The 57,671-nt window shown below is 51.2% G+C and carries 50 protein-coding genes (2 of these 50 only partly in view); 40 read left to right on the forward strand and 10 right to left on the reverse strand.

Annotated features, from left to right (window positions below; translation table 11 throughout):
* The 36 genes from RBB82_RS02435 to lhgO form a co-directional block, all read left to right on the forward strand.
* Nucleotides 1-114 carry the end of a UpxY family transcription antiterminator gene (locus RBB82_RS02435; protein ID WP_433973531.1) on the forward strand. Its footprint begins 531 nt before the window's first position, so 114 of the gene's 645 nt are visible here — the last part of the coding sequence; its start codon lies off the left edge, out of view; the stop codon is at nucleotides 112-114.
* Between the two features lie 81 nt (nucleotides 115-195).
* Complete coding sequence (locus tag RBB82_RS02440; protein ID WP_433973532.1) at nucleotides 196-858, forward strand: polysaccharide biosynthesis/export family protein; 663 nt, start codon at nucleotides 196-198, stop codon at nucleotides 856-858.
* Nucleotides 859-866: 8 nt separating this feature from the next.
* Nucleotides 867-2,225 carry a hypothetical protein gene (locus tag RBB82_RS02445; RefSeq protein ID WP_433973533.1) on the forward strand — a complete coding sequence of 453 codons (1,359 nt, stop codon included), beginning with the start codon at nucleotides 867-869 and terminating at the stop codon, nucleotides 2,223-2,225.
* Nucleotides 2,226-2,227: 2 nt separating this feature from the next.
* Complete coding sequence (locus RBB82_RS02450; RefSeq protein WP_433973534.1) at nucleotides 2,228-3,805, forward strand: GumC family protein; 1,578 nt, start codon at nucleotides 2,228-2,230, stop codon at nucleotides 3,803-3,805.
* Nucleotides 3,806-3,818: 13 nt separating this feature from the next.
* The gene (locus RBB82_RS02455) at nucleotides 3,819-4,799 is read left to right on the forward strand and encodes an ExeA family protein (protein ID WP_433973535.1); all 981 of its coding nucleotides are present in this window, start codon (nucleotides 3,819-3,821) and stop codon (nucleotides 4,797-4,799) included.
* On the forward strand, nucleotides 4,796-5,800 hold the full coding sequence (locus RBB82_RS02460; RefSeq protein ID WP_433973536.1) for a CpsD/CapB family tyrosine-protein kinase: 1,005 nt from the start codon (nucleotides 4,796-4,798) through the stop codon (nucleotides 5,798-5,800). The genes RBB82_RS02455 and RBB82_RS02460 overlap by 4 nt, the downstream gene beginning before the upstream one ends.
* A gap of 109 nt (nucleotides 5,801-5,909) precedes the next feature.
* Nucleotides 5,910-7,064, forward strand: a complete 1,155-nt coding sequence (locus RBB82_RS02465; protein WP_433973537.1) for a sugar transferase — start codon at nucleotides 5,910-5,912, stop codon at nucleotides 7,062-7,064.
* Between the two features lie 396 nt (nucleotides 7,065-7,460).
* Nucleotides 7,461-8,459 carry a Gfo/Idh/MocA family protein gene (locus tag RBB82_RS02470; RefSeq protein WP_433973538.1) on the forward strand — a complete coding sequence of 333 codons (999 nt, stop codon included), beginning with the start codon at nucleotides 7,461-7,463 and terminating at the stop codon, nucleotides 8,457-8,459.
* Complete coding sequence (locus RBB82_RS02475) at nucleotides 8,456-8,971, forward strand: acyltransferase (RefSeq protein ID WP_433973539.1); 516 nt, start codon at nucleotides 8,456-8,458, stop codon at nucleotides 8,969-8,971. The genes RBB82_RS02470 and RBB82_RS02475 overlap by 4 nt, the downstream gene beginning before the upstream one ends.
* A complete protein-coding gene (locus RBB82_RS02480; protein ID WP_433973540.1) occupies nucleotides 8,949-10,208 on the forward strand; it encodes a DegT/DnrJ/EryC1/StrS family aminotransferase in 1,260 nt (419 codons plus the stop codon). The genes RBB82_RS02475 and RBB82_RS02480 overlap by 23 nt, the downstream gene beginning before the upstream one ends.
* 82 nt (nucleotides 10,209-10,290) lie before the next feature.
* Complete coding sequence (locus RBB82_RS02485) at nucleotides 10,291-11,517, forward strand: glycosyltransferase family 4 protein (protein WP_433973541.1); 1,227 nt, start codon at nucleotides 10,291-10,293, stop codon at nucleotides 11,515-11,517.
* A 38-nt stretch (nucleotides 11,518-11,555) separates the two neighbouring features.
* Complete coding sequence (locus RBB82_RS02490) at nucleotides 11,556-13,616, forward strand: hypothetical protein (protein WP_433973542.1); 2,061 nt, start codon at nucleotides 11,556-11,558, stop codon at nucleotides 13,614-13,616.
* Nucleotides 13,617-13,728: 112 nt separating this feature from the next.
* Nucleotides 13,729-14,604, forward strand: coding sequence for a glycosyltransferase (locus RBB82_RS02495; protein WP_433973543.1), 876 nt, complete (start codon nucleotides 13,729-13,731; stop codon nucleotides 14,602-14,604).
* 107 nt (nucleotides 14,605-14,711) lie between these two features.
* Complete coding sequence (locus RBB82_RS02500; protein ID WP_433973544.1) at nucleotides 14,712-15,446, forward strand: class I SAM-dependent methyltransferase; 735 nt, start codon at nucleotides 14,712-14,714, stop codon at nucleotides 15,444-15,446.
* 43 nt (nucleotides 15,447-15,489) lie between these two features.
* On the forward strand, nucleotides 15,490-17,298 hold the full coding sequence (locus RBB82_RS02505) for an HAD-IIIC family phosphatase (RefSeq protein WP_433973545.1): 1,809 nt from the start codon (nucleotides 15,490-15,492) through the stop codon (nucleotides 17,296-17,298).
* Nucleotides 17,299-17,301: 3 nt separating this feature from the next.
* Nucleotides 17,302-18,078: a polysaccharide deacetylase family protein gene (locus RBB82_RS02510; protein WP_433973546.1), complete on the forward strand. Its 777-nt coding sequence runs from the start codon at nucleotides 17,302-17,304 to the stop codon at nucleotides 18,076-18,078.
* Between the two features lie 138 nt (nucleotides 18,079-18,216).
* Nucleotides 18,217-19,194, forward strand: coding sequence for a glycosyltransferase family 2 protein (locus RBB82_RS02515; RefSeq protein WP_433973547.1), 978 nt, complete (start codon nucleotides 18,217-18,219; stop codon nucleotides 19,192-19,194).
* A gap of 392 nt (nucleotides 19,195-19,586) precedes the next feature.
* On the forward strand, nucleotides 19,587-21,113 hold the full coding sequence (locus RBB82_RS02520) for a hypothetical protein (protein ID WP_433973548.1): 1,527 nt from the start codon (nucleotides 19,587-19,589) through the stop codon (nucleotides 21,111-21,113).
* Nucleotides 21,114-21,433: 320 nt separating this feature from the next.
* Nucleotides 21,434-22,828, forward strand: a complete 1,395-nt coding sequence (locus RBB82_RS02525; protein ID WP_433973549.1) for a hypothetical protein — start codon at nucleotides 21,434-21,436, stop codon at nucleotides 22,826-22,828.
* Between the two features lie 375 nt (nucleotides 22,829-23,203).
* The gene (locus tag RBB82_RS02530; protein ID WP_433973550.1) at nucleotides 23,204-23,980 is read left to right on the forward strand and encodes a class I SAM-dependent methyltransferase; all 777 of its coding nucleotides are present in this window, start codon (nucleotides 23,204-23,206) and stop codon (nucleotides 23,978-23,980) included.
* A gap of 96 nt (nucleotides 23,981-24,076) precedes the next feature.
* Complete coding sequence (locus RBB82_RS02535) at nucleotides 24,077-25,573, forward strand: oligosaccharide flippase family protein (protein WP_433973551.1); 1,497 nt, start codon at nucleotides 24,077-24,079, stop codon at nucleotides 25,571-25,573.
* Nucleotides 25,574-25,638: 65 nt separating this feature from the next.
* On the forward strand, nucleotides 25,639-26,373 hold the full coding sequence (locus RBB82_RS02540) for an acyltransferase (protein WP_433973552.1): 735 nt from the start codon (nucleotides 25,639-25,641) through the stop codon (nucleotides 26,371-26,373).
* Between the two features lie 75 nt (nucleotides 26,374-26,448).
* Complete coding sequence (locus RBB82_RS02545) at nucleotides 26,449-27,267, forward strand: serine aminopeptidase domain-containing protein (protein ID WP_433973553.1); 819 nt, start codon at nucleotides 26,449-26,451, stop codon at nucleotides 27,265-27,267.
* Entirely contained in the window at nucleotides 27,242-28,210 is a 969-nt protein-coding gene (locus tag RBB82_RS02550; protein ID WP_433973554.1) for an alpha/beta hydrolase, read from the forward strand. Before RBB82_RS02545 ends, RBB82_RS02550 begins: the two co-directional genes overlap by 26 nt.
* Nucleotides 28,211-28,243: 33 nt before the next feature.
* Nucleotides 28,244-28,489 carry an acyl carrier protein gene (locus RBB82_RS02555; RefSeq protein ID WP_433973555.1) on the forward strand — a complete coding sequence of 82 codons (246 nt, stop codon included), beginning with the start codon at nucleotides 28,244-28,246 and terminating at the stop codon, nucleotides 28,487-28,489.
* 750 nt (nucleotides 28,490-29,239) lie between these two features.
* Complete coding sequence (locus RBB82_RS02560; RefSeq protein WP_433973556.1) at nucleotides 29,240-29,839, forward strand: iron-containing redox enzyme family protein; 600 nt, start codon at nucleotides 29,240-29,242, stop codon at nucleotides 29,837-29,839.
* A 364-nt stretch (nucleotides 29,840-30,203) separates the two neighbouring features.
* The gene (locus RBB82_RS02565; RefSeq protein ID WP_433973557.1) at nucleotides 30,204-31,433 is read left to right on the forward strand and encodes a long-chain fatty acid--CoA ligase; all 1,230 of its coding nucleotides are present in this window, start codon (nucleotides 30,204-30,206) and stop codon (nucleotides 31,431-31,433) included.
* Nucleotides 31,426-32,160, forward strand: a complete 735-nt coding sequence (locus tag RBB82_RS02570; RefSeq protein ID WP_433973558.1) for an SDR family NAD(P)-dependent oxidoreductase — start codon at nucleotides 31,426-31,428, stop codon at nucleotides 32,158-32,160. The genes RBB82_RS02565 and RBB82_RS02570 overlap by 8 nt, the downstream gene beginning before the upstream one ends.
* On the forward strand, nucleotides 32,157-33,965 hold the full coding sequence (locus RBB82_RS02575; RefSeq protein WP_433973559.1) for a long-chain-acyl-CoA synthetase: 1,809 nt from the start codon (nucleotides 32,157-32,159) through the stop codon (nucleotides 33,963-33,965). The genes RBB82_RS02570 and RBB82_RS02575 overlap by 4 nt, the downstream gene beginning before the upstream one ends.
* A gap of 169 nt (nucleotides 33,966-34,134) precedes the next feature.
* Nucleotides 34,135-35,502, forward strand: a complete 1,368-nt coding sequence (locus RBB82_RS02580) for a pyridoxal phosphate-dependent decarboxylase family protein (RefSeq protein ID WP_433973561.1) — start codon at nucleotides 34,135-34,137, stop codon at nucleotides 35,500-35,502.
* Between the two features lie 2 nt (nucleotides 35,503-35,504).
* Nucleotides 35,505-36,782, forward strand: a complete 1,278-nt coding sequence (locus tag RBB82_RS02585; protein ID WP_433973562.1) for an O-acetylhomoserine aminocarboxypropyltransferase/cysteine synthase family protein — start codon at nucleotides 35,505-35,507, stop codon at nucleotides 36,780-36,782.
* Between the two features lie 45 nt (nucleotides 36,783-36,827).
* Nucleotides 36,828-37,955 (forward strand): homoserine O-succinyltransferase MetA, encoded by a 1,128-nt coding sequence (gene metA / locus RBB82_RS02590; protein ID WP_433973563.1) that lies wholly within the window; start codon nucleotides 36,828-36,830, stop codon nucleotides 37,953-37,955.
* Nucleotides 37,956-38,051: 96 nt separating this feature from the next.
* The gene (rfbC, locus tag RBB82_RS02595) at nucleotides 38,052-38,654 is read left to right on the forward strand and encodes a dTDP-4-dehydrorhamnose 3,5-epimerase (protein ID WP_433973564.1); all 603 of its coding nucleotides are present in this window, start codon (nucleotides 38,052-38,054) and stop codon (nucleotides 38,652-38,654) included.
* Nucleotides 38,654-39,661, forward strand: a complete 1,008-nt coding sequence (locus tag RBB82_RS02600) for an NAD-dependent epimerase/dehydratase family protein (RefSeq protein ID WP_433973565.1) — start codon at nucleotides 38,654-38,656, stop codon at nucleotides 39,659-39,661. The genes rfbC and RBB82_RS02600 overlap by 1 nt, the downstream gene beginning before the upstream one ends.
* Nucleotides 39,658-40,518, forward strand: coding sequence for a dTDP-4-dehydrorhamnose reductase (gene rfbD / locus RBB82_RS02605; protein WP_433973566.1), 861 nt, complete (start codon nucleotides 39,658-39,660; stop codon nucleotides 40,516-40,518). Before RBB82_RS02600 ends, rfbD begins: the two co-directional genes overlap by 4 nt.
* 45 nt (nucleotides 40,519-40,563) lie before the next feature.
* Nucleotides 40,564-41,826 (forward strand): L-2-hydroxyglutarate oxidase, encoded by a 1,263-nt coding sequence (gene lhgO, locus RBB82_RS02610; protein ID WP_433973567.1) that lies wholly within the window; start codon nucleotides 40,564-40,566, stop codon nucleotides 41,824-41,826.
* 131 nt (nucleotides 41,827-41,957) lie between these two features.
* Here the strand turns inward: lhgO and RBB82_RS02615 are convergent, their stop codons facing one another.
* Both RBB82_RS02615 and RBB82_RS02620 read right to left on the reverse strand, forming a co-directional pair.
* Nucleotides 41,958-42,221: a hypothetical protein gene (locus RBB82_RS02615; protein WP_433973568.1), complete on the reverse strand. Its 264-nt coding sequence runs from the start codon at nucleotides 42,219-42,221 to the stop codon at nucleotides 41,958-41,960.
* A 198-nt stretch (nucleotides 42,222-42,419) separates the two neighbouring features.
* Nucleotides 42,420-44,795, reverse strand: coding sequence for a transglycosylase SLT domain-containing protein (locus RBB82_RS02620; RefSeq protein WP_433973569.1), 2,376 nt, complete (start codon nucleotides 44,793-44,795; stop codon nucleotides 42,420-42,422).
* Nucleotides 44,796-45,109: 314 nt separating this feature from the next.
* Between RBB82_RS02620 and RBB82_RS02625 the strand changes: the two genes are divergently transcribed.
* From RBB82_RS02625 to RBB82_RS02635, 3 genes are all read left to right on the forward strand, one after another.
* Nucleotides 45,110-45,745, forward strand: a complete 636-nt coding sequence (locus tag RBB82_RS02625) for a PEP-CTERM sorting domain-containing protein (protein WP_433973570.1) — start codon at nucleotides 45,110-45,112, stop codon at nucleotides 45,743-45,745.
* Between the two features lie 228 nt (nucleotides 45,746-45,973).
* Complete coding sequence (locus RBB82_RS02630; RefSeq protein WP_158943962.1) at nucleotides 45,974-46,600, forward strand: RNA polymerase sigma factor; 627 nt, start codon at nucleotides 45,974-45,976, stop codon at nucleotides 46,598-46,600.
* A complete protein-coding gene (locus RBB82_RS02635) occupies nucleotides 46,597-46,833 on the forward strand; it encodes an anti-sigma factor family protein (protein WP_433973571.1) in 237 nt (78 codons plus the stop codon). Before RBB82_RS02630 ends, RBB82_RS02635 begins: the two co-directional genes overlap by 4 nt.
* 240 nt (nucleotides 46,834-47,073) lie before the next feature.
* On the opposite strand, the gene RBB82_RS02640 is transcribed toward RBB82_RS02635, so the two are convergent.
* From RBB82_RS02640 to RBB82_RS02650, 3 genes are all read right to left on the reverse strand, one after another.
* Nucleotides 47,074-47,451, reverse strand: coding sequence for a DUF779 domain-containing protein (locus RBB82_RS02640; RefSeq protein ID WP_433973572.1), 378 nt, complete (start codon nucleotides 47,449-47,451; stop codon nucleotides 47,074-47,076).
* A 106-nt stretch (nucleotides 47,452-47,557) separates the two neighbouring features.
* The gene (gene adh / locus RBB82_RS02645; RefSeq protein ID WP_433973573.1) at nucleotides 47,558-49,087 is read right to left on the reverse strand and encodes an aldehyde dehydrogenase; all 1,530 of its coding nucleotides are present in this window, start codon (nucleotides 49,085-49,087) and stop codon (nucleotides 47,558-47,560) included.
* A gap of 76 nt (nucleotides 49,088-49,163) precedes the next feature.
* Nucleotides 49,164-49,832: an NUDIX domain-containing protein gene (locus RBB82_RS02650; protein ID WP_433973574.1), complete on the reverse strand. Its 669-nt coding sequence runs from the start codon at nucleotides 49,830-49,832 to the stop codon at nucleotides 49,164-49,166.
* A 30-nt stretch (nucleotides 49,833-49,862) separates the two neighbouring features.
* Here RBB82_RS02650 and RBB82_RS02655 point away from each other — a divergent pair, with 30 nt between their 5' ends.
* Nucleotides 49,863-50,618 carry a DeoR/GlpR family DNA-binding transcription regulator gene (locus RBB82_RS02655; RefSeq protein WP_433973575.1) on the forward strand — a complete coding sequence of 252 codons (756 nt, stop codon included), beginning with the start codon at nucleotides 49,863-49,865 and terminating at the stop codon, nucleotides 50,616-50,618.
* Nucleotides 50,619-51,008: 390 nt separating this feature from the next.
* Here the strand turns inward: RBB82_RS02655 and zwf are convergent, their stop codons facing one another.
* The 5 genes from zwf to xseA all read right to left on the reverse strand — a co-directional run.
* Entirely contained in the window at nucleotides 51,009-52,415 is a 1,407-nt protein-coding gene (zwf, locus tag RBB82_RS02660) for a glucose-6-phosphate dehydrogenase (protein WP_433973576.1), read from the reverse strand.
* A 24-nt stretch (nucleotides 52,416-52,439) separates the two neighbouring features.
* The gene (gene gnd, locus RBB82_RS02665; protein ID WP_433973577.1) at nucleotides 52,440-53,462 is read right to left on the reverse strand and encodes a phosphogluconate dehydrogenase (NAD(+)-dependent, decarboxylating); all 1,023 of its coding nucleotides are present in this window, start codon (nucleotides 53,460-53,462) and stop codon (nucleotides 52,440-52,442) included.
* Nucleotides 53,463-53,544: 82 nt separating this feature from the next.
* Nucleotides 53,545-55,179: a glucose-6-phosphate isomerase gene (gene pgi, locus RBB82_RS02670; RefSeq protein WP_433973578.1), complete on the reverse strand. Its 1,635-nt coding sequence runs from the start codon at nucleotides 55,177-55,179 to the stop codon at nucleotides 53,545-53,547.
* A 324-nt stretch (nucleotides 55,180-55,503) separates the two neighbouring features.
* Nucleotides 55,504-56,850 carry a phosphoglucosamine mutase gene (gene glmM / locus RBB82_RS02675; RefSeq protein ID WP_433973579.1) on the reverse strand — a complete coding sequence of 449 codons (1,347 nt, stop codon included), beginning with the start codon at nucleotides 56,848-56,850 and terminating at the stop codon, nucleotides 55,504-55,506.
* Nucleotides 56,847-57,671, reverse strand: the 3' portion of a protein-coding gene (gene xseA / locus RBB82_RS02680; RefSeq protein WP_433973580.1) for an exodeoxyribonuclease VII large subunit. 807 nt of this gene lie beyond the right edge of the window; the window shows 825 of its 1,632 coding nt (coding positions 808-1,632); the start codon falls outside the window, past its right edge — the gene reads right to left on this strand; its stop codon occupies nucleotides 56,847-56,849. The genes glmM and xseA overlap by 4 nt, the downstream gene beginning before the upstream one ends.

Here is a 57,671-nt window from a genome sequence, read left to right on the forward strand (position 1 = left end):
CAAGCCTTCGCAGACTTGCTCTCAGGTAAGCAGCTTTTGGAAGCCGGAAGATTTGGCGAAACCCTACCACATGCTGGCAGGCAAATAGACACCATTCAACATCAGCTGAGTTAGCTTAGACCCTCAACCGTAAACTCAAATGCTAGTGCTAGTTAAAACAAAACAGAAACATAAGTGAATTCACTAGGAGTCGCTTTGAAAAGTTGGGTCGACGATCTAACGAGATTGGGACTCCCCTTATTTTTCCTCTCCGGTACTCTGTCGGGCCAAGCACTACTCCCTCCCGGTCAGACAAAGCAGGGGATTCCGGCGACAGCCTTAGCATCGTCTCAAGCGCAGTCTTCCGCGCAACCTGCCAAGACATTGGATGACAGTAGCTTTGTTATCGGTGATGATGACGGCCTGGCTATTAGCGTCTGGAAAGAAACCGACCTCTCTCGAACGCTTCAAGTCCGATCGGATGGAAAGATTTCACTGCCGCTCATTGGAGAGGTTCAAGCGACCGGACGAACACCCTTGCAGCTCGAACAGGATATTTCGGCCAAGCTTCAAAGCTACATTGCCAAACCGGAAGTCACGGTAATGGTGACGCAGATTAATAGCAAGAAATTCAACATCCTGGGTCAAGTAGCGAGGCCTGGATCATACTCATTGTTGGTTGCGCCAACCGTCATGGATGCAATCGCAGCTGCCGGCGGGCTGCGAGATTTTGCAAAGCAAAAAAATATCTACATTCTTCGCCAGAGAGCAGGCGGCGCCGAGTTTCGCATTACCTTCAATTACAAAGACTTTATTAAAGGCAAGGACTTAAATCAGAACATCAAGCTTGAACCGCACGATACAGTCGTCGTGCCTTGAGAGCCCTTATGCTCCTATATGTATGTCTAGGCCTTGCGCTATTTGTAGCCTCACCGGCCTTTGCCCAGCTCGAATCAACCCCGTTCGAGTTGCCCACAAAACCACTTGATGAGGCTCCGATGCTGACGCCACCGCCGGTGAGCAATAAAGCATATCCGACCGTGGTCGGGTCCCAGCTACGTTCAAACTACGTAGCCGCAGGATTAGTCTTCAATACCGCCTACAATGACAACGTACTTTCAGGGGGAAGTACAACTCCTACGGGCGATGTTATTTATTCTCTTCTGCCGACGATCACATTCGACCAAACCACGACCAGACAACATTTCGGGTTGCTACTTAGTCCAGGTTTTACGATTTATCAACATACCAGTTCACTCAACGCCGCGGACTTAAATTTGTCTGTGAATTACCAATACCGCCTCGCGCAACACACGACCATCAGCTTTAATGACTCATTTCAAAAAAGCTCGAACGTGTTCAATCAGTCTTATCCCTTTTCCGGAGCTACGATCTCCGGATCGTCGCAGTCGTTGCCACCAGGAGTTATTGCTCCTTATGCGAACCAACTCAGTAATACAGCGGACGGCGGCATAACTTATCAGTTTGGCTACAACAATATGGTTGGGGCGAGCGGAGTAATTACCGAGAGCAACTATCCGAATCCAACTCAGGCCGCTGGCCTCTACAATTCGAACTCGGGCGGGGGCTCGGTTTTTTACAATCAGCGCTTGTCCGCTACACAGTACATTGGTGCGACATACCAGTATCTGAGAAGTCAGGGCAATCCAGTAGATTCGCAGGCTAGTCCCGCAAGCGAACAGGCTGAAGTCCAGACACATACCCTTTTACCTTTCTACACCATCTATCTAAATCCAACGTTTTCCCTATCTTTTTCTGGCGGACCGCAATACTACGGCGCTACTCAATCTCCTTCCCCGTCTGTGCATGCTTGGTTCCCTGCTGCAATGGCTAGCATAGGATGGCAGACAAACCACACCAATCTCGTCGCCAGCTATTCACGAACCGTTACGGCGGCCGTAGGACTGCCTGGCGCATTCAATTCAAATAATGCAAATGCATCCTTGCGCTGGCAGGCAACACGTACGTGGAACTTCGGCGGCACTGCAAGCTACTCGAGCAACAAAAACGTTACGCCCCTCTTTCCTGCATCGAATCCAGGAGGTCACTCCGTTTCTGGGTCTGTCACGGCGCAATGTTCACTGAGCGAACACCTAAAGGCGGAGATTGGATACACCCGCCTCCATCAGAGTTACGGCGGTATAAGCGCAATATCTACCGTTCCTAATACCAATCGTGAGTTCATCTCCATCTCTTATCAGTTCACACGACCAGTAGGAAGATAACCATGACAGAAATATCTGACGAACAGAGCTCAGAAGGCATAGATATCAAGCGGTATTTGCAGATAGTGCGCCGCCGTCATATGCACTTCTTGATCCCGCTATTTCTTGGATGGCTAATAGTACTGGGATCCACGTGGGTTTTGCCAGTGCGCTATAAGTCAAGCACGCTGATCCTAGTCGAACAGCCGACAATGCCAAAAAACTATGTCGAGCCAAATGTCAGCGACGACCTGCAAACACGCCTACAAAGCATCACGCAACAGATTCTTAGCCGTACGCGCCTACTTTTGATTATTGACAAATTGCATCTTTATGCCGAAAACCGTCGCCTGCTCACGCCTGATCAAAAAGTCGAGCGCATGCGCAAAGACATCGACATTGTCCTTGTACGCGACTCTCACGGCGAGCAGATCACTGCATTCAAAATTAACTATTCCGCGCGCAATCCCAACATTGCTCAACAAGTGACGGGTGAGCTTAGTAATCTGTTTATCAGTGAAAATCTAAAAGTCCGCCAGCAACAATCCGAAGATACGACTAAGTTCATTGGTAGCCAGCTCGAGACTGCACGGGCGAGTCTAGCAGAGCAAGAGGCTAAGGTCCGAGAGTTCAAAGGACAACATGAGGGTGAACTACCTTCTCAAGAAGCTAGCAACCTCCAAATCCTGAGCGGACTACAAGCGCAGCTACAGAACGAAGAGGACACTCTCAACACCGCGAAACAACAGCGAATCTATCTTCAGACGCTGACCGATCAATATCGCTCTCTCCATGCAACGTCCCGGACTCCTGATGGTGCTCCGACGAGCTTGTCGCAAATAGACCAAGAGCTAGACAGATTGCGGTCAAAGCTGGCTGAACTTAGCTCTCGATACACCGATCGCTATCCAGAGGTCGAGAGCCTTAAGGATGAAATAGCGAAGACTGAGAAGAGGAGAGATGCTCTCAAGGCAAAGGGAAGCGATACGGCGCAGTATGACCCCGCAGATTCTCCGCAAAACGCCACGCAACTACAACTGAAAGGGCAGCTGCAAGCTAATCAAGCAGAAATCGTGAATCGCGAGAAAGCAATTGTGGAGCTCAAAGGGAGGGTCAACGGCTATCAAGATCGACTCAACACGGCCCCTGTGCGCGAGCAACAGTTGGCGGATCTCACCCGCGGATATGATCAATCCAAGGCGAATTACGACCAACTGTTGAAGAAACAAAACGATTCAGAGATGGCGACAAGTATGGAGCATATGCAGCAAGGCGAACGCTTCAGCGTTTTGGATCCGCCTGATTTGCCGCTAAAACCAGACTTTCCCAATCGTCTTAAATTTTGTGGTATTGGTTTGGGGTTTGGCTTAGTCTTGGGCCTCTCTGTAGTTGGCGTATTGGAGTTCTTGGATGATCGCTTGCATAGCGAAAAGGAGATAAAAACTCTTCTTCCCATGGGAATAATCTCCGAGATACCAGATGTAGTGAGTCCATCGGATGAGCAAAACAATACAAAAAAGATGGTTTTGGGATGGGCGATGGCGGGGCTGGTTTTAGCCACCATCTTGGCGGGCTCTGCCTTCAGCTACTTACACGATTAGGTCAAATTCCCAAATGTATAAAGCTTATTTCCATCTCACACGTAACCCGTTTGACCTCACGCCTGATCCTACTTGTTTTGTGCCCACCAAACGGCATAATGAGGCACTCGCTGCGCTCTATTATGGAATTCGCCGTCACAAGGGGTTTGTCGTATTGACAGGGGAAGTCGGCACTGGGAAAACTTTGCTGCTTCGTTGTTTGCTTCGGCTATTAAAGGAGAGCAAAGACGTCGCTTACGCATATCTATTTAACGGACGACTTTCTCCTACTGAATTTCTGCAGTACATTCTGTCCGATTTCGGACTGGACACAGCAGGAAAAAATAAGAGCGATCTACTCTTCGACCTGGGTAAGTTTTTAGTTTCGCGTGGTTCAAGGAAGATGACTACCGTGCTCATCGTAGATGAAGCTCATCACCTGTCCGCAGACATACTCGAGGAAGTGCGTCTCTTGTCAAACCTCGAAACGGAGGACGACAAATTGCTGCAAATCGTATTAGTCGGACAGCCCGAACTTGATGAAAAATTAGATTCCGTCGCACTTCGTCAGCTAAAGCAGAGAATCGCTGTTCGCACTCATCTTGGTTCGCTGGACGCCGAGGAGGCAAAACGTTATATTCAGCAACGGTTACAGATTGCTGGGGTCGACTCAAACCCGAACCCGTTATTTTCTGATCAAACAATCGCGGCAGTTTTCCGCTATTCTCGCGGTCTACCTCGCTTGATAAACACCATTTGCGACAACGCTTTGATCACCGCATATGCAAGACAGTTATCAAGCATTACCCCAGATGTAATCGGAGATGTAGCCAAAGAATTCCGGCTTGATGTAGTCCCTTCTCTCAAGCCTGAGAAGAAGGTTAGCCACGAGGACGCAGACATTCGTCAAGCCATAAGCCTGCTCACAGATCTATTTGCATCTCAGGGAAGACAACCTTTGACGAACGATTCGGATTTGGGCACACCTGTGTCTATTGAAGCGAGCAAACCATGAGCCATATATTTGATGCGTTAGAAAGATCGGAAGCAGAGCGCTCCGGGAGTGCTCTGTCAGGGCTTACCGAAGCGACTGAACTATTGCAGCGTGCCGAAAAACTAGCTGCGTTGAAATGGGAAAACTCTGTTCTGCCTGGGCCTCCAAATGTCGTAAGGGATAAAACTCTCTATACGGCACTTCCTCAGCCAGCGCCTACACAAGTTGCGGCGACACACCCGGCCCCTGTAGTAACGAGGCTCGCGTCAACCGGTGAAGGATTAGATCCATTTCTTCAGTTCACGCCTCTTCGTGTATCACTTTCTCCTCAAAGTAGACTAGTATCTCTGACGGACAGTGGAAGTCCGGCGGCAGAAGCATTTCGACTTTTAGGAGTTCGGCTAAGACATCTTAGACGAGACAGGCCACTGAAGAAGGTGCTAATCACAAGCACAATTCCTCAGGAGGGCAAAAGTATGGTTGCCGGTAACCTGGCCTGCACTCTTGCTTTGCGAGCACAGCAGAGAATCTTGCTGCTTGAAGGAGACCTGCGTCGGCCATCTTTATCGCAGCGATTTGGGATTGGAAGAAATCCTGGCATTTGCGAATATTTGCAAGGCGAGCGGGACCTGGCAGCTAGTATTTACCATCTTGATAATCCGAATCTCTGGATCTTGCCGGCAGGGAACGCCCCTAGTAATGCTTTGGAACTACTTCAATCAGGAAGATTATCTGCGCTGATGGATCAATTAAGCGTGTGGTTTGACTGGATAATCATCGATTCTCCTCCTGTGCTTCCTCTAGCTGACACTAGTGTTTGGATGAGATTGTCCGATGGAATTCTTCTCGTTACGCGCCAAGGAACAACAGAGAAGCGGAAATTACAAAGAGGACTGGAAGCGTTAGAGCCCAAGAAGTTGATCGGTGCGTTGGTGAATGGCTCCCAGAATGCATCTGACAGCGACTACTACTACAGCTCCGCAACCATTACACAAAGCGACAACACTTCTGCGCATTGGTAGCCATCTTTCTACTCAATAGCTAACCGAAAGAATCACCGTGTTCAGCACTTCATGAGAACTCTGCTGAATAACTATAAGAAATGCGGTAACTGCATCGGAGGAGTTTGTTATGTCTTTGTTACGCATGGATAAGATTTCAAAATCCGTCGACCCTTTACTCGAGTGGCCCTCCACCGAAGTACGTGAGGTCTTAAGTGAAGAGACTTTTAAGCGGATGATCGCGGTCGAGCGGAAACGAACAGAACGTTCCAAGGAGCCTTTCCTACTCATGTTGGTAGAAGCTGGTAGCCATCAGAGTTCAGAAAAAACTTGTAAGGTTCTCGAGAATATCTTGTCTGTTCTGTTGTCCTCTATTCGAGAAACCGATGTAATCGGCTGGTATAAAGATAGAATTACCGGTGGCGTCATGTTCACAGGGCTTACCGGCAACGATAAAAACTCCATCCTTAGCGTAATTCTTAGCAAGGTGAGTGCCACACTAAGAGCCGGCTTGACTTCAGACCACCTTAGCGAAGTCAGCATCTCCTTCCACTTTTTCCCTGATAACTGGGATCATGACAAGTCGGGACGTCCCAGCAATCCATCTTTGTATCCAGATCTGTCAAATCCAGACAGGGCCACACATTCTCTCCTCTACGTTAAACAAAGCATGGACATCATTGGTAGTGCTTTGATGCTTGCGCTCTGCAGTCCGCTGCTCCTGGTTGTTGCATTGGCGATTAAGGCTTCTTCAAAGGGCCCAATTCTTTTTAGACAACAGCGAGTCGGGCAGTATGGCCAATGCTTCACATTTCTAAAATTCCGATCGATGCATATAGATAATGACAATAGCGTTCATAAAGACTATGTCACCAAGTTGATTTCAGGTTGCGCAGAACATAAACCCTTAAATGGGAATGGGAAAGGTGTATACAAACTCACGAATGACAAGCGAGTCACGAAGGTAGGGAAATTTCTACGCCGAACTAGTCTGGATGAGCTTCCCCAGTTGGTGAATGTTCTGAAGGGGGATATGTCCTTAGTAGGCCCTCGTCCAGCTATTCCGTATGAGTTCGCAGCGTATCAGACCTGGCATCGCCGTCGGGTGCTTGAAGTCAAACCTGGAATTACTGGCTTATGGCAGGTTAGCGGCCGAAGCAGCGTCAAGTTCGACGAAATGGTCCGATTGGATCTTCGATATGCCACGTCATGGTCTCCGTGGCTTGATTTCAAGATCCTTATGCGAACCCCCCGTGCTGTGATAGGTGGCGCAGGCGCGTGCTAAATCCCGTGGCTCGCTTGGCTCTTGAAATAGTTGTTGCAGAAACGAACCAAAGACAGCGACACGTTCGATCAGACAGATGTGTAATTTGCTTGTTCGTATATGCAAGGCCCTGCAATCCAACATGCCTTGGAAAAGTCTTGAGTGCCAACGGCCCTAATATTTCCCAACGAATCAGTGAATAACATCTTTGCGTGACTAGTTTCAATTATGGCCATCAGCGTGCTCGTTGGTACGTCAGCAGGCATAGAAGATCTGCCCGATTGAGATCCTACGCAACAAACGGGGACTGTGATTCACAGGGCGAAGCTTTGTTCAATTTCAACCCGTGTAGCTTCGGTATCTTGCCACTGGGACTCATCTTATCGTCATCTGCCGCTTGGGAGAGCGTCTAAAATCATGAACTTTGGTGTCATTGGCTATGGCTACTGGGGGCCCAATATTGTCAGGAATCTGACAAGCCTAGAAGGCTCTGAGGTGCTCGCGATTGCGGAAATGAGCCCAAACGCGAGGAAGCGCGCCCAGAAAGCTTATCCGGGGATTGATGTAACCCCTGACACGCTGCACGTAATTTCGTCGCCCAAGATTGATGCTATCGCCATCGTCACTCCCGTGTGGACACACTATGAATTAGCAAAAGCGGCATTAGAGAACGGCAAGCACGTATTCGTTGAAAAGCCCTTCACAAGTAACGCCACACAAGCGGAAGAACTGATCAACCTTGCACAGAAGAAGAACCTCAAGATCATGGTGGATCATACTTTTCTGTTCACCGGTGCAGTAAGGAAAATCGGCCAGCTTCTCGATGAAGGGACCCTAGGAAAGCTTTACTATTACGACGCGACGAGAGTAAATCTTGGACTATTCCAGCATGACATCAATGTGCTTTGGGATCTCGCACCTCATGATCTTTCCATCATGGACTACCTTATCAAGACAAGCCCGGAGGCAATCGTCGCAACGGGCCAGAAACACCTAAACGGATTCGAAGATGTCGCGTATATGACGCTATATTTTCCTGAGAAAGTAATAGCTCACATTAATGTCAATTGGCTCTCGCCGGTGAAAGTTAGAACTACTCTGATCGGCGGAGAGAAACGAATGCTGGTATGGAACGACCTTGAAGCTGACGAAAAAATAAAGGTATACGACAGAGGAGTAGATATCACTAGCCGCGAAGGTGTTTATGACCTTCTCGTGAATTATCGTTCCGGTGATATGTGGGCTCCGCAACTCGAGCAGGTCGAAGCTCTACGTCAGGAACTTTCTTATTTTGTCGACTGCATATCGAGCGGTCAGAATCCATCTAACGATGGGTGTGCGGGTCTTCGGGTGGTCAAGATGCTGGAGGCGGCCAGTGAATCACTCAACAAAAGAGGAGCTCTGGTCTACCTATGAGCACCTATAACTGCATCTCGGAAGACGTCAAGCTCGGAACCGATGTAAGCCTGTCTAAATTTATCAATCTGTATGGGTGCGAGATCGGAGATGGCACGAAGATCGGAGCCTTCGTGGAAATTCAGAAGAATGCTCGCGTCGGTAGTCGTTGCAAGATATCTAGCCACACGTTCATCTGTGAAGGTGTGGTCATCGAAGACAATGTCTTCATCGGTCATGGTGTGATCTTCACGAATGACACCTACCCTCGCGCAGTCGCTTTAAGCGGAACTCTTCAAACAGAAGCCGATTGGAAAGTTGAACGCACCGTAATCATGAGGGGTGCATCCATCGGTTCTGGCGTTACGATTCTTTCCAACACGAGCATCGGAGAAAACGCAATAGTGGGCGCCGGTAGTGTCGTTACTAAGGATGTCCCACCCAACGCAATCGTGGCTGGCAATCCGGCCAAAATTCTTCGTTACATCGAACAGAAGGCAGAAGGTCAAAATGTCCATTCATTACAACACTGACACCAGCATTCCCTTTCTCGATCTTGTCACTCCTCACGCGGAGCTAGAACAGGAACTCACCGATGTATTTCTGCGCGCTTTGCGCTCCGCTGCGTTCATAGGTGGCCCCATGGTTGAGAATTTTGAGACAGCGTTTGCCTGTTTCTGTGAAACCACTTATTCAATCGCAGCTAGCAATGGTACTGAAGCTTTACGCTTCGCCATTATGACTTGTGGAGTGCAGCCAGGTGATGTTGTTCTCACTGTACCCCATACATTCATTGCCACCGCTGAAGCTATATCACAAGCTGGGGCTTTGCCCGAGTTTATAGACGTTGACGAATCCACGTACAACATGTCAGTAGAAATGCTGCAGCAGTATCTGGAGGAGCGGTGCACCAGGAGCCGATCAGGAAAACTTCTAAGTCTTCGGAGTGGTCGCCCAGTAACGGCGATAGTGCCCGTGCATCTCTACGGGCAGATGGCGGACATGGATTCAATCCTGGAGCTCGCAACAAAATACGGTTTAACCGTCATTGAGGATGCATGCCAAGCGCACGGTGCGGAATATTTCTCGAAGAATCACAATCGATGGATGAAAGCTGGTTCGATGGGTAGAGCCGCAGCATTCAGTTTCTATCCAGGCAAGAATCTCGGAGCGTGTGGTGAAGCTGGCGCAGTGACCACAAATGATATCGGCGTCGCCGAGAAAATTAGGATGCTGCGCGACCACGGTCAAGCTAAGAAGTACTATCACGAGATCGAGGGATGCAATGGCCGCATAGACGCCATCCAGGCTGGACTTCTACACGCAAAGTTGAACCATTTAGCAAGATGGAATGCGGACCGACAAGATCGCGCAATGGAATACAATCGTTTGCTTGCTAACAATTGTGCAATAATCCTTCCCCATGAGCCTTCATGGTCCCGTGCTGTTTATCACCTCTATGTCATTCGTACGAAAGATCGTGATGGCATGATGGAACATCTGAAAAATTCAGGTATTGGTACAGGAATTCACTATCCAGTCCCCCTGCACATGCAGAAAGCCTACGCATCACTGAACTATTACACAGATGATTTTCCGGTGGCAAAAAGTCTCGCTAGCGAAATTGTTTCGCTGCCGATGTTTCCACAGCTGACGGTTGACCAACAAGCAAGAGTCGTCAAAGAAATCTACAACTTCACCTCCAAGGCTCAACCAGAGCGACCAGAATACGAGGATAACCTTGTAAGAGCAGTCGGAAGGGTTGCTTAAGAGTTGCTTCCTTTCCAATTTCCCTGAGACGAACCACCTTGGCATTAACTCGCTCGGGCAGAGATAAGAAATGGACTAGAGTGTGAAGAAAAGCCTCGACATCGCAGTATGTATCGTCGTTGAGAACCTGCCCGTCCCTCTCGACAGACGCGTCTGGAAGGAAGCATGTGCCTTGCGCGACGCCGGGTATATTGTCTCCGTTATTTGTCCAAAAGGAAAAGGCTTTACGGCAGGACACGAGAAGATTGAAGGAATAGAAATCTATCGTCATTACACATGGGAAGCTTCGGGCGCCCTAGGGTATTTCTTGGAGTACGGTGCCGCTCTGATTGCTGAGCTGTACTTAACCTTGAAAGTTTTCACACGCACCAAATTTCGTGTCTTACAAGCCTGTAACCCTCCTGACACTATCTTTCTCATAGCATTAATGCTGAAACCTCTAGGCGTCCGATTTATTTTTGACCAGCACGATCTGGTACCAGAGCTCTTCGAAGCTAAATTTGGCAAACGCAGCGGACCACTTTATCGGCTTGCCTTACTATTTGAGGCGTGTGCTTTCCGTGCGGCCAATACCTGTATAGCGACGAACGAGTCTTTCAAGGACATCGCTATCGCCAGAGGAGGAAAACATCCAGATGATGTGTTCGTTGTACGAAACTGTCCAGACCTCAAAACATTTCGCCCAAGCCCACGCCAAGCAAGAAACAAGTTTGATAGTCGACTATTGGTTGCCTATGTAGGTTTTATGGGGAATCAGGATGGTTTAGATCTTTTACTTGATTCGATCGAGCACATTGTCAAAATCGGCGAGCGAAGAGACACACATTTTCTTCTAGTCGGTGGAGGCACGGAACTTCCCAAACTGCAAAACCTAGTTGCCGAAAAAAGATTGGAGAACTTTGTTACTTTCACCGGACAGGTATCTCACGATGAAGTAGCCGCCTACCTCTCGCAGGCAGATCTCGGCGTGGCACCAGACCCTAAGAATTCCATGAATGACAACTCGACTATGATCAAAATATTTGAATACATGGCATTCGGTCTTCCAGTAGTCTTATTCGACTTAAAAGAAGGGCGCCGTACGGCCGGTCAAGCCGCCCTCTATGCGACCCCGAATGATACGCAAGACTTTGCGCACCAAATTACGAACTTGCTGAATTCGAGGGAACTCCGAGACGAACTCGGCAGTTGCGGAAGAAAACGAATAGAAGACAAATTGAACTGGCAAAACGAAACGACTTCATTGCTCCAGGCATATGAAGCAGCACTCCAATATGACTACGCCTTAGAAGTGCCAGAAAGCCAATGACGCCAATAATAAATTCACGTAGTTCATTGGCAGACATAATGCCGCGGTTTTTTTGTAAATCGACCAGAGAAATCCAATTGCCTATCAAATATCGCGAATATTTAAATAGGTTCATGCAGGCTATGTTTTACATTTTTTTCTGCGGCCTTTTCTCATGCTTACCTTGTTTCTCCGCCGACTTTTATCTGATCCGCTCGTCAGATAAACCGTCTGTCGAACAGCAAGAACTGGGAGTCGCCACTCAATTCTATGGGCTCAATCTAGAAGTTGTAACGGCAACTGCTGTCAATATTCCAGCCGTAGCCGAAGCAGTGAAAAACAATGAAATTCTAGCGGTAGTAATCGAAGCCGACGCGCTTGCCAACACGGACCGGAAGACGTTGCTCTCAGCCCTTCGAAGACGAGAACACCAAGTGCCTGTATTGATTGTTGGTGTGACGCCAGACACCGATCAAGCCATGCTTAGCGAATGGTCAGGCATCGCTGCAATAGACGTCGAAAAACTTACCGGCTCATCAGAGCTCCATCTAGTAGTAGAAGCCGAATCCGGCATTGGCAGACAACTGTCCGGCCTCGAATTACCGAGTGCAAGTGACCAGTCATTTTATTTTCGACTAGGCCCGCATAGCCGCGCTGAACAAATAGTCTCTGTTAAAAAAAATGGCTTAGTCTTACCCACGTTCATTAGCAATGACCTATCTGGGCAAAGAGTCTTTCTGCTTTGCAAAAGGATCGCTTCTTCCGACTCGCAAGCACATTGGGCACCTGAAAACACCGAAGACGCGTTCGAGAAGATCGCATCTGTGATGATGTTCACAAAGTATTGTGCCGGCGAGAGAGGCTGGCACGCTCTTCATCACTACGCCAACCTCACAATCGACGATCCTTGGCTGCGCGAGCCCTATGGGAAGCTAAGCTACAAGGGACTTCTGGAAGAGATGGAAAAGCACAATTTCCATACAACAATTGCCTTCATACCTTGGAACTTTGATCGAAACCAATCGGCGCCCGTGTCCTTGTTTAGGGACCATCCTGATCGTTTCTCGATTTGCATACATGGAGACAATCATGATCATAAGGAGTTTACCGATTACAGAAGTAAGCCTTACGTTGTGCAAGTAGCGGCTATTCGACAGTCTGTCGCCAGAATGGATAAGTTTCAAACTGTATCTGGCATTCCGTACGACAGAGTTATGATATTTCCCCACAGTATCGCGCCAGAAAAAACACTCGAGGCACTGAAAGCTAACGACTATCTCGCGACGATAAACTCGCAAAATGTTCCAATGGGTTCGGATAAACCAACTGGTATCTTATTTGCTTTGCGGCCCATCACCCTTTCGTTTGGGAATTTTCCAAGTATTCTTCGCTATCCCGTCATAAATCCAACTCCGGCTTACCGTATTGCGATCGATGAGTTCCTCGACAACCCTCAGTTCTATTACGTTCATCAAGATTTTTTTGCGAGCGGAATCGACGCCTTTGATGAACTCGCGGATGAGGTGAACAAGCTTCAGCCTGGCACAAAGTGGAAGAGCGTTGGCGAAATCGTCAAGCACTTGTATTTGTTGCGGCTCAGGGAAGACTCAAACTACGATGTACTTGCGTTCTCGAGCAATATTGTTCTTCACAATACCTCAGCGCGAACTTTAATTTTTTACGTTAGGAAGCAAGAATCGGGCCCAACGTCGGTTAGGTCGGTCAACATCGACGGAGCGATTGCTCCTTTTCAACTCGACGACGGATATTTAGACATTCGTGTGTCCGTTCCGGCCGGAGAATCCCGTGGCGTTGCGGTCCGTTACAACAGCGATCCGAATTTTGCCTCAATCAGCATCGCGAGAAACTCCATTTATGCTTATGCTCTTCGCGAACTATCGGATTTTAGAGATATAACACTGTCACAAATTGGTGTTGGCCGCGCGTTTACCGCTCTTTACTACGGGCGTGGAGTAATTGCCAGACTCATCATCGCAGGTGGTTGCATTATTATAGCCTCCTGTATCGCGGGAGGTTTGACGTGGATTGTGGTTGTGAGAAGAAAGCCGCATGCTCAGTCAACTCTCGGAGAGTCCCCAGATCAACGGCTTGTCAGGTAAGGTCGAGCCCTCCACCGCCTATAAGTAATTTCGCAATCTTTTTAGTTTTGGACAAAACCACTACCCAAGACAAAGCCAAGCACAACCTTCAGAGCGACAGCCTCACCCTCTTATGACTACTAACTTAGCAAACTATGTCGTTATTACACCTGTGAGAGATGAGGAGAAGCACCTCGAATCGACGATCGAGCACATGGTCAAACAAACAGCTACGCCAAAACAATGGGTGATAGTAAATGATGGCTCGAAAGACCGCACCGGAGAGATCGCTGATGGCTATGCAAAACGGTATCCGTGGATAAAAGTTGTCCATCGGCAAGATCGAGGATTTAGGAAGGCCGGTGGCGGAGTGGTAGATGCCTTTAACGACGGTTACCATGAACTGGATCGTAGTGACTGGAATTTCGTCGTCAAATTTGATGGTGACCTAACCTTTGATGGAAACTATTTTGAGGAATGTTTTAAAGAGTTTGCGAGTGACGACGAATTGGGCGTCGGTGGAGGAGTAATCTGTTACATCGATGATGGGAAAAAAAGTTTTGAAACAACTACTTCCTTTCATGTTCGCGGTGCTACCAAGATATATCGAAAAGCTTGCTGGGAGTCGATTGGTGGGCTTCTATCCATCCCGGGCTGGGACACAATGGATGAAGTGAAAGCCAACAGTTGTGGCTGGAAAACAAGAAGCTTTCCTCATCTGCATCTCGTTCACCAACGGGATACAGGCTCAGCAGACGGTATGTGGCCGACACTTGTCAAATACGGCCGCGCCAACTACATTTGCGGTTACCACCCCCTATTCATGCTTGGCAAATGCTTTAAGCGACTGGCCCAGAAGCCGTACTTGATTGGTTCTATTGGACTCATGTACGGATTTATTTATGGATATCTAATGAAAGTGCCTCAAGTCGCTGATCGTCAGGTCATCGATTACCTTCGTCGCGAGCAAGTTAAGCGAATGTTTGGTAGCGAAACAATGTGGAAATGAGTAGCTAATGTTTCTAGTTGATAAATTAGATGACAAGTCACGATGATAGCTACCGCGCCAACTTTAACGAGATTTGCAACTCTAATTTCACAATAAGGTTTGACCCTATGATTTCAAAAACCGAACATGTAAAAGCTCTGTTTGAAACTCCGCAAAAGTACCTTGACCCGAGAGCGTATGACATCCGCATCCGTATCGAGACAATAGGACAGTTTACCGAAGGCCTAGAGTTCGAAAATATATTGGATATCGGTTGCGGCGACGGCTCGATCTCTTTGCCACTACTTTCTCGGTGCAAAAAACTTACTCTACTGGATCTTTCCAAAAACATGCTCCATCTTGCATCAAAACGAATTCCCTCTGGCCGTTTGAACGACGTCGAGATGATTGATGGAGACTTCATGGCTGCCAATCTCGAGCATCAATCATTTGACCTCATTTTTTGTATCGGCGTCCTCGCACATGTGGATTCTCCAGCTGCAGTTATAGAGAAAGTATCGAACCTCGCGAAACCGGGTGCTTGGATAATTCTCGAGTTTACTGACAGCTTTCATTTCTGGGGCGTACCGGTTGTTTTATATCAGAGCGTACTAAAGCTATTGAGGCCCGCACCATATAAATTGAACCGTCTTCGACAAATTGAGGTTTTGAAACTGTGTCGGCATAGTGGACTTGGGATACTGGGGCTATATCGTTACGGTTTACCTCCGCTTGGTTCTCATAAGTTTCTCAATCAAGAAGGAATGTACGACTTGACTCGACGTCTATTTGGCTCCTCGAAACACAACCGAAAACGGTGGATGGGAAATCAGTTCATCTATCGTTTACAGAAGAGTCAGTGAGTCTACCGACATCCGAAAGTTTGAACGCAGTTGGAGTTGATCAATGTACGAAACTGAAGTAAATAATCGGACTGAAGCTAGCAGCGAAATTCCAGCCGATGTCATAAAAGAGTTCGGAACGCTGGCGGGAATGGTTCAAACACGAACCACGCTCGCCTGGAGCGAACACTGCACGGAGTGTGTTTGGCCCGTTTGCTATTCGACCTGCGATCTCTACAGCCCGCGCGAAGACGGCAAATGCAGGCGGTTTATTGACGGAATGGTTCGGGTGGAATGCTCTGAAGCGATAAATTCGTACCTATTGAAAATCAAGTTCAAGAGATGGGGGAAGCTGTGGTCACCGGGAAATGTGCGCCTGCACTCCGCCGGACAAGCTGAGAGAATAGAACGAAGAGATTATCAGATCGGAACAGTGTTGCATCAGCTACCGATCCCCACTCTCTTAAAGACAGCGATAACGAGTAAAAGATATAGTCACAAAAAAAAGTCGGCGGGCCGCCCCGCAGATGCCGGGGACAGTTTGCCAACGTCATTTTTACTAGAGTGTTATAACCCCCAGTCTTTCAGTATTCGGATCTCGCTGACGATGAGGCCTTTAGGTGAAGGCAGGCTACCGTTTCAAAAACTTATAGAAGTCGATCCAGGCTTCAATCGCATACGCGTTCCAATGAACAATGTTCTCAGAGTCATTAACCCTCGGACGCCGTTCAATGTAGACCTCATTCCAAATGATGTTTTGGAAGGAACAACGCTTTACTTCGGACTGATGGAATTTGTCCAAGAGGTTGAGCCACACTCATCCGAGAAAGTTAAGTTTACAAAATGCGTAATTTGGGACTTGGATAATACTTTATGGGATGGTGTTTTAGTTGAAGATGGCCTGGAAAATCTGAGACTCAGAGTTGATGCAGTTGATGCTATTAAGCAACTCGATGCACGAGGGATCTTGCAGTCCGTTGTGAGCAAGAATAATTACGAAGAAGCAATGGAAGCAATAAAGCATTTTGAATTAGACGAATATTTCCTTTTTCCTCAGATTTCATGGCGGCCAAAAAGCGAGGGCGTTGACGCAATCTCGCATGAACTAAATATTGGGAAAGATACGCTTATTTTTGTCGACGACTCACAGTTTGAATTAGAACAGGTAAAAGCAATTTGCCCGACGGTTCATGTTCTTAACGCTATTGATACACATACCTTGCTCGAAATGAAAGAATGTGATGTCCCTGTCACTGCCGAAAGCAAGAATAGACGAAAGATGTACAAGACTGAATCGGAACGTCGAAACTTGGAAGAAAGCTTTGGGAACGACTACATGGCTTTCTTGCGTTATTGCGAGATACGCTTGTCAGTTCAGACCATGACTGAAGAAAATGTTGATCGCGTCCATGAATTAACACAACGTACGAATCAAATGAATTTCTCCGGACAGCGTTATGACCGCGCTGTTTTGAAAGATCTTCTATCGAAGTCATATCTCGATACTTACGTTCTTAGCTGCGAAGATCGGTTCGGTTCATATGGGATTATAGGTTTTAGTATTGTCGATAGCCGTGAGCCAAGAATGACCGATTTGATGTTTAGTTGTCGAATTCAATCAAAACGCGTCGAGCACGCATTCCTCAACTACATTGTTAAAAATTATATTCGCGATCTGAACAAGGATTTCTTTGCCAATTATCGTAAAACTCCCAGAAATGCGCCTTCAGGAAGAGTTTTTTCTGATCTCAACATGGAAGAGGTTGGAGTATCATCTGGTGTAACCTCATTGGTTTTTCGTAAAAATAAAGAACTGCTCGACGACGGGGTCGTGACAATTATCATTACGGAAGTACCGCTTTCGACCAACTAAACCATGAGCATAAAAACTCCGATTGCCATGGCGCGCCGAAAGCTTTTAACTTTTCTGTCTAAGCGCCCAGCAATTTTAAAAACGGACGGCCCTACGATATCGTTTACGTTTGATGACTTCCCGCGGACGGCTTTGACTGTTGGTGGAAACATATTGGAAGCGCTTGGCTCTCGTGGCACCTATTACACCTCGATTGGCTTGATGAATAGCACAAACCATCTAGGGGAGCAATTCAGGCGCGATGATCTAGAAACTCTTCTGTATCGCGGCCACGAACTGGCAAGTCACACGTTTAGCCATATATCCTGTCGTTCAGTCTCATGCGCAAAATTCAGGGCGGAAGTAGACTCGGGTAGACGAGCTCTAGAAGAAATAACTGGGCAAAGTGATATTGGCAACTTTGCGTTTCCATTTGGAGATATAACGCTAAAGGCAAAAACAAAAATTGGTATGGACGTAGCGAGCTCCCGAGGAATTTGGGGTGGATTTAACGACTCGAAAATTGACTTAAATTTGCTTAGAGCGAACAGTTTGTACGGGGGACTTGATAAGAGCTCTCAAGTGCGAGAATTGATTTTAGAAAACGAGCGCAGGCAGAGTTGGCTGATTTTTTACTCGCACGACGTGCGCGATACACCGTCTCCATTCGGTTGCACTCCTGAGCTTTTAAAGTTTGCTGTGTCATTTGCTCTGAGCAGAAGTGCTCGTGTCGCCACTGTCGCGGAAGTTGTAGCCAAGTTGGTTGCGCCGTCTTCAACGAAGGAAATCACGGCACATTGAGCGGTGGTCTTCTTAAAGTTGATCCCTCCAGACGTGCCCTCAACTCGAGCTCTATTTCCCGATAGAACCATAGCTTTCCGCAGATTGCCAGCAAGACACTCCTAGACACCAACCCCTAGGATGGAAGGACTACAAATCGTGAACCTATCAATCGTCATTCTTTGCTGGAACGATCGGAAGGTCATCAATGACTGTTTACGTTCTATCTACTCTGGAATTCACTCAATCAAGTTTGAGGTCATCGTATCCGATAATGGATCAACCGACGGATCACCAGAGTTCATCCGCGCAAACTTCCCTAAAGTTCGCGTCATAGAAAACGGCACAAATTTAAGATTTTCAAAAGGGAATAACGTCGGTATCGAAATAAGCACAGGTGATTATGTCTTGATTCTAAATCCAGACACGATTATTCACGAAGGCTCTTTTGATCGATTGATTGAATTTGCAGACCGCCACCCTGAAGCAGGCGGGTTTGGTTGCAGGGTTCTCAATCCTGACGGCTCCTATCAGAGTTCAGGACGACCGTTTCCAACAATCTGGCGAGGGTGGCTCGGAGCTCTTCACCTTGGAATTCTTGGTCACTTCTCAAGCGCTTTGGTCTCTGATGAATATGTCAGCTGGAAGGGTGATACGGAGCGAACGATTGATTGGCACTCCGGGTGTTGCCTGATGGTGCGTGCTAACTTATTGAAAAAAATAGGCGGGTTTGACGAGCAATTTCAGTATTACTACGAAGACGTCGACCTTTGCCACCGAGTATGGGATACCGGTTGCTCGATTCTCTTCACGCCCGAAGTTACTATCACTCACCTCGGCGGACAGTCGACAAGTCAACGATTTCCGATCCCATTTGAATTGGACAAACATCGCAACCGCTATCGTTATTTTTATAAATATTTCGGCAGAAGAGGTGTTCACCATTGCCGTCAGTATTCGCTGGCGCGAATCCGGATTCGCCAAGTCGGATATGGACTCGTCTCATTTGTAAAGCAATCAGATCAACTCAAAAGACGTTTGGATCTATATAACGCTGCGGTTGAATGGAACATGCGCGTCGATCCGGTTCAGCTTGTGGAAAACGGTAAGGAGCCTGGGTTAGGTGATGTTGCTTGATCGCTGGGGGTGTCTCTGGTATAAACAGAACAGGTCTTGGCAAGCCAATGCCTATTCCGGCTTTGTAACCAATTTGTGTGATTGCGTCCCTCACCCGCAAATGTCAGTCTAAAGTTTGTGATGGGGTGGGGCATGAGACATCCGGCTCTTCCTGAGGCGTCGCCTTCACAAACTGTAAACGGCACTAAGCAATATTTATTTGTACGAACGTTGAAAAATGCGACCTGTGCAGCTCAAGTAGTTGCTAGGTAAGATAAAAATATATCCCCGCGCATGGGACGACTTCCTGCGATTTGGCCGGACGCATTCGTACGAATTTCTTAACACTACCTCTCTTTTCGTTTTGCTCTGCCTCTTATCAACGTTCTTTTTACACGTCTCAAGAGGTGTTCGTGTTTTCAAAATTCTCTATCTTCGCCTCCCCAGGCACGATTATGTCGTGGTCTTCTCCTTCTCAAGTGAGCATCCAATCGCAATTCGGTAAATCTCTGCTCCTCCTGATTTTTGCTTGTCTAGCGATTCCTCAGGCTTTTGCAGCATGTCACACTGTTACCCCCAGCGGTTCAGGCTCGAAAACAGGGGCCGATTGGAATAATGCTTACGCAGGTCTTCCCTCAACCCTGGTCAGAGGCGATATCTACTATCTCGCCGACGGAAACTACGGACATCATCTGTCTCTCAGTCAGGCAGATTCCGGAACTTCAACTATCGAACTCCGTAAGGCGCAAAGCTACGACAACTGCACAAGTGCCGGCTGGAACACCGCAACAATGGGATCGAGCCAGGCTGTCTGGACTTGGGGCAGCCAAGGATCTATGGTCAGCATTACGAGTGACTACTGGACAATTAACGGGAACGGCCAGAACGCTGGCACCAACGAGGTTGGTTGCGGCGGCGTACAAGCTAATCCGCCCGCATCACTTACAGGCGCCGCTCCCAACGCTGCAGCCTGCGGCATCAAGATTGATGCGTCTACCTGTACCTCCACTGCAAATAATGGTTGTGACGGCGGCAATGGTGAAATGCACGGCGCAGGTAAAAACATCACCTGGGAGTCCGTCGAGTGGAAGGGTCAAGGGCTGAACGCGAACGGCAATAACAACTCCGAGACTTACTTCTGGTTTGCTAACTCAACCACTAACATGGTCGTCACCCACAGCTATCTTCACAATGCGAGTACTACCTATATAACCAATGCAAACGGGGGGTGGAATAACGGAACCATCTCTTATAACTACTTCTGGGGCCTGTTCGACGGCGCTCTAAACCATGGTGAGGCGCTTCAAGACACGGGCTCGGACTCGGGAACTTCGATCCACCACAATATCTTTAGAGATCAGACAACAAACGGAGATCTGGTATTTGTAGACCCCGTAACTGGAACTCACAGCAATTTCAGTTTTTACAACAATGTCGATTTCTGCTCATCGGGCAATAGCTGCCGTCACAATGATGGATTTATTGCCTGCATCAACAGCAGTCAGACCTGTACTGGCTTCATGGTTATCAACAATACGATTGGACCCGGCGTTACCAACAATTGCGGGATCGTCTCCACAAATACCGGTGGCTACACTGTCAGAAACAACCTCTGGTACAACTGCGCAAGTGCTTCGGTAAGTGGTGCTGGTTTTACCCAGGACCATAACTCGTTCTTGAATACTTCCGGTTCAAGCGGCTCCACAAATGTAAACATATCCAGCGGTGCTCCCAACCCGTTTGTCAATTGGGCGGAGGGCAACTTCAAGCTGGCTTCGGACAACGCAGACTGGAACAACGCTGTAAACCTCGGGGCTCCGTATGACACAACCGACCTCTACGGAAGTGCATTCGCAAATGATCGTGGAGCCACGCAAATGGGTGATCCCGTTTCTCCCGCCCCTCCCACCAATTTGAGCTACACGACTTCATCTCACTAATCAACGACCGCTGAAACATCTTTTTAGAACGAATTCGTAGCGATAAGATCGGAGTTTGTGACCTTATCGCTACGAACTTTTCTTTTTTCTGCCTTGAATAGGTAATCCCAATAACCTGCAGAGGTGGAACGTCACTATTTCTTTTGTGGGTAATTCCTGGTCTCGCCTTCTCTGATGTCTCTTCAGACCGGGAATTGACTTGGCAAGGCTGCTGGCTGCCCTTATGATGTTCTTGAACGTTGCCCTTCATAATCGCGCTAAAGGAACGTATAGCTTCGGTTGCCAACCGCAGCTGGAGTTCCCTGCTGTGGACAAACCATATGGAACCCGATCACTACCGATTCGGTGGTGGCTCCTCCGCCACCGTGCTTCATCCTCTGGTGGCGGTGGCAATGGTGCTTGCGATCTTCTTGATCTTGTGGGCACCCCTTAAGAATGCACTAGCCTCCCTGTTGCTTGCTATCTTCCTCATTCCCAAAGGCCAAGTTCTAGTTTTAGCAGGTGTCCACCTAAACGTTTATAGAATTATCTTGCTGGCTGGGTTGGCTCGATGGGTGATTTCAAAGCGCAAAGCGCCACTGACAGGAGGCTTCAACTCTATTGACCGATTGTTCGCGGCGGGAGCTATCGCCTTCTTTGTTATTTTTTCACTGCAATACATGGCAACACAAGCTCTCATCAAAGCTCTAGGCGACCTCCTGGATGCGCTCGCTGGCTACTTTGTCTTACGTTTTTTTATTAGAGATCGAGATACCGTTCGAGAGACGATTAGAGTGATGGCTATCGTTGCCTTCATTGCTGGAATCTGCATGCTCAATGAGCAGCGGACCGGCGTGAATGTTTTCGGTCTCCTTGGAGGCACACTAAGCATCTCGGAGACACGTAATGGGGCGATTCGGTCGATGGGGCCGTTTTTGCATTCCATCCCAGCTGGAGCTTTTGGTGCAACACTTGTTCCCCTGTTGATTTGGTTGTGGTCTGAGAAAACATTTCGAAAGACTGCAATCCTCGGTTTTTTGGGGGCTACTGTCATGGCAATAACTTGCCATTCCTCTACTGTGCTGGGATGTTATGTCGCGGGAATCTTCGGTTTATGCATGTGGCCACTTCGCAAGCAGATGCGGCTAATTCGATATGGGCTTTTGCTCTCGGTAATAGTTCTGCACTTGGTTATGAAGGGCCCCGTCTGGTCGCTCTTAGAGCACATAGATTTGACGGGCTCGTCAGAAAACTTCCATCGATACCAGCTCGTTGACACCTTCATTCGGCATTTCGACGAGTGGTGGCTTTTAGGCACACAGAACAACGGCTCTTGGGGTTGGGAGATGGCCGACACTTCAAATGAATATGTAACCTATGGCATCGGCGGCGGTCTACTAAGTTTTGTTCTGTTCATCGCTATCATTTCGAAGTGTCTCGGAAGAATTGGAACCAAACGAAAACTTGTATCAGGAAACCGAAGTGAAGAATGGTTCTTCTGGTGCCTTGGCTCTGCGATGCTCTCGCACTTGGTAGTCTTTATCGGAATCGATTATTTCGATCAGATGCTTCTTGCTTGGTTTGCGTTGTTGGTCATGATCTCCACGAGCGTCTCTACAGCTACACCGAACGGCAAAGCCAAACCGGTTCGCCGCCTCAAAAACCTGAAGCGCTGGTATTTCGACCACGAGCTCGACGAGGAATTTCAAGAACCTAAACTATTGAACGTCCTCTAATTTGCATAGGCAAGTCATCCAAGTAACGCCTTTATTATCTGCCTTGCTGCAATCCATGACCTGTGTGGCGGAGGAGACGTAATTAGTATCGCCGCTCACGCTTTCCCAAGTAACGACACCCAAGATATCTGCTCGCCTAAATATAAATTCTGCGAGCAGATCGTTCTGGAAACGGACAAAATGATGACAAATACCATGACGAAATCCATATCCCGTATTGATGAAAAAGTTATTCCGAACAGCGGCTGTCCGTGCTGCGGCGAATCGGGTTCCAGACGATGGATTCAAGTTCCGGAAAGATCGCAGCCTGGAGCTAGCGATTATGACCTTTTGCGTTGCCCCTCATGCTCGCATACGTGGCTTGAGAATCGGCCGATGCGAGAGGAAATGGGCCGATACTATGGACCTGAATATCATCGGGCTGTCGGGAATGCGGGAGAATCTTCGAGCAAGCGGTGGAAGAAGCAACTGCAGGTTATATCGAAATACAAAACTGGAGGCAACATCCTCGATATTGGATGTAGCTCAGGAGCGTTCCTCGGATACCTGAAAGGCGGTCCGTGGAAGCTCTATGGGATAGAGCAAAATTTGCCCACCGCAGAAAGAGCCCGAGCCCTTACCGGCGCGGAAGTCTTTGCAGGTGACGTAGAAGACGCGGCCTTTCCACCTAACAGCTTTGATGTCGTCACATGTTCAGATGTGATGGAGCATCTCTATGAACCGCGTGACGTCTTCCGCAATGTCGCCGAATGGTTGAAGCCAGGCGGCATCTTCTACATATTTGTACCGAACATCAAGTCTTGGGAGGCACGCGCCTTCCGCTCCTATTGGTACGGGTTAGATCTACCCCGGCACCTTCATCACTACTCCGCAGAATCGTTGACTGGCCTCGCTATGTTGGTTGGTCTTCGCGAAGTGCGAATGGTGACACCCCCAGGGCGCTATGTAGAGCAGAGCACTTGGATCTTGCTCGACGACATGGCTCGCAAGGCAGGGCTGAAATGGACGCCATCGGAACTGAATCCTCAACCCGGAATACCCTGGAAGTTGTTACGAAAAGCTCAGAGACTTACGATCGGGTCGCTGTACAGCAGCGCGGCTTCGTACTGCGGAGCAGGCCCAAGTCTGCAGGCGGTCTTTCAAAAAGACTAATTCTTAGAGCATCGGCTCTTTTGGCGTCAAAACTTTGTTAGTCCTTCTTCCAACAATCTGAATTCAACCACATCACCCGATAATTCGTAGAGGAGCATGATGGGTTTTATGAGCATTTGCAACCGAGTCAAGGTTGCGGCCAACGGCGCCTTATTGGGTGATACCCTCCGCGCCAAAGCAACGCGCGGCGGAGCATGGCTGGGAAGCGGGAGCTTTGCGGAGCAGGTAAGCCGGTTTGCGCGGAACATGCTGCTGACCAGGCTGCTTGCCCCAGGTGCCTTTGGAGCCATGGCGATTGTATTGTCTTCGTCTTCCCTCGTCGCCTCTTTCTCCGACGTCGGACTGTGGCCGGCAGTTATTCGAAACCCACGTGGAGGTGACGACTCATACCTAAATGCGGCGTGGTGGATGGGGCTAGGGCGAGCAATTGGCATCTATTCCTTGATCTTTACGGCAGCCCCTTGGATTGCACGGTTCTATGGGATTCCAGACCTATCCATGTTGCTACGAGTGGCTTTATTGAGCATCCTGCTTGACGGCTTGATCAGTCCACGTTCGAAACTCGCACAAAAGGATATGAAGTTCGGGCGCTGGGCGTTTATCAGCAATGGAGGCGGAATCTGTGGTGTCATCCTGACGATAGCTCTTAGTTTCATTCTTCGAGACGTAAGAGCTCTCGCAATTGGCTACTGCAGTGAAAATGCTTTTAGATGTATCTTCTCTTATATTCTTTTCCCAGGATTTCCGTCTCTAAGGTTGGACACGGATGCTATCCGAGATCTCCTTAAATTTTCACGAGGGATGGTTGGTCTATCCTTTTTGAATCTTATCTTTGCTCGTGCAGATATCTTCGTATTAGGAAAGCTATATTCTCCTGCAGCATTGGGTATTTATACGATGGCTGTTTACTTAGTCCAGACGCCATCAGGCTTCCTGATAAACATACTTGGAACAACTCTCTTGCCGGCATTCTCGCATGTTCGAGAGGACAGGAAGCGCGGAAACCGTATCCTATCGGAAGTATCGTCTTGGCTTATTTTGCTCGGGTTACCAGCGGTAGTGATGATATGGCAGTGTGGGCCATCTCTGCTGACGATTACCTACGGCGCTCGTTATGCTGCCGCCTCCGGCGCACTTGCCGTTGCAGCGGGTGTAACACTCCTGAACACGCTCAATTCTTTAGTCACTAGTCTGTTCTACGCTGCAGGACGTCCTGCTCTACACCGTCGCGCTGTCGCAGCCTCTGCAGCTATTATGATCATCGCGATCTATCCAGCCTGCAAGTATCTTGGCATGGTTGGCGGCCAGGCAGCCGCTCTAATCGCGATCATTGTTAGCTACCTTCTTCAACTCGATCGCGCACGCGAGATCACGGGCTTGACAATTACTAAGTACGGAAAAGTAATTTTGCCAGCAGCAATGGTGTCGATTGGTAGCCTCGTTGCTATACTCGCCGTACGCTCACTCGGACTTGCCATAAAGCCGGCAGAAGATGTAGCAATTTGTGTTGCTGTTTGCGCAATTGCGTATGCGTTTTATGTTCCGATGCTAATGCGGTTAGAGAAATCGCACGACGTGAAAGCATCGGTCTGATCCACCTCGACGCTACGATCAACAATGTAGATTCAATTTTAGATTTTGCGGATATAAGATCAGCTATGGCCTTCTTCAGAGGAAAACCGGGAGCTTACCATGAGGATCCGCTGTCGTTTCTTGCCAGAGTCGTAACGAGTATATACAGCAAATGGATAAGCGCCACGTACCCTTTTTTGTCGCTCGGGATAAACCTGTCCGTTCATTACCCATGCGTAATAAGCCGGCAAACAGCAAATAACATCAAAATAGGCAATTCAGTCATTATTCGCAAGGATAGTTGGCTGAACATCATCTCTGAGGAAGCCAGCGGTCTAACTTTGAACATCGAAGACAACTGCTCTTTGGGCCTCCGCACAACTATATCGGCTAAGAACTCAATTCATTTGGAGCGCGGAGTCATAATCGCCGCTTCGGTGCTTATTCAAGATCACAACCACGCCTACGAAGATGTGGAGATTCCCATCAGAGAACAAGGTGTAACCGCAGGCGGTCGCATCCAAATTGAAGAAGGTTGCTGGATCGGACAAGGCGCAGCCATCATATGCGGTAAGGGTGATCTAGTTATCGGTCGCAACAGTGTAGTTGGAGCGAACTCGGTAGTGACGAAGAGTTATCCTCCTTACTCTGTAATTGCAGGGAACCCCGCCAGACTGATTAAGCAGTACGACCCGCTCACAAAAACCTGGATCAAGGTATCTGAAGACGCTAAGGGGTCTGAACGATCAGGCGAACGCGAAGCAGAAACGAAGCACAACGACGATCTGTCGCAAGTCTTTTCAGCAACCCGCTTCTTATAAGTACAAATCTCCCGAGACCGTTCGCGCATCTTGCCAAGCCGATCAAAGGAAACTAAAGTGCAGACACAACGCCCAATGCCAGCAATTACCGAAGAAGCTCGATACTTTGAGGTTCCCGACGCTCATCTTTACACGGTATTGCACAAACCCGACAATCCAGTGGCACGTGCTCTCCTTGTGGGACCATTCGCTTCGGAGCGAGTATCTTCATACTACCCTTGGGTCCGCTGGGCTCGTTATCTTGCGGAGAGACAAGTTGAGGTTCTCCGGTACGATTATCGCGGAATCGGAGAAAGCACTGGCGTCTTCGAAGAGATGAGCTTCGAAAAGTGGAGCGAAGACCTGCAGCTTCTGCTCAATTGGTTCACCAGTCGCACTCCTAATCTGCCGCTTCTATTGCATGGACTCGAACTTGGCGCCATCCTTGCCGGAAGAAATTTCCACGAAGGTGGTGGCGACGCACTTTTGATGTGGTCACCGCCTGCTACCGCAAACGAGGCCTTGCGATCGACGCTCCTGCAGTGGGCGGGATTCAAGCAGATGCTTGACTCACCCGAAAATCGAACACCCGCCAGCGAATATATTAGACAACTGCAACAGGGCGCTAATATGGACGTCCAAGGATATCAATGGCCGGGTAAACTCTGGTGTGAGTCTGTAGGTTTCGAACTACCATCTGCTCTCAGCGACGTAACCCGAGCTAAGTCGGTCTATAAAAGACCGGTTAAAAATACCAAATTAGGTAAAGATGCCTCCCCTCTAGTCAAGCCGTTTAGGGGCTATGTTGAGGTCAAAGATTTTAGTGAACTGTACTCGGAAAATTTTGGTTGGATTAGCGGAGCCTTGGCACTCAAAACTGGAGAGATGAATGAAGCTTTCAATCGAGAATCGTGAGCTGTTCGCGTTGGATACCAATGACGGGATTGTCATTGGCACCTACCATAGAGCTTACGATCAAAAAATTGATTCAACCTCTGCGCTACCCAGGGAGAAGCGCCTTGGAGTTTTATTTCTAAACTCCCTGACCCCGACGAGGTCTGCGACTGGTGACTCGGCTGTCTATTGGGCCGACTCTCTTGCAGAATCTGGATACCCCTCCCTGCGTATCGATTTAGCAGGTCTAGGTGACTCGACCGGAAATCCCCCAGCCGACTTACTCAGTTTTATTAACACGGGGGGCTATGCCTCTCTCGTCTCTACCAAAGTATCGCAGCTCATGGAGCGGTTTTGCCTATCGGGCGTTGTCATCGTCGGCCTTTGCGCGGGCGCGGTGTCCGCACTTTATACGGCCGCAACCTGCAAAGACTGCAAGGGCGTCATATTGATGGACCCGTACTTCCATCTGCCGTTAGCGAATAAGTCCGGCTTATGGGCGAAGGTTCTTCGCCGCCTTTCTAGAACCTCTGGCGGCGTATGGGTTTCCAACACGTACGATCGAGTTAGGGCATTCCAAGCTCAACTTCCCGGAACTCCCCCACCTTCGAACGCGAACTTTCCTCTACTGAACTGTTGGAAGAGCGTTGCGTCTGCGGCAACTCCGATACTCATCTTGAAGGCGCAGCACACGAAGATGAAGATTGGAGACTTTGACTACCTAACCTACATCTTCGAATTGGCGGGCCAAAAGAATGCGGTTATGGTAGAAGTAATTGACGACACCGGCCATAGCTTTGCGAACCGGGTTGGCCGTGAAGCCGTTCGACAGAATATCGAGAAGTGGCTGAATACTTATTTCCCACTTAAGATGCGCAAGGAAATTGGCTGGGATGTCATCCGCTCCCAACTCAGTGATGATGCAACAAACAGTCGCCTCGTTGGAACTCGCGCATTGAATTAAACACTATCTTGAAAGTGAGAAAATCAGCGAATTATGGATATCCGTTCCGAAATCATAAATCAGTTCAAACAGGTTGCAGATGAACAAGGAATGCCATTGGCGTCTCTCACCGATCATCTGACTCTGCTGGATGCCGGCCTCGATTCGCTTTGCTTTGCCATGATCGTGGCAAAACTGGAAGTAAAGCTTGGTGTGGATCCTTTTAGCGCCTCCGAAGATGCAGTCTTTCCAGTCACCTTCGGCGAGTTCGTTCATTTCTACGAAAACGCTGCCAAATGATATGCTCCCGTGCGAAATAATGGGCTGCGGCCAACTCCTTCCTGGCGCGACGCTCCCTGAACGGCCAGAAGAAGCGAGGTTTTTCCACTTTTCCGCTTCGTCTGATTTGCCGACGCTTCGGACATACATAACCAACTGTGTAACAGATCAGTGAATTAAAGATCGAAACTGCCTATCTTGCTATATTGCTGGCCCTACGTATCTTTTCGCCATTTTCGGTCTACGAAAAGTGTTAGAGAAGGTGTGGAATTTATTTTGTTAACTGTGTGCAAGACCATGCAATTCCGCGAAAATGCGGCTCCCCTGCAAGCCATCGTTTAACCGCAAATTTCCTCAGAAATCAGCGATGAACCCCCTCCCGCTTAGTTGGTGCACTTTGGCCATCATCGTGCTAACTACAGTGCATAAGAGTCACAATGCGTTCGAGGTTCGGGCCGCAGCAAAAGACGAGAATAGTGGCCCACAGGGCGGAGCTACGTCTCCATTTCAAGATCACACTTCTGAAAACTGGCTTGAACGACGCAAGTGCTGATTAGCGCGTGTGCATAGTTTTCAAACGGTATCACCCGTATTCCATCCACCAAATCGCTCTTCATCGCTTACAGCGGATAAGGCTCAACCTTAACAGGATCCACACTCCAGTGTCGGGTCCTTAACCACGAGGAAAGGTAAATTATGAACACGACGTTAGTCATGCCGCAATCGCAAAACCCCGCAACCGACGCCGCAATCAAAAGCACTGTTAACAGCATGATCGACGAGCTCATCACGTCTTTGCCTGACCCGAAAAAACTAACGGCTGAGGAGCGCCGCGGAATCATCGCCCGATATACAGGAGTGCTCGAGGGCAATTTCATCTACTGGATGACCGCAACTCTGCTCTCAGTCCAATCAGAAGAAGCACGCCCGATCCTCTTGGACAATCTCAACGAAGAAATCCGCGACGCTCATCCTGCTATGTTGCGTAGATTTGCCATTGCTGCCCACGCTTTCCCTACTGATACGGACTCGCTCGCGGTAACTCAAGATCTGTCGAATGTACGAGTGTTTTTAGGTCGGCTCTCCAGTGTTCAATCGCTCGCCACCATGGCTTTCTTTGAAGGGTTTATCCAGAGGTTCATGGGCTACTTTGCAGATCTCGCCACCGCACAAGGTTCTCTGGATATGGAGTACACCGACGTGCACGGCGTCTGTGACATCGCTCACACCGACGGACTTTTCCAAGCACTTTCGATTGAAATGGCTCTCAATCCTCTTGAGCCGGAGACAGATGTACTTGAAGGCGCCTATCTTCTTCGCAGATTACTTGAAACGATCATCTTCAATCGCGTTGAGCCCGTCGCAGCCTAAGCACAAAGCAACGGGGTAAGGCGATATTCGTAATATCGGGCGGTCGGGACTCAATTTGGTGGCTTATTTTCGAAGGGCTCAGCCACACGCCTCCAACGCTACAAACTCCTTCCTGCGAGATGTACTCCCTCTTGTCGTCCGAAAACGGGCCACCACTTCTCTTCTCGACCACTAACCTAAGCTCGTGAAATCTATGACGATGCGACAAACTAAATGGAAATCACTACGAAGTGCGCTAGGCACAGCCGGAAATCTTTCTGGGCGTGCTGTATTTGGCGCAGAGGCAAGTATCGCTCTAACCGATCTTATTGCAGGGTCAGCCCTGTATGGTCGAGGCGATGAGCTCTCAGGTCGATCTGTACTCGTGACCACAACGAGCCAGTTCACCACTGCGTCGGCGCTCATGGAACTCGACGGCGTCGCGAGGCGAATTGTACTTTGCACACCTGATTTACCAGTGGAACATCTACCTTACATCATCGAATCGGCGAATGTTGATGCGGTTGTATCTGATCGCACGATACTTGGGTTAGACATCCGCCGCCCCCTCTGCTTCTGTCCCACCAGTCCAAAGCTGGTGGCCGGAAATTACGACCGGAAAGTAGAACACCAAACCGAATGGATTCTTCTGACCTCCGGCACGACAGGGCTGCCGAAGTTGGTAGTGCACAACTTGGCAAGCCTCGCCGGCGCAATCAAAGAGAAAACCCCTCGAGCGGGGCAAGTAGTTTGGAGCACCTTCTATGACATTCGACGCTACGGTGGTCTGCAGATATTCCTTCGTGCCGCCCTTACCGGAACGTCGCTAGTACTCTCAGACGCAAAGGAGTCTACTGCGGATTTTCTCGCTCGCGTCGCCTCGCACGGAGTTACACACATCTCCGGCACACCTTCCCAGTGGCGTCGTGCGCTGATGAGCCCCTCAGCTCGTCTTATCCAGCCAGAATATGTCCGCCTGTCAGGAGAGATCGCTGATCAGGCGATACTCAATAACCTCAAGGCCTTTTACCCTCAAGCTAGAATCGCCCACGCTTTCGCATCGACGGAGGCAGGTGTAGCCTTCGAGGTAAACGATGGTGTCGCAGGTTTTCCGGCAACCGCGGTTGAACAGACCCCTGACGTCGAAATGAGAGTAGATACCGGAACCCTGCAGATACGTTCGACTCGCACAGCAAGCCGCTATCTGGGTGACCATCCCGCGTTTCTCAAAAACACAGAAGGCTTCGTTGATACGGGTGACTTGGTCGAATTGCGGGATGACCGCTATTACTTCGTCGGCAGACGAGATGGAGTCATCAACGTCGGGGGCCTTAAAGTACACCCTGAAGAGATCGAAGCTGTTATCAATCGGCATCCCGAGGTTCAGATGTCGATGGTTCGTACAAAAAAGAATCCAATTACAGGCTCTCTCGTTGTTGCGGACGTAGTTCTTCGAGAAACGCAGGGACCTGAGCGCGATGTGCGCGCACTCCAAGGCGATATCCTTTTGCTCTGTCGTGAAGCTCTTTCGGCCTACAAAGTCCCGTCAGCAATCAACTTCATTCCCGCTCTAACGGTCGCTGAGTCAGGCAAGCTCGTGCGGCGCAATGCGTAATGTAATCGTTACAGGTGGAAGTCGGGGGCTCGGTCTCGGTATCTCTCGAAAACTGGCGAGCTCCGGATATCGCGCTATAGCTGTCGCTCGTAAGAAGAACGACGAACTCACTACGGCAATGATGGAAGCCGAAGCCGCGGCTCCGGGATCCTTTCAGTTTTTCCCCTTTGATCTCGCTAATATCGAAGGCATCTCCGACTTAGTCAAAACCCTCCGCAAGGACTTCGGTCCCATCTATGGATTAGTTAATAACGCTGGTGTGAGCTTCGAAGGTGTGCTCGCGACGATGCCCGTATCACAGATCGAACAGCTTGTGCGTGTGAATACTCTATCGCCCATGGTGCTCACCAAACAGGTAGTGCGCTCAATGATGGCGGATGGCTGCGGTCGCATCGTTAATATGTCTTCCGTCACGGCATTCACTGGCTACAGTGGTCTCTCGGCTTATGGGGCAACGAAAGCATCGATTATCGGTTTTTCCCGATCGTTAGCACGCGAAGTCGGCCGTATCGGAATAACCGTAAATTCGGTAGCTCCAGGCTTCATCGAAACCGACATGACACAAGCTCTTACAGAGGAGCAACGTCAGCAAATTCAGCGCCGCAGTGCATTGAAGCGTCTTGCAGATGTCGACGACATAGCAAATGCGGTCGAGTTTCTCCTCAGCGACAAAGCAAAAAACATTACAGGGACGGTACTCACCGTCGACGCAGGCAATACAGCATGATTGACCTTCAAACAATGGCTCCAATCGATGTCACCGCCTCTCCTTCAAAGGCTTGGCTGCGCGCCCTGGAACTAACTGCGCCCATTCCACGCAATCGCGATCGTGTCTTTTCGACGCTAATCGAAGAGCTCGCCATACGCTCTGGCGATGAACCGGCTCTGCTATCCGATCGGGAGTGCCTGACATATCGAGGCCTCGTTGAACGTTCCAATCAATATGCTCGATGGGCGCTTGACCAAGACGTCGCTAAAGGTGAAGTCGTCTGCCTTTTGATGACGAACCGTCCCGAATACTTTGCTATATGGCTAGGTATTACCAGCGTCGGTGGCGTGGTAGCGCTGCTCAACACCAACCTGGTTGGCCCATCGCTAGCTCACTGTGTAAACATCGTGTCGCCTAAACATCTGATCGTTTCTGACGAGTTTATGGACTCGTTGAACACTGCGCTACCGAACCTTACGCCTTCACCAGGGATCTGGACCCACGGAAGTAGGCACGCGTCATATCAATCGATTGATATTGAGATCGAGCGCTATGCAGATAACACGTTGAGTAAAGAAGAGCGCAGATCACTAACCATCGACGATCGAGCACTGTACATCTTTACCTCCGGCACTACTGGCCTGCCTAAGGCAGCCAACATTAGCCATGCTCGCATTCTTCAGTGGAGTCTTTGGTTCGCCGGAATGATGGGCGCCGAACCAACAGATCGAATATACAGCTGCCTCCCGATGTACCACAGCATCGGCGGGGTATTGGTCCCGGGTGCCGCTCTAGTCGGCGGTGGAGCTGTCGTCATCCGGGAGAAGTTTTCAGCCAGTCAGTTCTGGAGCGATGTCATCCGTTGGGATTGCACAGTATTTCAATACATCGGTGAACTCTGCCGCTACCTGCTTCACGCTGCTCCCTCTCCGGACGAGAAAAATCATCGAATCAGGATGGCATGTGGCAATGGACTGGCATCCGAAGTGTGGGATGGTTTCAAGGATCGGTTCAAGATTCCCCAAATCTTCGAATTTTATGCAGCCACTGAAGGTGGTGTTTCGTTATTCAACGTCCAAGGAAAACGTGGGGCCATTGGACATATTCCTGCGTACTTATCGCATCGGTTCGCACCGGCACTAGTGATGTTCGACGTCGAGAGAAATCAACCTGTCCGAAATGAGCACGGATTTTGCATTCGATGTGCTCAAAATGAAGTTGGGGAAGCTATCGGTAAAGTTGTGGATGACCCATCGAACGTAGGCAGCCGATTCGAGGGCTACACAAACAAACAGGCTTCCGACGATAAGATACTTCGCAACGTCTTCGAGTCAGGCGATACCTGGGTTCGTACCGGTGATCTTATGCGAAAAGACGAGAAGGGTTTTTTCTACTTTGTCGACCGCATCGGCGACACGTTTCGATGGAAGGGTGAGAACGTTGCGACCTCTGAAGTTTCAGAAGCAATCTGCGCATTTCCGGGTGTCAAACACGCCAATGTCTACGGTGTCGCAATTCCTGGGACTGAAGGCAGAGGCGGGATGGCCGCACTTGTCACTGAGCGTGAAATGGATCTACCAGCATTCCGGAAACATCTCGTAAGTCGCCTTCCTGCCTATGCGCGCCCGCTATTCTTGCGAATTCAAGATGACGTTGAAGTGACCGGAACCTTCAAATATTCGAAAACTGACCTAATGCGTCAGGGATTTAATCCTGTGGCTATAGCCGATGTCATTTATTTCGACAATCCTGAATCTGAAGCATTTCTTCCGCTCGACAAGGCCCTCTACGAGCGCATTCAATTCGGACAGATTCGCTTATAGCAGCCTTCGCTGATAGTTCACTCTTCTGGGAAACAAAACAACCCGTGCTGCGCACTATCGAGGCGGCAGCCTAGATTTGAAAATGTTTATCGCCACAAGCGGAAGAAGGATTGGAATGTTCATAGATGAGTTCCGGAGTGATTTCGAAAGGGTGGAGTCTGAAATCGCAATGGGCCCCATAGTCCCGGCTGTGACGCCGCAAGAGATTCGAAGTTATCTCACGTCGCGCTATGACTTCAAAAAGACGATGGCTCTGGAAGTAGTCGTCGCCGATGTAGAAAACATGTTACGCACCTGGCAAGTTCAGGTCACACACCCTCGTTACTTCGGCCTCTTCAACCCTAGTGTGACACTCGCGTCTGTCGTTGCAGAAACGCTGGTAGCAATGTACAACCCCCAGTTGGCCAACTGGCGTACCTCGCCGGCGGGGAACGAGATCGAAAGACATACTCTTAACTGGCTCATTGCAAAATTCGGCCTGCCTGCAGATGCAAGCGCAACCTTCACGAGCGGTGGATCCGAGGCTAATCTCTCAGCGGTCGTTATCGCCTTAACTCACGCTTTCCCGACTTATGGCGAACATGGACTCAGACATCTCGCCGCATTACCCACAATCTATGTAACGGCAGAGGCGCATCACTCCTTCAACAAGATCGCCCACATGACGGGACTTGGTAGAAGAGCACTACGCACGGTAGCAACGGATTCATCTTTGAAGCTCGATATCGCTGATCTCAAGAAACGTGTGGCGGACGATCGAAAGAATGGATTCGCTCCATTTATGGTGGTTGGCGCCGCTGGGACGACGGCAGCCGGAGCGATCGACCCGCTACTGGAGATAGGGCGCTTTTGCCGCGAAGAAAACCTATGGTTTCATGTTGACGCTGCATGGGGCGGTGCTGCAATCATCTCTGAGAAGCTCAGGCACCATCTCACCGGTATTGACGCCGCAGATTCGATTACCTGTGATGCCCACAAGTGGTTTTCTGTGCCGATGGGAGCAGGGATGTTCTTCTGCCGTCATCCTAAAGCTGTCGCAGAGGCCTTCCGAGCTGAAGTCTCGTACATGCCCCGAAAGACGGATGGATCTGTTGATGACCCATACACGACATCGGCGCAATGGTCTCGCCGTTTTATCGGACTGAAGCTCTTCCTAGCCCTCGCACAACACGGCGAATCGGGGTACGTTGAGATGATTGAGCACCAGACTCAGATGGGACAGGTGTTACGCGAATCTCTCAAGTCCTCCGGATGGCTAATCGTCAATACAACAGCGTTTCCTCTCGTATGCTTCACTCGAGACGGCCTCGACACCACTCAATTTCTTGCAGCATTGCGTGAGCAGCAGATCGTCTGGATGTCAGAAGCAAATCTCAACGGAACTCCTGTCTTACGCGCATGTATCACTAGTTTCAAGACCACGGAAGCCGACATCCGCTGGGTGGTAGACGAGATGAACCGTCTCGTCGACGAAGGTGTTGGTCAATACTCTTCGACGCAGGAAGCGCTCACACCTGCGCAGGCCAGAAACGGGTAAAAATGAAACGGGACACGATCGCGATCCACGGTGGCTATGAAGTTGACCCAACAACCAAAGCTGTAGCTGTACCGATCTATCAAACCGTCTCCTATGCATTCGATAGCGCCGATCATGCCGCGGCATTATTCAACCTCGAAGTAGAAGGCTATCGCTATACCCGCATAGGAAACCCAACCACTGCAGTGCTGGAACGAAGAGTCGCAGCGCTCGAGGGAGGGCTGGACGCTCTCTGCGTGAGCAGCGGACAAGCAGCGGTCAACTATGCTGTCCTCAACGTTACTCAGTTGGGAAGCAACATCGTCTCCGTTCCACAACTCTATGGAACCACTCACACTCTATTCGCTCACATTCTGCCGAGCCAAGGTATAACGGTACGTTTCGCCGAAACAGACCATTCTCAAGCGTTAGAAAAACTGATCGACGATAAAACATCTGCGATCTTTTGTGAAAGCGTTGGCAACCCCGCCGGAAATATTTGCGATATTGAGGCCCTCGCTAGTCTCGCCCACAGACACGGAATACCACTTATCGTCGACAATACGGTCGCCTCACCCATCCTCCTGAGGCCTATCGAGCACGGAGCCGATATAGTTCTTCACTCCCTCACAAAGTTCCTGGGCGGACACGGCACCACACTCGGCGGAGCAATTGTCGATAGTGGTAATTTTTCATGGAAAGAGCACGCTTCGCGATTCCCCATGTTCAACCAGCCGGACGCCTCATACCATGGCATGGTCTACACAGAGCACTTCGGAAAAGGCGCGTACTTAGGAAGGTGCCGCAGCTTCTATCAACGCACAACGGGAGCTGTTCTATCGCCACTAAGTTCCTTCCTACTGCTGCAAGGCATAGAGACGGTGGCTCTACGGATCGAGCGTCATGTACAGAACGGCAGAAAGGTAGCTGAATTCCTAAAACGCGACGCAAGGGTTAACTGGGTGAACTACGCTGGATTCCCAGAGAGTCCCTATCATGCGATGGCCCAAAAATATATGAATGGGCAAGCCTGCTCGCTGATGACAGTCGGAATCGGTGGAGGCTACGAAGCAGCGATTAAATTTCACGACGCGTTGAAGCTTGTTACTCGACTTGTCAATTTAGGCGACGCAAAATCCTTAGCATGCCATCCAGCTTCGACGACCCATCGACAAATGTCAGACGAAGCAAAACGTCACGCGGGGGTTCTTCCAGAGATGATTCGCCTCAGCGTTGGAATCGAACACATTGACGACATCATTGCAGATTTAGATCAAGCACTCAGCGCATCAACCCGCTGACACATTCCTCAAATAGCTCGTGTAAATGTTTCGGGAGAGAGTCTAATGCCCGTTTGTTTGGATCCCAATTTTTCTGGTGAGAACAGAACCGTACGGACGAACTTGCTTCGCAGCAAGCCGTCTCAAACTCTCCATGATCGGTCGGACAAATCCGTCACGATTGGACTGATCAACAACATGCCCGACGGGGCGCTAGAAGCAACAGAGCGTCAGTTTATCTCTCTGCTTGAGTCTGCATCGGGAGATATGCAAATCAAGCTGTCGTTTCACGCGCTATCTAATATCCCCCGAAACGAGCAGGGTGCTCTTCACGTCAAGAGTTTCTATTCGAATGCCGAGAATCTTTCCGACAAAAAGCTCGACGGGCTCATAGTGACTGGCAGAGAACCTCTGACACCGAATCTCAAAGACGAGCCCTATTGGCAAGACTTTGTAAAAGTTCTTGAATGGTCCAAGGACAATACTTATTCGACCATCTGGTCCTGCCTCGCCGCGCACGCTGCACTGTTGCATATGGATGGCATCAGTCGGATCAAAAACAAACACAAACATTGCGGTGTATTTGAATGTGCGAAAGAGTCGGATCACCCATTAATGAAAGATTCACCAGCATCCTTCAAACTTCCGCACTCCCGATGGAATGGTATCTCTGAAGACGCGTTGCTCGATCATGCGTATACGATTCTAACGCACTCCCCGCACATTGGGGTTGACACATTTATAAAAGAGGATAAGAGCCTCTTCGTCTTCTTTCAGGGCCATCCGGAGTATGAATCCAATACTTTGCTACTTGAATACCGCAGAGATATTGGGCGCTATCTCCGCGGAGAGACAAATACATATCCACTTATGCCGCAAGGCTATTTCGATGACAGCACTGTGATTGCATTGGCAGCGCTACAGGCTGAAGTCAAATCACAGTCTCGTGAGGATTTTCTCGTTAAAAGCTCAACTGTTCTTGGGAATTCAAACCTCGAAGATAACTGGCACTCAACGGCCGCGTGCATCTACCGAAATTGGCTCGGGTACGTATACGACCAAAAACAACGACGGTTACATGACATCGACGCATTCATGCCATCACACGGGGTCGACGATTTAGCTCCGATCCTGGCCGCAACAGGTGCTGCTTCAGCCAGCAATCAGAGACGCAAAACCCGGTTGACAGTTTGACCCTTGCCTAAAGGGCGACTCGTTCTGGCGATGCGTCTGACGTAACACTGCAAATTGTCTCTAGCCTTAACCACTTTTTCATCGGAGAGTAAATCCATGCCGTTGGAGTTAGATAGTTCGCATCTCGGTGGAGACGTCATAGTTATCGCACCAAAAGTTTTAGGCGATGATCGCGGCTTTTTCATGGAGACATACCGTCAAGACAACTTTAGGGACATGGGATTGCCTACCGAATGGGTTCAGGACAATCACTCTCGCTCCTCAAAAGGAGTTCTCCGTGGTCTCCATTTTCAGTGGGAGCCACCGATGAGTAAGCTGATGCGGGTAACTCATGGCGCAGCTTTTCTCGTCGCAGTAGATATTCGCAAGGGATCGCCCACCCTGGGTAAATGGTTCGGTCTCGAAGTTACAGCGGACAACAAGAAGCAGGTATACGCGCCGTACGGATTTGCACGCGGCTTCTGTGCGCTTACTGACGAATGCGAAGTGCAATACAAGTGCACAGGGATTTACAACTCAGGGGCAGAGTCCGGCATCTCCTACAACGATCCGGAGATCGGCATCGAGTGGCCACTTACAGATGTCACAGTATCTGCCAAAGATGCCAAGGCTCAATCTTTGAAAGAGTGGCTTGCATCGCCACTGTCTGACAACATCGTCTATCAATCCAATTCAGCATTTGTTGGGGGAGTGAAATAATGCGCATTCTTATCGCAGGTGGCGCTGGCTACGTCGGCTCCGCGCTGATTCCGCACCTTCTGGATCGTGGCTACACGATCGACGTCGTCGATCTTTTCTGGTTCGGCAATAACCTCCCGAGCTATGTCGGCGTCCTCGAAAAAAACATCTTTGATCTGCAGGTGTCCGATCTTGCGGGCTACGACCAAGTCATCTTTCTGGCCGGTCTATCAAACGATCCGATGGCTGATTTTTCACCTGCCAAGAACTTCATCTTCAATGCGTCAGCGCCGGCATATCTCGCCTACATCGCCAAGAAGGCGAAGGTGAAGCGGTATATCTACGCGAGTTCGTGTTCCGTGTACGGATACACAGAGAACGAACTCTTCGATGAGGACTGCCCCGTCAATTCAGCGAACCCTTACGGCATCTCCAAGTTGCAGGGAGAGCGCGCCGTCATGCAGATGGTCGATTCGGACTTTTCTGTCATAGCTCTACGCAAGGGCACCGTCTCTGGATACAGCCCTCGCATGCGTTACGATCTGCTCGTCAACACGATGTTTAAGTGTGCAATGAAAGAAGGAATGATTCACGTCAACGATCCAGCGATATGGAGGCCGTTCCTCGCAATCGAAGACGCTGTTATGGCTTACACACGCGCCATAGAGGCCAACGAATCCCTCAATGGCATCTTCAACATTGCATCCGGCAACCATACCGTGGGTGAAGTAGCCGATCTCGTGAAGTTTGCAGTCGAAGAAGAGTTTGGCCAAAAGATCGCGCTCGATATCAAGCACGTCAGGGATGCACGAAACTATAAGGTCTCAATCGATCGTGCCAATACCGTGCTGAGCTTCCATCCGCATCACACCGTCAGGTCCATCGTGCGCAGCCTAATCAGCAATATGGACAAGTGCGGCGACTGGGACAACTGCAAGTACTACAACATTCACGTCTTCAAGGAGCTCGAAAAAATGAACCCAGTCGGCAGCTATGCGTTGGCCCAGACTGCTGGAGGCGCTCGGTGAAGGTTGCGGTACTCGGTTCCAATGGACAACTCGGCAGCGATGTGTGCGCGGCCTTTCTTCAAAATGGTGACCAGGTCATCGGTCTCACCCATTCGGATATCGAGGTAACTTCGCCTTCCGCAGTCAATGAGGTTCTTGCAGCTTCAATGCCGGAGCTCATCGTCAATACTGCAGCCATGCATCATGTAGAGAAATGCGAGGCCGATCCCCTCGCCGCCTTCCAAGGCAACGCATTGGGTGCAAAGTACGTGGCCCAATGGGCACAACAGGCAGGCGCGGCAATAGCGTACGTAAGCACGGATTACGTCTTTGACGGCAAGAAAGGTGCTCCGTACTTGGAAAGCGACGCTGCCGTTCCACTCAACACCTATGGAATTACTAAGCTGGCAGGAGAGCACTACACAGCAGCTATTGCCCCGAAATACTTCGTGCTCCGCGTCTCCGCAATCTACGGCCATCAGCCATGCCGCGCAAAGGGCGGGCTTAACTTCGTCGAGATGATGTTGAAGCTGTCTCGCGAACGCGACGAACTTCGTGTCGTTGACGACGAGTTCGTTACACCTACACCCACAGCGCAGATCGCAGAGCAGTTGGTTGCACTCAGCCGCTCGACACACTACGGTCTTTACCACGGAACCGCCGAAGGAAGCTGCTCATGGTACGAATTCGCTGACGAAATCTTCCGCGCCACAGGCACTAAAATTCGCTTGGAAAAGGCACGGCCAGGAGAGTTTCCGGCAAAGGTTTCGCGTCCGAAATACTCCGTCCTTGAAAATCACGCATTAAAAGCAGCTCAGTTGAACGTATTCACTGATTGGCGAGATGGCTTAGAAGGATATCTCCGTGCGCGCACCTAATTGTAGTTACATCGCCAAAGCGACGGCGAAAAATGTGTTGGCAGCATGAACGACAAACACTGCGATATCGCCATTATTGGAGCCGGAATCGTCGGGCTCGCCGTAGGTTTGCAACTCACCCGTAGAAATCCCGACCTGAAGGTCGTCATTCTCGATAAAGAGAACGAAGTTGCATCTCACCAGACAGGACACAACAGTGGAGTCATCCACTCTGGCTTGTACTACAAGCCAGGTTCGCTAAAAGCCCGGCTATGTGTAGAGGGCGGCGCGGCCATGATCCGATTCTGCGAGGAGCACGCAATCCCTTATGATGTCTGTGGCAAGATCATCGTCGCAACCGAAGAGCGCGAGATACCTAATCTAAATGAGCTGTTGCGCCGCGGTCGCGCGAATGGTGTATCTGGCCTTCGAGAATTAAACGCCGAGCAGATCCACGAGATTGAACCTAACGCAGCGGGTCTGCGCGGCATCCATGTGCCGACCACCGCCATCACTGACTTCAAAATCGTCTCCGGTAAGTACGCCGAGCTCATAAAAAAAGACGGAGGTGAAGTACTTACCGGCTCCGGCGTCACGCGCATCGTGCGTGACGCCGACGGCATTGTTCTGCAGACTACTTCAGGCGCAATTCACGCGCGTTTCGCCGTCAACTGCGCTGGACTGCAAAGCGACCTCATCGCGAAGATGGCTGGCGCCAACCTCGGACTTCGCATCGTGCCGTTCCGCGGCGAATACTTTGAGCTCGTACCCGCGAAACAACATCTCATCAAAGGCCTCATTTATCCCGTTGCGGACCCCCGCTTTCCATTCTTAGGAGTTCACTTCACCAAGCGTATTCATGGCGGCGTCGAAGCCGGCCCAAACGCGGTGCTCTCGTTAAAGCGGGAGGGCTATACTCGAACATCGTTCGACTTCTCCGACACACTCTCAACAGCTTCGTTCGGTGGCTTCTGGAAGATGGCCTCTCGCCACTGGAAGAGCGGAATGGGAGAAGTCTACCGCTCCTGGAACAAGCAGGCGTTCACACGAGCGCTTCAAAAACTGCTACCCAGTCTGACCGACCAGGACATCCAGCCAGCAGGCTCCGGCGTCCGAGCTCAAGCTTTGGACAGTCGCGGGAATCTATTGGACGATTTTCATTTTGTTTATCAGGATAGGATTCTTCACGTTTGCAATGTACCTTCGCCAGCCGCTACCGCATCGCTATTGATCGGAAGAGAAATCGTCACAATGCTGGAGAGCAACGCCGACTTCAAGAAGATACAGGTTGCGGTGAAGCAAGAAATCCCATCAGCATGTATTAACTGAAAAGACAATCACGATTGCAGTTGAAGTCCCGATAAAGTCTGTCGCTTACACCGCAGTTTCACACGCGACACTACAGCGTTCTCACACCACAAAGCTGCCTCTTCGGAGGCAGCTTTTCTTTGCTCAAAATCTTAGTTCGCGAGACGGTATCGGATCGTTTGATCCTCAAGAAAATACTCTGCCGAGCAATCTGCCGACCCACAAATCATCGACTCCAGTCCAGCACATTGCTGCCTCGTGATCAAACCCAGCGACCCGCACGACGGACAAGCCAGCACAGCCCAGTAGGGATTGTCCGCCTTACCCAGTTCACCTGCCTGCTCCAACATAAACAACGTACCCGGCTGCATCTGCTCCGGGATCCACACTTCAATAAGGTTCAACTCCGCTACCATACTCGCCTCTTCGTCCAACGGTTGTCTTCGTTGCTGACTCACGTTCTAGCGCCATCACCCACTTCAGGCTGCGGAAGAGACCTCCCATTGAGGCCGATCTTCTGGCCAAGAAATGCACTGCTTCTGGTGCAAAGAATAACGGATTTCCTGCCCCTGTCAATCCCCCATTTTGCACAGAGAGACCCCAGTCAGATTCATTCACTGGCCAGCGTACAAAGCACGATATATCTCTCGATTCCGCAGTATCGCCTGAACGTACTCCCTCGTCTCGGTGTACGGAATCGACTCCACAAACTCGGCAATGTCTTTATAGTTGCCGATTGCCATCCACTGCCGCACCGGGACATCCCCTGCGTTGTACGCCGCCAGCGCATACTCAGGCTGGCCGTCAAACCGCTCCAGCACCAGTCGCAGATTCTCCGTACCCAACTGCAGATTCACACTTGGGTTCAGCAACTGGTTCGCGTTGAAGCCCTTCATCTCCTGCTTCTTCGCCATCGACTTCCCCACCGAAGGCAGCAGCTGCATCAGCCCATACGCATTCGCGTGGCTCACCACACCCGCGTTGAACTCCGACTCCTGCCGAATCAGCGACGCCACCAGATAAGGATCCAGTCCATTCTTTTGAGCATCCGCAGCGAGGTCACTCCAGTAAGCCTGCGGAAACAGCAGCTTCCAATAAACCGTGGGGACCTGATCTAGCGGCATCGAGAAAAATGAGATCCCGCTATGCTTCATGGATTGAATCGCTCGCGTCGTCTCGCCGTAGGAGGAATAAATCTCAGCCTGCGCGAGCGCCCCCCACTCACTCGACGTCGAGCTCGCCTGAATCTCCGGCCCGATGTATTCGTTCAGCGAAGCATTCGCCAGCAGCCTCGCTTTAATCAAATGCGGCTCATTCTCCGGCAACTCCCCGGTCAACTCTGGAACTACCGGCACATGCACCGAACTCAGCACCGGCGCTGGAGCCGTTGTACTTCCCTGCCCCTTCAGCACATTGAGTCGTTGTCTCGCCAGCAACGCATAGTAAAAATTAATATAAGAGCTGTTCAGCGCGCGATAGTAGTTCACCGCCTGACCAAAGTTCTTCTCTTCATCCTCGTAAATCCGGCCCCGCCAATAGAGCGCGCTTGGCACCTCAATACCTGCCGGATACCCTTGTATCTGCTCATCCATCAAACGCGCAGCTTCCGAGTAGTTATGCAGCCGATAGTTCATCCACGCAGCACGCCAGTGTGCCGACGCAGCATACGTACTCGAAGGAAACATCTTCACCAGCAGTGAGTAGTGATAGGTGGCCTGCTGCGGGTCATGCTTCAGCAGATACATATTGCCGCCCGAGTAAAGCGCCTCCTCCAGCCACCTGCTCGAAGGAAACTCCGCTACCATCTTCGCAATCAAGGCATCATGTGCGGCTTGATCGTTTTCCGTTCGCGAGAGCTCAGCCAGCATATAAAGCTTCAACGCAGCACTGTCGTCTTTCGTTTCAGGAAGCTTCTCCACCTCTCGACGACTGATCCGCTTCAACCTCATATCGCAAGCCGCGGCGTAGATCAGCAAAGCGTCATGATCGGCAGCACTCAGCCCTGAACCATCCTTTTCGATCGAGTGGTACTCCTCGCCCGCCTCAGCATATCTCTTTGCATTGAACAGTTGATCAGCATGAGTCTTTCGTTCAGCAACCGTCGGCGGCATTCCCATCGCCTGCATCTGCGTCCGTGCCTGCGCCGCCTCCACGCTCAATGGAAAACCAACATATAAACTCCGATAGGCCGCCGCTGCGTGCGTCGTGTCGCCTGACATCTGATAGGCGCGCCCCAGCGCATAGCGAAAATCGACATGCGAGGCCTGAGCCGAATCCGCGAGCGGTACCAACACTCGCAGCGCGCCCTGAGGATCGTTCTGCTGCAAATGAGCGTTCGCCAATAACACCGGCGCATTCGCATCGAAGATGCTCTCCGGATGTCGATCGGCGAAGCGATCGAGCAGAGCGTACGCATCCGATCCACGTCCCGCCTGAATTGCAGCCTGGGCTCCAAGGTAGTCCGCATAGTCGTCCAGCGCAGTACCGCTCACGTTCGCCTGATGGAAGCTGCCTATCGCATCGACATACCGATGATCGAGCATGTAAGCATGCCCCAACGCCAGATGCGCCGCAGCCGCTCCTTCACCCGGATGCGTCCTCGCATAGTTCTCCACACCGCTGTACGCCGCAGCAGAGCGAGTAAGCGCCAACTGCTGCGCCATAGGACGAAGCTGCTCTGAGGCCTTAAACGCGCTCGTCAGGCGAATCGTCTGGGCCGTCGGTTTTCTCGAAGCCGTATGCGCTTTACTCTTACCCTTGGTCGTCTTCCCGGATGAGGTAGTCTTCGACGACTTGCCGTTCGTAGCCTTGCCAGGCGTCGTTGTCTTCGCTTTGGGTGCTGGCTTCTTCGTCGTGGTCGTCGCGGGCGTCGACGGTGTTTGCGTCTGCGTCTGCCTGGTCGCGCCTATCGCAACAAATGGCCCGGTCAGCGTCACTAAAAACGCAGCCATCGTCGCTGACCTGACCTTATCTCCGATGGTTGCCATCATTTCCTTGTCTTTCCAACCCACATCTCCACTCTAAAGCTGCGTTGCTTCTCAACGGTTGCCGCAATCGAGTACGAACCACCGCAGATACGCTGCGGTACGTTCACGCTACACCCTTCTCATCCCCTAATCAGCCGTCTCCTGTCCCAAAATCGGTCACTCCAACCCGTTTCCCACTCTGTGTCTAAACATTTTCCCTTACCGAGACCGAAATCACAGCTACCCCATGTATGTGCAAGAAAATGCAACTTCTTTCCTTTGGTGACCCGATTGCTATAACTCCTTGCAAGAGTTACAGATCTACCCGAGGAAACCAAATGCGTCTATCTTTGATCGCCCTTGTATCAATTCTTGCTGCAGGTTCCGCTCCACTCTTTGCTGACAATATTCCCTACGCGAACGTTGGCCAGCTCGCGCCCGACCAGAACTTCACCGCAACCGCCACTGGCAGCGTTACCGCCTACTTCTACTCGTCAGATGCAGGCGATGAAGACAAGATCATCCTCTGGGACAAAACCTCAGGCAAGATGACCGCTCCATCTCTCGACAACCACAGCTCCGCAGTTGGTTCCTCGGTCTCACTCTCGGTCAAAGCTGGCGATAGTCTCGTCTTCATCATCGACAACATATCGACCGGCCAATACTTCAGCTCCGTGGGTTATTTCGGCGACCCATCTCCCAAAAACTACAACGACGACGGCTACAATCACGCCTACTCCACACCGTACTCCGGCGGCATCAGCGGCATTCCCTCCGGCACCTACGTCGGCATGGAAGACCTTCCAGTCACTGGCCTGAAGCCCCTCAGTGGCTCCGACCTCGACTACAACGACGACAACTTCATCTTCACCAACGTCACCGCCAGCCCAACACCCGAACCCAGCAGCTTCATTCTTTTTGGGACCGGTCTCATTGGCGCCGCCGGTGCACTTCGCCGCAAATTTGCCTGCTAACCCACTTAGCAATCAATGTCCGGCAACACCGGAGAGCTCGGCCACTTCAAGCCTCGTTCTCCGGTAACCGCCTTCTTCATCTGTCACGAGAAGTGCCCACTCAGGGGAAGTTTGCTCTTCCTAACTTTGCTCTCTGCCCCAGCGACATTTACTATGTTGGAGGTATTGGTTTTCCGGCCCTTAACAAACCGGGACGATTCCAGTGCCTGTTTTCGCACCGTTTTGCTCATGCCCGCCATCCAATCTCCAGTCACGGAAGAGGTACACCCCGACGTAGCGCTTGTAGCGCGCGCGAAAGAAGGGGACACCGCAGCATTTGAGCAACTGGTTCGTCAGTACGAGCGCCAGATCTTCCGGGTCGCGCAGCATATTACTCAAAACCGTGAAGACGCCGAAGACATCACGCAGGACGCATTCCTCAAAGCTTACGAGAAGCTGGACCAGTTCCAGGGAAACTCAAAGTTTTCGACGTGGCTCGTCCGAATCGCCGTCAATGAGAGCCTCATGCGCCTTCGCAAGCGTAAGACGAGCAAAACCGTCTCCATGGACGAAGACGTCCAAACCGAAGAAGGATCTATCCCTCGTGACTTTGCCGAGTGGCGGCCAAACCCCGAGCAGCAATACAACCAAGCCGAGCTCGCCGACATCCTCCGTAAGACCATCCAGGGACTTCCTCCTGGCTTTCGCACTGTCTTTACCCTTCGCGACGTTGAGAATCTCTCAACAGAAGAGACTGCGGAGGCACTCGGCTTGAGCGTCCCCGCCGTAAAATCCAGATTGCTGCGAGCGCGCCTTCAACTACGCGAGCGTCTCAGCCGTTACTTCCGGCAGAAGCAGGAGGGCCAGCCAGCATGAACTGCACGGACCTATTGAGCCATCTTTCCGACTACTTCGACGACCAGCTCACCACCGAGCTCCGCGCCGAGATCAGCGAGCACACCTCTGGTTGCCAGCACTGCCGCGTCGTACTCAACACCACCCACCAGACCATCGAGGTCTACAAGGGCAACGAGATCTACGAGGTCTCCACCGAACTCCGCGAACGCCTCCACTCCGCCATCATGGCCAAGTGCCTGGCCAAAAAATAACGCGCTCGTGCGTTTGAATATTCCTTTAACTCCCCAAAACTCCACACTTCTCTGAGGCTACGCGCTCCTTCGTTGTCATTCCGCAGCATCTTTTTGTTGTCATTCCGTAGCATTTTTTGTTGTCATTCCGCAGCATCTTTTTGTTGTCATTCCGTAGCATTTTTTGTTGTCATTCCGCAGCGCAGCAGAGGAATCTGCTTTTGTAGTTGCCTGTTCTTAACTTTGCATCAAACCCAAACGTCAGATCCGCCCGGCCGACCGCAGCGCCCCAATCTCCTCATCCGTGAACACCCTCGACCGGATCAGAAACCGTACCCCCTCTCCGTTCTCCAGCGAAAACATCCCCCCACGCCCTGGTACCACATCCAGAATCAGCTGCGTGTGCTTCCAATACTCGAACTGGCTGCTGCTCATATAAAAAGGAGTTCCCTCCAGCGTAGCCAGCAACACATCGCTGTCCCCCACCAGAAACTCCCCTCGCGGATAACACATGGGGGAGCTGCCGTCACAGCAACCTCCCGACTGATGAAACATCAGCTCCCCATGTTTGTCCGACAGCCTGCCCATCAACTCCACAGCAGCAGGCGTCGTCACAACCTGTTCCGGCAAATCGCTCAATCCTGCCTCCAGATGAATCATTTGCCAAACAGCTCGCCCCGCCAAAGACAGTACAAAAGTCACGAAGTGATCGCCCTCCGCGTAGGAAGCCCGTCCGGCAGGACGCCTAGAAGAATCCCATCGCATTCGGGCTATAGCTCACCAGTTGATTCTTCGTCTGCTGATAATGTTCGAGCATCATCTTGTGATTCTCACGCCCAACGCCCGACTGCTTATATCCTCCAAACGCCGCATGAGCCGGATACAGGTGATAGCAGTTCGTCCACACCCTCCCCGCCTCAATCGCCCGTCCAAAGTGATACGCCCGATTCATATCCCGCGTCCAAACGCCCGCGCCCAACCCATACAGAGTGTCATTCGCCAGCGCCAGCGCCTCATCCTCATCATGGAACGTCGTCACCGAAACCACCGGCCCAAAGATCTCCTCCTGGAAGATGCGCATCTTGTTATTGCCTTTGAATACGGTCGGTTCGACATAGAACCCTTCCGCCAGATCGCCCGTCTGCGCAGCGCGCTTACCGCCTGCCAGCACCTCGGCACCCTCCTGCTTGCCGATGTCGAAGTAAGAAAGAATCTTCTCCATCTGCTCACTCGAAGCCTGCGCTCCGATCATCGTCGTCTTATCCAGCGGATTCCCTTGCTTGATCGCCTGTACGCGCTTCAGGGCACGCTCCATGAACTGATCGTAGAGCGTGTCCTGAATCAGTGCGCGTGAAGGGCAAGTACACACCTCGCCCTGGTTCAATGCGAACATCGTAAAGCCTTCCAACGCCTTGTCGAAAAAAGCATCATCGGCACTGGCAACATCCTTGAAAAATATATTCGGCGACTTACCACCCAGCTCCAGCGTCACCGGAATAATATTCTGCGAGGCATACTGCATAATCAGCCGCCCCGTAGTCGTCTCACCCGTAAACGCGATCTTGTTAATCCGTTTGCTCGAAGCCAACGGCTTGCCCGCCTCCAGCCCAAATCCATTCACGATATTCACCACACCCGGCGGCAAAATATCCTGAATCAACTCCATCAGCACCAGGATCGACATCGGCGTCTGCTCTGCCGGCTTCAACACCACGCAGTTCCCTGCCGCCAACGCCGGCGCCAACTTCCACGTCGCCATCAAAATCGGAAAGTTCCAGGGAATAATCAGCCCGATCACACCCAGCGGCTCATGGTAGTGATACGCAATCGTGTCCTTATCGATCTCCGAGATCGATCCCTCCTGCGCGCGAATCACCCCAGCGAAATAACGGAAGTGATCGACAGCCAGCGGCATATCCGCCGCCATCGTCTCGCGAATCGGCTTGCCGTTGTCCCACGTCTCCACCGTCGCCAGCATCTCCAGGTTGTCTTCGATGCGTTGCGCAATCTTCTCCAGCAGTCTGCCGCGCTCCGTCGTCGAAGTCTTCCCCCAGGCCTTCTTCGCCGCATGCGCCGCGTCCAAGGCGCGATCCACATCCGCCGCATTCGACCGCGCAATCTCGCACAGCACCTGCCCCGTCACCGGCGTCACATTCTCAAAATACTGCCCCGAAAGCGGCGCAACCCACTCCCCGCCAATAAAGTTCTCATACCGTTTTTTAATCGACACAGGAAAACCAAAAGTCCCCGGCTGAACCGCTGTCATCGTAGCCATAGAATCCACTCCCTCGAGATCGTTACCTACACCGCGCCCGAAATTGTAGTCCACCACACCGCCACATGTCACAGAGCTAAGCAAACAGCCCGGCTTGCTCTTTCTTTTCACTGAAAATGTGAATATAGGCGTACTGCAGCAGCATGATGGTCTTGCCGTCTGCAATATCACCTCTCTCAATCGCCCTCATTGCATCCTCGATCGAAAGCTCCAGCACCTCAATATCTTCGCCTTCATTGAAGTTGCCGCCACCCGTCGCCACCCTGCTCCCGCCGTCGTACTCTGCAAGAAAAAAGTAAAGTTTTTCTGTCACTGACCCCGGACTCATAAAGGCCTCAAAGATCTTTCGAACGTGCTCGACGCGATACCCGGTCTCCTCTTCAACCTCAGCCTTGATTCGAACCTCAGGACTGACCTGATCCAAAAGCCCCGCCGCCGTCTCAATCAGCAAGCCAGGGTGACCATTCACAAAAGCTGGAAACCGGAACTGCCGCGTAAGAACAACAGCACGGCGCTCAACGTTATACAGCAGAATCGTAGCGCCATTGCCGCGATCGTAGGTCTCTCGGCTCTGCTGCTGCCAGCTTCCGTCACGCCGCTGAAGCTCGAAGGTAGTCTTCTTCAACACGTACCAGTCGTCGGAGAGCGTTTCAACCTTCTTAATCCGCACACGCTCGTTCATTGCAGGGGTTTGAAAGAGATCGATCATGCCCAAACCATATCGTGCAATTTCGTGCAAAGTCAAGTAATCTCGTGAAAGCGAGAAATCATCCAAATGTTGACCAGTCACCGTAAACAGCAGCTCCTCTCGATCCTCAAGCGACAGGGTCAGCTCATCGCCAAAGAAGTAAGCCAGGCAATGGGTGTCTCCGAAGACACCATACGACGCGACCTGCGAGAGTTGGCGCAGGAAGGACTCCTCCAGCGCGTTCATGGTGGAGCTCTCCCTTCGTCTCCCGCCATCGCCGACTTTGCCGGGCGCGAACGAATCACTCCAGACGGCAAAGTTGCGATCGGGCGTGCAGCGGCGAAGATGATCCAGCCCGGGCAGGTGGTGATTCTCGATGGAGGCACCACCTCAAGGCAACTGGCGCGGCACATGCCGTTGGACCTCAAATCGACCGTCATCACGCACAGTCCCACCATCGCTCTCGAACTCATCAACCACCTCAACGTCGAGGTGATCCTCATCGGAGGCCGCCTCTTCAGACACTCCGTCGTCGCTGTCGGCGCATCCGCGATGGAAGCAATCGCGCACATCCATGCAGACGTCTTCTTCATGGGAGTAACCGGCGTACACCCCAGGGCTGGCCTCACAACAGGCGACTACGAAGAGGCCGCAATCAAGCGAGCATTGAGCCATGCCGCCGCAGAGACCATCGTTCTTGCCTCTTCTGAAAAGCTCAACACAGCCTCACCATACGCAGTTGTGCCTCTTGCGGAGATCAGCGGCATCATCACGGATCGGTCAGCGCAAAAATCGCTCCTGCGACCCTATGAGAAGTTAGGAATCACCATCACGCGAGCCTGACAAGGGAGTGCGCCAACCCGGAATTGTCTCCGTGGCGAACGTAGCGTTATCACCAGCCTTGGCCGGCTTTTAGTTACCGCAAAGTCCTGTCAAGGCCCCAAACTGCGAAAACCAGCGCCAATCCTGCACTTTCGCATTGCGTATGAGTTATGCTCCAACCGCTATACTTAATACAGATCAAAAAAACCCGGCTTAGGCCGGGTTTTCTCACTTCAGGGCTGGAAGGATAACTCATTTAGAAACTCATATTTACCTCTAAGCGACGTCGAATCAACACTTTGCAGCCTGCGGAAAACGTAAATCGTTAGAAAGAAGCGACTTATCTATACCACTCCCCGGGGGGTGGTGGAGCCCCCTCAGCCTAAGGAGCAGACTAACGAGAATGTCCTGCTAGCGCTTGACGATCCGGAAGTCCGGCGGCTCATCCCCGGAAGGGGTATCCCATCCGCAGCACGGGATGATGGTCTCCCCAGCCTCTTTTGGCCCCCACGTATGTGGCTCGTACACGTAGACCGGTGTGTTCTCCTTCAAAACGGGATCGACGATCCGCCAGGCCTCTTCAACGTAGTCCTGCCGTGCAAACAGAGTGGCATCGCCAGCCATCGCGTCCGTCAGAACCCGCTCGTATGCCTCCATCTCTTCGGGCGAAGGATGGCGGCTCGCGACAAGTTCTACAGCCTCGCGACTGCTGCCTCCATGCTCGGCGGTGACTGAAACAGACATCGCAACCGTCATCTCGGGACTAATGCGGAAGCGCATATAGTTCTGCGGTATGTCCGGCTCGGTAATGTTGGTCGTCGGTGGCTTGCGGAACGTAGCCAGCACCTCCATGCACGTCACCGGAAGATTCTTTCCGGCGCGGATGTAGAAAGGAACTCCCTGCCACCGCCAGGAATTAATCGCCAATTCAAGCGCCGCAAAGGTCTCTACCTTCGAGTCGGGAGCAACACCCTTCTCGTCCAGGTATCCCTTAAACTGCCCCCGAACCAGGTGCTTCGCCGTCAAAGGAGGAATCGCCTTCAGCACCTTCACCTTTTCATCACGCATGGATTCGGCATCGCCTCGTGCCGGACACTCCATCGCAAGGTTGCACAACACTTGAAAGATATGGTTCTGAATCACATCGCGAATGCAGCCCGTCTGGTCATAGAACCCCCCGCGCCCCTGCACCCCAAAGTCCTCCGCCATCGTGAACTGAACACTTTCAATGTAGTCACGATTCCAGAGCGGCTCAAGAAACGTATTAGAGAACCGAAACGAGACCATATTGTGAACCGGCCCCTTCGCCAGATAGTGATCGATCCGAAAGATCGAAGACTCTGGAAAAGCCGACAGCAGGATCCGATTCAGCTCCTGAGCCGAAGCCAGATCGTGACCGAACGGCTTCTCCACGATCATGCGAGCACCCTTAGCCGAACCGGACTTCACAAGCTGTTCAACGACCGTCTCAAACAGTGAAGGAGGAATCGCGAGATAGTGAGCAGGATGCTCAGCCGAGCCCAGCGCCTGACGCACCGCAACGAACGTCGATGGATCAACGTAGTCGCCATCAACGTAACGCAGCAGCAACTGCAGCTTCGCCCACGCTACATCGTCAAGACCACCATGCTGTTCGAGACTATCCTTGGCGCGGGCCTTGAACTGGTCGAGATTCCAACCAGCCTTAGCCACACCAATAACCGGAACATTCAGCGTCCCACGCTTGATCATCGCCTGAAGCGCAGGAAAAATCTTCTTATAGGCAAGATCGCCGGTCGCACCAAAGAACACAAGAGCATCGGACTGAATTTGACTCACGAGTTCGCTCCTTCTAATCAGAGTTTATTTAGTCGCTGGCTTCTCAAGATGTCCGCCAAAGGCAAATCGCATCGCAGACAACAGCTTGTCCGAGAAGTCAGCCTCGCCTCGCGAGCTGAACCGCGAATAAAGCGCCGTCGTCAACACTGGAGTTGGAACACCCTCATCGATCCCAGCCTTGATCGTCCAGCGACCTTCGCCCGAATCCGAAACTCGCCCGCCGAACTGAGTCAGTTCAGAATCTTCGATCAACGCCGACGCGGTCAAATCCAGCAACCATGAAGCGATCACGCTTCCGCGACGCCAAACCTCAGCAACATCCGGAAGATTGAAGTCATACGAATAGTGCTCTGGATCACGAAGCGGAGTCGTCTCAGCATCGACCTCATGCGTGTGCTTACCAATGTTGGCTGCTTTGATCACACCCAAACCCTCGGCATAAGCCGCCATCATTCCATACTCAATTCCGTTATGCACCATCTTGACGAAGTGGCCGCCACCGCTCTCTCCGCAGTGCAGATACCCCTCCTCCGCGGTCCCGCCAACGTTCTCGCGGCCCGGAGTCTTCGCGACGTCACCAACGCCAGGAGCAATCGTCTTGAAGATTGGGTCCAGATGCTCCACAACGGACTTCGGACCGCCAATCATCATGCAATACCCGCGCTCCAGACCCCACACGCCCCCGCTCGTGCCCACATCCACATAGCGAATGCCCTTAGGTGCAAGCTCCTTCGATCGCCGAATATCATCGATGTAATATGAGTTTCCACCGTCGATCAATATGTCGTCTGGCTCCAGATGAGGAACCAACTTAGCGATCGTCTGATCAACAAATCCCGCAGGAATCATCAACCAGATCGCACGCGGCTTGGAGAGCTTACTCACGAAGTCCTCAAGCGAAGACGATCCCGTGATTCCCTTCTCCTTGCCCATCTCTTCAACAACCTTCGGCGACATGTCGAAGACAACGCACTCATGGCCGTTCTTCGCCAACCGCCGAACCATGTTGGCTCCCATTCTGCCCAGGCCTACCATTCCAAGTTGCATCGATTGCCTCGCTTTCAAATAGTCTGCTTGTTCGTTGGACATCGAAGGTGGCACAAACTTCGCTCACACACTAGCTGCTCGGTTACTTGTTCTTTCTATATCTCCGAATCAAATTGGTGGTCGACGTATCGTGTGTCAGAGCAGGCTCTGTCGCGCTCTCCAACTCACCGATAATCTTCTGCGCCAGCACCTTGCCTAGTTCAACGCCCCACTGATCGAACGAATCGATGCTCCAGATCGTTCCTTGCGTGAACACAGCGTGCTCGTAAAGTGCAATCAGTTTGCCCAGAACTTCAGGAGTCAGATGATCCGCAAGAATCGTATTCGACGGACGATTTCCTTCAAACACGCGATGCGGAACCAGCCAATCCGGCGTCCCCTCTGCCTTCACCTGTTCCGCAGTCTTTCCGAAAGCCAGCGCCTCAGCCTGCGCGAAGACATTAGCCATCAGCATGTCATGATGCCGGCCCAACGGATTTAAGGTCTTGTAAAACCCAATAAAGTCGCACGGAATTAGCCGCGTGCCCTGATGTATGAGTTGATAGAAGGAGTGCTGCCCATTGGTTCCCGGTTCGCCCCAATAGATTGGCCCGGTCTCAGTGGCAACATGAGTTCCATCAAGCGTTACGTGCTTACCGTTGCTCTCCATGGTTAGCTGCTGGAGATACGCGGGAAACCGTTTCAGATATTGCTCATATGGCAGAACGGCAACGGTCTGCGCATCGAAGAAGTCGGTATACCACACCGTCAAAAGACCCAACAAAACCGGAAGATTGCTCGCGAACGGCGCAGTGCGAAAGTGCTCATCCATCTGATGGAAACCGCCCAGCATCGCGCGAAAGTTATCCGGACCGATCGCCAGCATCGTCGACAATCCGATCGCTGAATCCATCGAGTAGCGGCCACCCACCCAGTCCCAGAACTCGAACATATTCGCTGTATCGATGCCAAACTTTTCTACTTCCTTGGCGTTGGTTGAGATTGCGACAAAGTGCTTCGCTACTGCCTTCTCATCGCCCCCTAGCCCAGCGAGCGACCAATCGCGTGCCGAGTGAGCATTGGTCATCGTCTCGAGCGTCGTGAAGGTCTTTGAGGCAACGAGGAAGAGCGTCTCGTCCGCGTTGAGATCCTGCACCGCCTCGGCAAAGTCCGTTCCATCAACGTTCGAGACAAAGCGAAAAGTGATGTCACGCTGGCTGTAATGCTTGAGTGCTTCATAAGCCATCACCGGACCAAGATCCGAGCCGCCAATACCGATATTGATGACGTTACGAATCCGCTTTCCCGTGTGCCCTTTCCACGCCCCACTACGGACGCGGTCCGCGAATCCAGCCATCTTCTCCAACACAACGTGAACCGCCGGTACTACATCTTCCCCATCAACAAGGATCTTCTCGCCTTTGGGCGCACGCAAAGCAACGTGCAACACGGCGCGATTCTCCGTAATGTTGATCTTCTCCCCGCTAAACATCGCATCAATCCGGGCTTTTAAACCTGATTCCTCCGCCAACTGGATCAAAAGCTTCAGCGTTTGGTCTGTAATTCGATTCTTTGAATAATCAAGGAAGATTCCTGCGGCCTCGAGCGTGTAACGCTCACCACGTGCCGGATCGTCCGAAAATAACTGCTTGATTGGGGTATCGTGAATCTGCTCGTAATGAGCTTCGAGTGCCTTCCATGCCGGACGCCCACTCAGAGTCGTCAATTTCGTCGTCATCTGCATGCTCCTTGATTCTCTTTTATCTCCGTAACCAAACTACCATCCATTCGACCGTGTCCAACCAAGGTCATGACAGGAGCATGGCTAACAATTGTCCCTATGATGATTTTGACGGCCCGATCGATCTGCGGAAAGAGCAATTGATATGAATTTATATCCTTTTGATGGACGATGGCCTCCTCCATCTCGTCCTTACGGCGAGCGAATAACGAGAACCAAGAATATGCTCTCCGAACGGGCCCGAGATCATTTACATAGGAACATCTGAAACCTATTACGCTAAAGCCAAATCACCGCTACAGCAACAACGATACAAATGCCCTAAGTTCCAAGTTCGGATTGGATAGCAGCAGCAATAGCCCCGGCATGAAGCCGCATCAATGCCTCTGATTCGGCTTCGATCATAACGCGAGCCAGTGCTTCGGTTCCACTGTACCGGATGACGACTCGGCCGGAATCAGCAAGTTCGGCCTCTGCGGCGCGAATCGCTGCAGCAACGGCAGGAATCCCCTCCAACGGTCTCTTCTCCCGCACTTTGACGTTGACGATCACCTGTGGGAAGACCTTAAGGTCCGCAACCAGTTGAGCAAGAGACTTGCCACTCCGATGGACGACATCCAACAAAAGCAAAGCGGTAAGCAAACCGTCACCGGTCGTACTTCGCCCCGAAAAGATGATGTGCCCCGATTGCTCTCCGCCGAGAGCTGCGCCGGTGTTGATCATCTGCTCCAGTACATACTTGTCGCCGACTGCCGCCCGCAACATCTCAATACCACTCCGCTTGAGCGCCGCTTCGAGCCCCATGTTGGACATCGTGGTCGCAACAACGGTTGAGTTCGTGAGAAGCCCACGTGCTTGCAAATCACGAGCCGCAAGCAGCAACACAGCGTCACCATTGACGACACAGCCATGCTCATCCGAAAAAAGAGCACGGTCCGCGTCGCCATCAAAGGTAATCCCAATGGATGCCTGGCAGCTCTTTACCTGCAGCGCGACAACCTCTGGGTGCAACGCCCCACACGCCTCATTGATATTGCGACCGTCCGGACTTGCATGGGTAATAACAACTTCGCCTCCGAGGCTGGAAAACAACTGAGGAGCAACTGACGAGGCAGCTCCATTCGCGCAGTCAATAACAATACGTCTTCCATCGAGCGAAAGACCAGGAACGGCGTCGAGCAGGAAGCGAACGTACTCAGCACGATCGGCCTCGTTGACGGCTGGTGCGACGGTCTGCGGAGGCATCGCCTTCGCGCCCTCAAGTTTACGGAAGATCTCCTCTTCAATCTCCATCTCAACGGCGTCGGGGAGCTTGTACCCATCTGGGCCAAAGAGCTTGATACCGTTGTCCTGCCACGGATTGTGCGAAGCCGAGATGACTACACCGGCAGCAAAGCCGTGAGTCTTTGTGAGGAATGCAATGGCCGGAGTCGTAATCACGCCGGCGCTTTCAACCGACGCTCCCCCTTCAGTGAGCCCTGCAGTCAACGTTGCAGCGATCCATTCGCTGGACTCGCGAGTGTCCATACCGAGCAGAACACGTGGGGAGGGAGTCTTGATCGAAAGCGTATGGGCCAAGGCAAGCCCAATAGCGTAGATGGTAGGTGCATCCAAAGGCGACTGTCCGGCGATGGCACGAATACCATCGGTTCCAAAGAGCTTCTTCATGAATTGCGTGTCTCCGTTACGTCGGTTTCCTCTATCTGCGTGGCAGTCACTTCTGCTTCGAGTGTTCCAGTAGCAAGCCGGGCGCGAATCGTGTGGCCCATAACAGTATCTGCGGCCGAACGCAGTAACGTGCCGTCGGCATCATAGACGAGGGCATAACCTCGCGACAGCACAGCGAGGGGCGACAAGGCTCCAAGTCTCGCAGAGGCGTGGTTCAAACGGGTCCGTCGGCCCACGATGATCTGATTTGGAGTGCCTTGCAGCCGTTGAGCGACACTCTGCAGCCGACGATGGGTCATAGCGATGCGAACCGCAATGTCCTGCCGGTGAAGGCGCTCCGAGATAAACGCGACTCGTTGAGAGGGCACACGCAGTCGACGGCGTGCAGCCCCGTCGAGACGGAGCCGAAGCTCGTCGAGTCTTTGGTCGCGGCGATTGACTCCGTCACGCAGACGAGTAAGCACAGACTCAGAAGAAAGCTGCGCATACCGGTGCCGCGCCTGCATCAGATGGAAGCGTCCGGCTCGCTGTACCCTCGCGGCCAGCGCTGCAACCCGCTCTTCAATCTGATGTTGAGCACCAGTGACCAACTCTGCCGCGGCCGACGGGGTCGGGGCGCGAAGATCGGCGACGAAATCCGCGATCGTGAAATCGGTCTCATGCCCGACAGCCGAGACGATGGGAAGTTCGGATGCAGCGATAACGCGGGCTAGCGTTTCGTCGTTGAACCCAGCGAGATCTTCCGTAGAGCCGCCCCCTCTCGCGAGAATAATGACGTCGACCAACGAAGGATTGGCATTAAACCAACGAACTCCCGCCGC

Source organism: Tunturiibacter lichenicola (genome assembly GCF_051013355.1).
Lineage (GTDB): Bacteria > Acidobacteriota > Terriglobia > Terriglobales > Acidobacteriaceae > Edaphobacter > Edaphobacter lichenicola_F.

Excerpts from the sequence above, each read along its gene's own strand:
- RBB82_RS02525 (WP_433973549.1), top strand. The coding sequence starts at position 21,434 with ATGGAACCCGATCACTACCGATTCGGTGGTGGCTCCTCCGCCACCGTG.
- RBB82_RS02615 (WP_433973568.1), bottom strand. The coding sequence starts at position 42,221 with ATGGTAGCGGAGTTGAACCTTATTGAAGTGTGGATCCCGGAGCAGATG.
- RBB82_RS02575 (WP_433973559.1), top strand. The coding sequence starts at position 32,157 with ATGATTGACCTTCAAACAATGGCTCCAATCGATGTCACCGCCTCTCCT.
- RBB82_RS02505 (WP_433973545.1), top strand. The coding sequence starts at position 15,490 with ATGTACGAAACTGAAGTAAATAATCGGACTGAAGCTAGCAGCGAAATT.
- RBB82_RS02465 (WP_433973537.1), top strand. The coding sequence starts at position 5,910 with ATGTCTTTGTTACGCATGGATAAGATTTCAAAATCCGTCGACCCTTTA.
- rfbC (WP_433973564.1), top strand. The coding sequence starts at position 38,052 with ATGCCGTTGGAGTTAGATAGTTCGCATCTCGGTGGAGACGTCATAGTT.
- RBB82_RS02480 (WP_433973540.1), top strand. The coding sequence starts at position 8,949 with ATGTCCATTCATTACAACACTGACACCAGCATTCCCTTTCTCGATCTT.
- RBB82_RS02655 (WP_433973575.1), top strand. The coding sequence starts at position 49,863 with ATGTTGACCAGTCACCGTAAACAGCAGCTCCTCTCGATCCTCAAGCGA.
- RBB82_RS02570 (WP_433973558.1), top strand. The coding sequence starts at position 31,426 with ATGCGTAATGTAATCGTTACAGGTGGAAGTCGGGGGCTCGGTCTCGGT.
- RBB82_RS02530 (WP_433973550.1), top strand. The coding sequence starts at position 23,204 with ATGCGAGAGGAAATGGGCCGATACTATGGACCTGAATATCATCGGGCT.
- RBB82_RS02510 (WP_433973546.1), top strand. The coding sequence starts at position 17,302 with ATGAGCATAAAAACTCCGATTGCCATGGCGCGCCGAAAGCTTTTAACT.
- RBB82_RS02535 (WP_433973551.1), top strand. The coding sequence starts at position 24,077 with ATGATGGGTTTTATGAGCATTTGCAACCGAGTCAAGGTTGCGGCCAAC.
- RBB82_RS02470 (WP_433973538.1), top strand. The coding sequence starts at position 7,461 with ATGAACTTTGGTGTCATTGGCTATGGCTACTGGGGGCCCAATATTGTC.
- RBB82_RS02580 (WP_433973561.1), top strand. The coding sequence starts at position 34,135 with ATGGGCCCCATAGTCCCGGCTGTGACGCCGCAAGAGATTCGAAGTTAT.
- RBB82_RS02455 (WP_433973535.1), top strand. The coding sequence starts at position 3,819 with ATGTATAAAGCTTATTTCCATCTCACACGTAACCCGTTTGACCTCACG.
- RBB82_RS02450 (WP_433973534.1), top strand. The coding sequence starts at position 2,228 with ATGACAGAAATATCTGACGAACAGAGCTCAGAAGGCATAGATATCAAG.
- glmM (WP_433973579.1), bottom strand. The coding sequence starts at position 56,850 with ATGAAGAAGCTCTTTGGAACCGATGGTATTCGTGCCATCGCCGGACAG.
- RBB82_RS02475 (WP_433973539.1), top strand. The coding sequence starts at position 8,456 with ATGAGCACCTATAACTGCATCTCGGAAGACGTCAAGCTCGGAACCGAT.
- RBB82_RS02620 (WP_433973569.1), bottom strand. The coding sequence starts at position 44,795 with ATGATGGCAACCATCGGAGATAAGGTCAGGTCAGCGACGATGGCTGCG.
- RBB82_RS02600 (WP_433973565.1), top strand. The coding sequence starts at position 38,654 with ATGCGCATTCTTATCGCAGGTGGCGCTGGCTACGTCGGCTCCGCGCTG.
- RBB82_RS02490 (WP_433973542.1), top strand. The coding sequence starts at position 11,556 with ATGCCGCGGTTTTTTTGTAAATCGACCAGAGAAATCCAATTGCCTATC.
- RBB82_RS02545 (WP_433973553.1), top strand. The coding sequence starts at position 26,449 with ATGCCAGCAATTACCGAAGAAGCTCGATACTTTGAGGTTCCCGACGCT.
- RBB82_RS02625 (WP_433973570.1), top strand. The coding sequence starts at position 45,110 with ATGCGTCTATCTTTGATCGCCCTTGTATCAATTCTTGCTGCAGGTTCC.
- adh (WP_433973573.1), bottom strand. The coding sequence starts at position 49,087 with ATGGCTACGATGACAGCGGTTCAGCCGGGGACTTTTGGTTTTCCTGTG.
- pgi (WP_433973578.1), bottom strand. The coding sequence starts at position 55,179 with ATGACGACGAAATTGACGACTCTGAGTGGGCGTCCGGCATGGAAGGCA.
- RBB82_RS02540 (WP_433973552.1), top strand. The coding sequence starts at position 25,639 with ATGGCCTTCTTCAGAGGAAAACCGGGAGCTTACCATGAGGATCCGCTG.
- RBB82_RS02550 (WP_433973554.1), top strand. The coding sequence starts at position 27,242 with ATGAAGCTTTCAATCGAGAATCGTGAGCTGTTCGCGTTGGATACCAAT.
- RBB82_RS02555 (WP_433973555.1), top strand. The coding sequence starts at position 28,244 with ATGGATATCCGTTCCGAAATCATAAATCAGTTCAAACAGGTTGCAGAT.
- RBB82_RS02630 (WP_158943962.1), top strand. The coding sequence starts at position 45,974 with ATGCCCGCCATCCAATCTCCAGTCACGGAAGAGGTACACCCCGACGTA.
- metA (WP_433973563.1), top strand. The coding sequence starts at position 36,828 with ATGCCCGTTTGTTTGGATCCCAATTTTTCTGGTGAGAACAGAACCGTA.
- RBB82_RS02495 (WP_433973543.1), top strand. The coding sequence starts at position 13,729 with ATGACTACTAACTTAGCAAACTATGTCGTTATTACACCTGTGAGAGAT.
- RBB82_RS02460 (WP_433973536.1), top strand. The coding sequence starts at position 4,796 with ATGAGCCATATATTTGATGCGTTAGAAAGATCGGAAGCAGAGCGCTCC.
- RBB82_RS02585 (WP_433973562.1), top strand. The coding sequence starts at position 35,505 with ATGAAACGGGACACGATCGCGATCCACGGTGGCTATGAAGTTGACCCA.
- lhgO (WP_433973567.1), top strand. The coding sequence starts at position 40,564 with ATGAACGACAAACACTGCGATATCGCCATTATTGGAGCCGGAATCGTC.
- RBB82_RS02500 (WP_433973544.1), top strand. The coding sequence starts at position 14,712 with ATGATTTCAAAAACCGAACATGTAAAAGCTCTGTTTGAAACTCCGCAA.
- RBB82_RS02560 (WP_433973556.1), top strand. The coding sequence starts at position 29,240 with ATGATCGACGAGCTCATCACGTCTTTGCCTGACCCGAAAAAACTAACG.
- gnd (WP_433973577.1), bottom strand. The coding sequence starts at position 53,462 with ATGCAACTTGGAATGGTAGGCCTGGGCAGAATGGGAGCCAACATGGTT.
- RBB82_RS02635 (WP_433973571.1), top strand. The coding sequence starts at position 46,597 with ATGAACTGCACGGACCTATTGAGCCATCTTTCCGACTACTTCGACGAC.
- RBB82_RS02445 (WP_433973533.1), top strand. The coding sequence starts at position 867 with ATGCTCCTATATGTATGTCTAGGCCTTGCGCTATTTGTAGCCTCACCG.